Source organism: Streptomyces sp. NPDC111606, assembly GCF_055656945.1.
The window spans coordinates 1-49,599 of the sequence record NZ_JBVKBY010000019.1 but is presented as its reverse complement, the minus strand read 5'-3'; the positions used below and the strand labels follow the sequence as shown (position 1 = coordinate 49,599).

The following is a 49,599-nucleotide window of genomic DNA, read 5'->3' as shown; positions in this document are numbered from 1 at the left end:
GCGCCGCATGACCATCGACCACATGTGCTTCCTGCTCAGTCGGGACACCGGCAAGCCAGTCAGCGTCTCGCTGATGTACCAGATCCTCACGCTCCTCAAGGACCTTGACCTGATGGTGCCCCTCGACACCAAGCAGGACGCCGGCGCCGGCCAGATGAAGGGCAAGGAGAAGGCCGTCTGCGGGATCCTGCGGGGCTTCCTGGTCCGGGACCTTCCCCCGGTGCCGTACACGGGGTGGAGGAACGTGTGGGACAAGCTGAACCACTACCGGCCTGACTGGCGTGAGAACCCGCCGCTGCCGCCGATGCACGTGACCACCACGGTGGTCGACGACAACGGCCGGACCGTGGCGATGGTGTCTGTCGTGCCCCAGGATGTCGCGTTCCAGGATTCTGGAACAGACTCGCAAGGCGCTGACCAGGGCAGCGAGCAGGATGAAGATCCGTTCCAGGATTCTGGAACGGCATTCCAGGATTCTGGAACACCTTTCCAGGATGCTGGAACGGATTCGCCCACGACCAGCGCAGACGCCGCTCCCAAAGAAGGTTCACCAACAACTGTCCCCAAGAAGAGCGATGGCCCTGACGGGCGTAGCCCGGGTGGATGCCGTAGGCCATCTACCGGTAGTAGTGAGCGCGTGAGCGAGAGCGGCTCCGCCGCGTCCGGCAAAGACAGCTCCTCCCCCTCCTCTCAGAACGCCGACCGCGCCACCACGCCCAAGGGCTCGGTGAAGCTGAACGACCAGCAGCGGAAAGCCAGGGACGAGATCCTGCCCCTGCTGCCGGCCGATCTCCGCGAAGGTCTCGGCACTGTGATCCCGCAGAACATCTGCCAGGGCATGGTGGACGCTCTCGCCGCTGGGCTGCCTCGAGAGCGCACCCCTCAGCAGCTGGTGCAGCACCGGCTGCTGCCCCGCTGGAACGGCTACTGGGCGTCGCAGTTCTACGCCGGGGATCTGACGCCCGAGGTGAACGGGAAGAAGCGCAAGCCGTTTGGCCCGCTGGTGGAGATGCTCAAGGACACCGCCGAGTGCTCGAACCTGTGGTGCGAGGACCGGCACGACTTCGCCCTTGGTGCTGGCTGCCAGAACTGCGAGATGCGCAAGGAGGACAAGAAGGCCGACCGCGACCGGAAACGCCGCGAGGCGCAGGAAGACGCCGACCGGCAGGCCAGCCGCGGTGAGGCTAAGAAGGCAGCAGAAGGGGCAAGCACGCCTGCGGCTGGAGCTGGGAATGCCGCTGCGTCTCAGCTTCCCTCACAGCGCAGCATGGTGCTTCACACCCCGCGGGTTCGCCGCGAGTGCGCAGAAGACACCTGCGCACTGCGCCTTCCCGAAGACTGGGAGGACGAGCTCTGCCAGAAGTGCCGCAACCGGGCCGACCGCGCGGCACAGATCTACCGGGAGCAACAGGCGGCCGCTGCACACGAGGCACCGGAGGATGCATTTGCCTCCGCTGGCCCTCCCCCGTTCTGACAACCTGGTGCCCCGGCCCGATAGCCGGGGCACCCCCTGTCCCCGCACTATCGAGAGGAAAAGGAGCAGGCGTGCCTGTAAGCGAACGAGCGGGTCTTGAGGTGGACGGGCACCAACTGCCCGACGTCCACTGGACCTGGGGAATCGACTTCCCGCGGGAGCGGCGCTGGACGGACGGCTGGGGCAGCAGCATCGAGGTGCCTGCCGTAATCGAACTTCTGGACCTCATCGCCGCGGGAAAGGCAGATGCTGCGAGTGTCCGTGCGGCGATCGTTGAGTACGCAGAAGCGATGGACGCCGATCACGACCCGTACCACGGCGATCCGCAGGCCCAGACGTACGCCCGGTGTTTCGGAGACTGCGACACCTGTAAGGCGGCGGAGGACGCTTTCCGTAGAGCTGCCGCCGAAGCCCAGACGCGCATCGACAAGGCCCGAGACCCGGACAACTACCCGTACACCATCATGGGGCGCACGGCCCACCTCACAGGTTGCACCCACGCCTCTCCGTTGCGATGGGCCGGCCAGCCTGCCGATGAGGCGGAGTTGCGCAGGCGCCTGAAGGGGTTCGCCCATGAGGAAGGAACGAGCGAGTACCAGGGTGAGCCTGTGGACTGGGACGGTCTGTTGCGCTGGTCCGAGGCCAACATTGGTCCGCAGGGAGGCCGCTACTACCGCGCCTGCAAAGTCTGCAAGCCGCAACTGCCGTGACCGCTCGGCGCCCCTGGGTCACGCCCGGGGGCGCCTTCGCGGTCGCCAGCCTGTTTGATGCGCAGTTCAGGCGCCATTGTCAGACCCACCCCGTAGCGTTGTAAGTCCTACTCGTTGCGGCTGCTGGGGGTACCGGTGGACGACGACCTTGAGCCCGACAGCGACGAAGAACTCTTTCGTAATCCTGTCTACTACGAACACGCAGGTCAGAACCTCGACCTAAGCCGGTCAGACCTCGGCATCCCGCAAGGTGAGGGCCTCCTGGACGTGCTTCTCAACATGCGCGGCAAGGTCCCCGTCGAACGCCGCGGCCTGATCTGCCCCGACTGCCGAGACCTCCGCAACCGGCGCGTCCCCATGTACCTCCTCTACCGTGACAGCGAGCTGTTCGCCTCCCACTACCGGAAGCCGGGCGAGAAGCCCATCAGTCACGAGTCCGACGAGCACCTCGCCCGCAAGGAGCGCGTCGCGAAGGACTCCGAGGACCACGGGTTCCGGGCGGACATCGAGTCGCCGGCCGCGGACGGGCACGCCCGCCTCGACGTTCGCATCATGGGCGCCAACAGCATCGTCCTGGGTTACGAGCCTCAGCTCAGTGAGGTGACCGCTCGAGGAATGCGTTCACGGGAAGGGGCGCGGCGCCGCGGCGGGATTCGGTCCGTGTGGGATTTCGCTGATCCCAACCATCCGGGCGTCGGAACGGTTCCGTACGTGCGCACACCGAACCTGCCAGCCTCCGTCATACGCGTGCAAAGGAACCCGATCCCGGTCCGGGACGGCAACTTCGTCATCGAAGAGGGGCAGTGCTCTCCGCGCGGCGCGATCACGCGCTGCCCGTACAAGCCGTACGACCCGAACAACCCCACAGACAGCGGGTACTGCGGAGAGTGGCACCGCATCCTGGTCCCCATCCACCAGTCGAGGACGTTCGAGGGGACGGGCGAGCTGACCCTCACCCAGTTCATCGTGGAGGCGGCGGCCGGCGAGCGGATCCCGTTCCGGCACGACGATCAGCACGGCTGGCTCCCCGCGGACCACTGGCAGAAGTACCAGGAGGCTAACGGGCGTGCCGTAGACGACGAGGAGGCGCGCGGGCCGTCGATCCGGCAGGGCGAGCGGAAGGATCGGTGCGTCGAGGACCGCCCGGCCTCGGAGGTCCGATCCGAGCCGAGGGAGCGGCGCGGGGGCCGCACGATGGTCCTCGAGACCCGCACCGCCGAAGAGGCGGAGCCTGGCCAGGTTGCTGTCGACGCGTTGGGGCGGCCGATCCCGCTGTGCCGTTTCGGCTGTGGCGCGCCGGCCAGCATGACGGGGCCGGAAGGGTTTCCGGAGCACTACTCGTGCCGCCAGAAGAAAGAGGCTTCGGGAAGGGCGGCATGACGCCGTGCCGGGCCGTGTGATGACTGGCTAGGCCTCGGTCCAGGGTGGGGGCGGGCTGGTGCTTTCCCCCGAGCACCACCAGCACCAGAAGGTGTCCGGCGCGCGATACTTCTGGGTCCACCACGAAGCGACGGGCTCAAGCCAGACCACACACTCGGTGCCGCACCAGCCGCAGATGAACAGCGCGTCCACGCAATCCCCTTCCCCGTGCCCGGTCAGTCGAGGATGCCCGTTACGGGGGCGTTCCTGGAAGACTGGGCCGGGCCCCGACAAGCCCCTGGAGCCTGCATGAACTTGAAGCGGAAGCCGTCCGAGATCGCCTCCGCGTGCGCCGAAGAAGCCCGCGCCCTCAACCACCGCACCCTGGACACCAAAGCGTTCCCCTACCCAGGAGACGTGTCCGACACCGCGAATGCGATCACCACCCTCCTCGAGCGGCTCCCGCAAGCCTTGCAGCAGATGGAAGCCGGCCTGGTCGAGTTGCAGGACAACGACGCGATCCGCCTGGACGACCGGCCCCAGGCCGAGGTGTCCCGAAACGACATCACCGGCGAGGTGTTCACCGTCATCAACGCCCTGCAGGAGGCGCGGGGCCGGATCGGTGAGGCTCACGCGGCGATGCGCCGGGCGACGGGCCCGCTCTCCCACATGGGCGGCATGTGGGAAGACGACGAGGACGACGCCTTGTAGCCGGGGGAAGGGTCGCTTCGGTCGCTGGCAGACTGGGAGTGCCCCTTCGGGGGCCCATTGCAATAAGCGCCCCCTGGACCCAAGCCATTGGCGAGGGGAAGTGCTGGCTACGCCCCCGGATTCGCATCCGGGGGCGTCTTCGCGTGCGATGGCGGCCGGTAGGGGTGCGGGCCCGGCCGGGGTTGACCTCCGGCCGGCCGGGCCCGTGTGCACGGACGCGTAACCGTCAACGATGCGGGCCCGGTTGGGACACGGCGGGGTGCGGGACCCCCCTCACCTCACACCATTGCAATGCCATGGTGTTTGAGTTAGTCTGGGACCCTCCAACCGCCCCCGCCGCCAAGCCGGGGGAACGCCGCCCCGAAACGGGAGCAGGCTGAACACCCACGCCCCCTATCGCCCGGGAGACCGTGCCCATGAAGACGTCCGCTCAGGTCTTCTGGTTCATGACCATCCAGACACCCAACGCCTCGGGGTTCTTCTTCAACTCCTACCAAGGCCAGCTCACCCCTGTACCGGGCACCACGCGCCTCCAGCTCTTCAACGAGATCCGCGAAGAGATCAACTTCCAGGACCCGCGTGCCATCGGCGGCGTAGTCATCGCCTTCGACGTGCAGCCCAACGAGCTAGAGGAAGCAGCCGACACCGACACGCAGGACGTCATCGAGCCGTACTGCGACGGCTTCCCCGACACCTGCCCCAACCCGATCGCGGTGCCCCCAGCGCCACCGCACCACGGCGGTGGTACCCGATGCGGCTGCTTCGACGAGCAGGACGGGGCCACCTCGTGACCTGGCTCCTGTACGCCGCGCTCCTCGCCGTGGGGTACGCGCTCGGCCGGGCACGGCTTGGCCACCGCGTATCCGACTGGGCAGCATGGCAGTCCGTCAGCAAACGCCCCACCGGCTGGCGATACGCCGCCACATGGACCGTGTTGTCCGCCGAGAACATCGGCTGGCTCATCGCCCACCCCGTCAAGGGCTGGTACGCCTGGAAGCACCGCAACGACCCGCCACCGCCCCGAAGCCCAGCCGTGAAGATCGACCCTGACTGGTTGGCCAAGCGGCAGGCGGAAGACGCCTCGTGACGCCGGTCGACATACCCAACCCGTACGCCGGCCTCGCCCTCGCCGCCTTCATCACAGCCATCACCTACCTCATGACAGTCGACTGGATCCACCAAGACGCCCACAATCGGACGGAGAAGCGCAGATGACCGGCCCGGACGATCCGGCTTGGCGGTGGGAGTTCCGCTGCGAGGACTTCGTGTACGCCCGCCTCGCAGAAGCCCAGACCACCGCCGAGCAAATGCCCGCCAGCGAGGCCCGGGACGCGGAGCTGAACCGCGTCGACACCCTCTACCTCATCGCCGACCAGCACAACATCTGGATCGACGCCCGAGGCCGCTCCCACGCCGCCTGCGTCACCTGCACCGCAACCGCCGGCGTCCCCTGCACCACCATGTGCGGGCTCGCCCGCCTATGGCGCACCCACCCCGACTACCAGCCCGGCTGGAACCAGACGATCGACGACCCCCGCCACCAAGGGAACGTCTACACGGCTTACAAGCGGCGCACCACCATCTACCAGGAACGCAAAGCCGAGCTGGACGCCTTCTACGCCCGGTTCGACCTGGAGCAGGTCGACGGCGGCGAACGGTGGCGCTGCAAGGCGTGCCGCACCCACGGAGAGACGTGGAAGCCGGTACTGGGCGCCTACGACTACCCGCACGCCATCGGTACCGCTGCCCACCGGCACCCCACCTGCACACCCGCCGACCTCGAGGGAAAGGAGCCGGCCACATGACCGTCACACACCACCCCGAGCCCATCCTGGACCAGCACTGGGAAGGCTACGAACTCGCCGCCGACGACACCCACCGCTACCTGTGGCTGTGGCAGGGATTCAACATCCGCCTCATCGCCGTCCCCAAGAACGACCCCGACAGCCTCGGCTACGACCACGGCTGGTGCTACCCCCGCGACCCGTCCGCCGTCCAGGAAGCCGTCGCCGAATGGGACCCGGACATCGAGGACGAGCCGTCGGGCTGGCACAAACGCCCCACCGTCCCCGTGCGCCGTGCCCCACGCCGGAACGAGGCCCCGTCCTACAACCGGCCCCGGTGCGTGCATGGCTGCTACCTGCACGACGGCTGCCGCACCATCAACTGCCCCGACCAGGAGAGGGCCAACGCGTGACCGACAAGCCCCCGCTGCCCGCCCGAACCTTCGACCCGTGGCCCCGCATCGACGTCGACACCAGCGAAGGCAGCGACTTCCACCGCCTCAACCGCATCGCCGGAAACGCCGCCACCGGCTGGGCCCTCGGACCCGACGGCGCCTACGCCCAACAGCGCACCCTCGCCGACATCGTCGACAACTCCGTCCGCGAAGCCCTCCTCCACCTCCTCGAACTCGGCCTCATCGACATCGACGCCGCACGCATGCACTCCGCCCCCGGCTGGCCCACCCAACGCGAAAGGCAGGCGCCGTGACCGACCAGAAGCCAGCGGACCCGCAGCCTTGCCTTGGGTTCCCCGACGGATGCCGCAATCCGATCCCCGTCGAACCTGATCCGCCCAACCATGGCGGCGGCATCCGATGCGGCTGCGACGGCCGTGCCGACCTCGAGAGCATGGCCTTCAGCCTGGCCACTGGACTCGGCGGCATCGTCGAACCCTCCGCGTTCCAGGCTGCCCTGGACCGTCACGCCGCCCAGGTCCTCCGCGCCTTCGCGGCCTACGTCGACAGGCTTCCTCCCGGCGGCGAGGCCCTGAAGGGCGAGTACTGGTACCTGGAAGGACGCCGAGAGACCGCCGACATGGCTCGGGAGAAGGCCGAACAGTACGAGTACGAGGCCGAGCAGCGCCTCAAGGAGGAGGCCTGACGTGGGAGCAGCCCTGCACCTGGCGCACGTCCAGGCGGCGCCCGTACGGAAACGGAAGAGGAAGGGCGGCGGGAGCGGAGGCGACGGCTACGACGCCCTCGTGGCCCGGGTCTACCAGGACCAGCGCATGACACCCGAAGCCCGCGAACTGATCCTCCTTTTCGCCTGGCTCGCCGTACGTGACCCCGACCGGTTCGACGCAGACGGAAGCCTCATCAGCTGGAGGGAGCGCGCCTCAAAGATTCTCGGCGAGTACGGTCCCGGCCCCCGCAAGCAGTCCCGTCTCGCTGACCTGCTGTATGCGGACCGTCCCCGCTACGAGGATGAGCGCGACGGGTGGGAACAGCGGACGTGCGCCGCCCCCATGATCCGGCGGGCTGGCCTGTGCGGGCAGCATGCAGTCGGCCACGACTACACCGTCGACCAGGACACCGGGTGGCGGACCGCAGTCTGGTACTGCCGCCGTCACGAGTCCTGGGGTCGTGACCTCCGTACACAGCGTCTGGCTCACCCCGGGCCGGAGCCGATTCCGAACGCTGGCGGACTCGTCACCTCGTATCTTCTGTCGGACGGGCAGGAGCAGGCGTGGGCACGCTTGTACAAGGAGGCTGCCGTGTGGAAGCACGACCGCCGCTGGGAACCGCCAACGACGTACGGCGTCGTGGCCGACCACTGGCCCATACCAGGCCAGGATCCGGTACCGCAGCGTGCCCGGCTTCGACTCGTCATCGGCGGCGCGGACTTCCACGACGCGTGATGCCCCGTCAGTCGCCGTCCAGGCCAAGCTCGAGGTCGGGCCGGCAGAACTGGCAGGCGGGGAGTCCGGAGTCGGTGATGGCGAGTCTGGCTTCGACCGTGTTCACGGCGTGCGCGAGGTCTCCGGCCATGTGGCAGTCGGCGGTGTGCACGCCGGTGGGGACGGGTCCGTCGGCGGTGCGCATACGCTCGAGCCGGAACGGTTTCCCCGGACGGCGCGGGCTCGCCGCGGGCACCGGTACCGCGGGCTCTGACGGGCCGCTGGCAGCCTTCGCAGAGCCGACCTGAGGCAGGAGTGGTTCACCGTCCTCCACGTCCCCCAGCGCCCGCTGTACGGCCTCCCGTTGCACCCTCAGGTAAATGCCGATCGTGTCGGTTTCGGCGATCTGGTCCTCGAGCCACCGCAGGATCACGCGGAGACGCTCCGGATCCGGCGGAAGATCATTCATGGGTGCCAGTCAACCACCAGGAGAGAGCCTGATGCAGTCCGAGACCGCCCGCCTGGACGCTGTACGGGCCCGCTTAGACCAGCCCGCCCCGGCCCCGCTCGAGGGCCAGCAGACCATCGACCTCACGACCAGACTGGACGAAGCTGTGAGACAGCACCCGACCGAAACTCAGGAGGACCGATCATGAGCGAACCCACCGAAGACGACTACACCGCCCACGTCGACCGCATCGTCGACCAGGCACACAAGCTCGACGGCTTCAAGCAGCGCATCCTCGAGGAACTGCGCGCCCAAGGGGAGAACACCAACGACGTGCGCATCATCGTCGGCCAGCGCACCGACAACGGCGACTACACAGCCACCGAGGTGATGCGGCCCCAGTGGATGGACCGGCAAGACCAGCAGCCTGACGATCCGGGCCCCGAATGCTGAGGGGCGCTACGCCGCCGACTCCGTAGCCCCGGCCGTGTCCGCGTCGGGCACGCTGTCATCCACGAGCCGGTCCGGGGACCAAGCCCACTTGAACGCCAGCTGCTCCGGCGACACCGCATCGAACCGGGCCTTCAGCTCATTGATCTCGTTCGACACAGTCCGCACCGAAATCCCCAGCCGGGTCGCGGTCACCTTCTGCGGCCGCCCCTCAACGAGGTCCCGCATGATCTCCCGCTGGCGCTGCGTCGTCCGTACCCCGTCCGGCCCGGACACCGTGTCGACCGTCAGCCCGCGCCCGCGCAGTTCCCCGTGCCACGGGTTCGCGCGCAGCCACTTGTCGTCGTACTCGGCAACCATGTACGCGATGACCGCCTGGTCGGTGATCTGCCAGGCGGCGTGTTCGTGGCCGCCTTCGACGAGGTGGTTGGTGATGAACGCGGTCTCGCGGTCGACGATGATGACCCGCTCGAACGCGCCGACCAGCGTCCTGAACTCCGCGGCCCGGCCCTGCGGGCGCTGCGACATGGTCCGCGCGTACTCGGCCGTCACCGGATGCTCGCGCACGGTCGCCTGGTACAGGGTCTTCTTCACCACGCCACGCTGCAGGGCGGCCGTGTCCCGTTCCAACGACCGGGCCAGCTGCATGCGCGAGCGGGGCCCGGACGGCTGCGCGGCCAGGATCTCCCGCTCCGCGCCGCCCACGACATCGTCCAGACGGGCGTTCACGACCGCAGGGTCGGCGATGTACTCGGCGTTGCCGCCGGCCTTCAGCTGGGCGCGCTGGTACTGCCCGTACAACTGCACCGCAGCATCTGGCAGGGACCTCAGCTGCTCGAGGCCGGCGATGGCCTCGGACACGAGCTGTTCCTGACGCCTGCGCAGTGCGGTCTCGGGGTTCAGGGCGATCGGTCGGTTTCCGTCCTCCCCGCCCCACGTCACGCACCCGAGCGCCACGAGTGCGGCGACGGAATCCGCATCCTCTTCCGGGACGGGCTGGCCGGTCACGATCAGGCCAAACACGCGCGCGGTATTCGAACTAGGAAACTCTCTGTGATCAATACCTGAAGTCATGGCCAAAGCCCCCCGCGAAGTCCAAAACAGGGCGCCACCCTGCGCGTTGATGCAATGCGTAAATACGCATCCGACAACAGTTGAGAACGCAATCAGGCTACGGCAACGTAGCCGTGGGGCGTCCCCCGACGCCCGTAGAACCCTTCCTCCCCACACCCCCACGCGTCTAACTGCCAGGAACACGCCGACGGGGCAAGGGAATTCGCAGCGGAAGGGAACTCACGGGAACGGGTCAGACGCCCCGATACTTTTTTACGCCACCAGTTGTCACAACCGAAGAGGGGGACACCACCGTGAAAGACCGCCTGCTCCGCCTGACCGCCACACTCGCCCTGGCCCTCGCCGCCATCACCACCGCCGTAACCACCACCGACGACACGGCCGACAAGCCCGACGGCGACACCACCTGGGGCGCCCCCGCCCCCACCACGGTCCCCTTCAAGGACACCACTTGGGGCTGACCACCCCACCCCCCAATGCCGGCCCGGCAGGCGCGCCCCCAGCGCCCTGCCGGGCCTCCCTCATGTCCGGGGGGAACACCCGCCGCGAACCGCGGGACCGTGAACCCATGCCCCTGCATGACGTCATCCACCGCGCTGAACTGCCCATCGACGACCGGCCACACGGCATCGACCTCACCCGCGACATCCTCCACGCAGCCGTACGCCGGCCCGGACACGTCGACATCTGGTACTACGCCCGCCAGGACAACCAGAAGCACATGCGGCGCAGCTTCCAGGTTGTCGGCACCGGTCAGCCGATCCCGGCCCTCCTCGGACGACACCACGGCACCGCCATCACGGCCGACGACCGGTTCGTGTGGCACGTCCTCGAGAACCACTGCGAGCACCAGGACGTCATCGACGTTACCCAGTTCAGCCAACGACCTGGCACGGAGAGTCTGTGTGGTGACTGCAACGCCCACCTCGGCCGGTCACGGGAGGACCACCCCTGGACGCCACGCTGACCCGTTGTCAGTGCGGTCTGGCAGGCTCCTTGTAGCGAATCGGCCCGTCCCGGACGGTGGGGACGGGCCTCGCGCGTTCCCGGGGACCGATGTCAGCGCCCCGTGCCACACTGGTGCCTTCGCAGTGCCCCGACTGGTCTCCCCCGTCCAGCTCGGGGCACACGCGTGTCCGGGCCCGGAACGCAAAGAAGCGGCCTGCCAGTCCGAAGACCAGCAGGCCGCAAAGGTGCCCCCCAGGCGACGCACCCACGCTACGCCGCCCTCACCTCACCCGGGAAGGACCGCGTTCAACCGTCCCTCCAACCACGCCACACGCCCCGGATCCGGCACACCCTTCACGCTCGCCATCAGCGTCGGAACCAGCCAGTCCGGGCCCAGCACATGCACCACCCCGTCCCACGCTTCCGCGCGGGCCTCGAGCCGGCCCTGCGGGCCCGGCGGAAGCTGCACGATCCGGGACCCGTGGACGACGAGCAGCGGCCACACCCGAACCCCGGGCACGGCCAGCGCCCGCTGCAGGCGGGCCGCCGCCTTCGCTGTCTTCTCCACCTGCTCCTGACGGTCCTCCAGCCCGCAGAACACCCGCCCGGCGCGCAGCGTCGTCTCCCAGCCCTTGTGCCAGTTCTTCGTGTCCACGGCGAGCACCGCATCCCCGGTCGGCGGGATGGCCAGGGCGTCGTAGTCGTTCGGGTACGGCGGCAGCTTCCTGCCGTACGACACCCGCCAGCCGGCCGGTAATCGGTCCAGCAGCTCCGCGGTCATCTGCTCTCCCACAGCCCCGTGCGCTACACGGGCCGTCAGGGCGTCCGCACGGCGTGCTGCCGGGTTCAGCCCCGCCCAGGCCAGGACACGGCGCCGTACGCCCTTCCTGGCCGCCCTACCCTCCCGTGCCGTCCACTCCAGCGGAGACTGACCCGCGGTCACCGGTCAGCCCTCCACCAGCGCAGGTCCTCCGGCTCAGCCCAGTCCGGCTCCACATCCCAGGTAGCCAAATGCCGGGAGTAGGCAGCCACGCAGTCAGCGGCGTACTCCCGCTGCTCCATCGTCATCTTCGACGTCGTCCACCGCCACTTCCCGGACTCCAGCCACACCGTGTGCCAGGCCCCGTTCTCCACCGTGTCCCCGGCCTCCGCCTGCGCCTGGCGCTGCTCCAGCTGACGTCGGGCACGCTCGTCAGCGGCCTTGTGCTGGGCATCCAACGTCGCCTGGTACTTCGGCCTGTACCGCTCGCAGTCCAGGCACGTCACCACCGTCCCCGCCGGCAACGCCCCCTGCTCCGCGGAAGTACCGCACAGCGCCCAGCCGGTTGCCCACTCCTGGAACTTCGGCAGCCACTCGTACAGCGACAGGTGCACCAGGTCGGGTTCGTCAGGAAGTTGCAGGCGCGCCACGGGTACCAGGTAGCGGCGCGACGTATCCAACTCGGTCGCTTCGGTCGCTGGCTGATCGCTCATGCTGCTCCTTTGAGGGTGTCGGGGTTCCAGGTGTCGGGTCCGGGGATGGTGCGGACACGGCGGCCGTGGTGCCGGGTCGGCCATATACGGCCCACCGACCTACCCGACCGTTTGCAGGGCGGGCTTCCGTGGCGGGCTAGGAGTCCTCGAGGGCTCATCGCGACCTTCTGCTTGCAGTCCGGGCACGGAGTACGAATGGTCATCACGCCCCCTGTGGTGCGGTGCGGCGGACACCGCGGAAGCTACGTGCCCACGTCTTCAGCTGGCGCCGCGTCCCGTCGCCGCCACCGCTGTTCCACCACAGCCAGCCGAACAAGGCCGCCCCGCCAGCGGTCATGTAGAGCGTGCTGGTCCAGCCGTTCACAGCGGACAACAGTCCTGCCGAGACGTACGCGATGGTCATCCAGCCTGCGTACCTGCGCGCCGTGATGCGCCCGGACAGGAACAGCAGGCTGAACCCGACAACTACGCAGCCGAAAGCGGCGATCAGGGTGTTGGTGACCATCAGGCTTCCTTCCTGGCTTCGGTGGGTCGGGCGTGTGCGCGGCGGGGCCGGCCACGACGGAGCCGCTTGACCACAGCCTCCGCGGCGAACGTGAGCGAGAGGGAGATCAAGGCGCACAGGACGACAGCTCTCACGCTCAGGGTGCGGGTGTCGGCGAGGAGCATCCAGGTGGAGGCGGTGGCGAGGGCTATCGCGCCGACGAGGATGCATTCAGCGAGCAGGGGTGGGATGCGACGCATGGGCCCTCCGGGGCTTTGATCGGTCTTACCGGCCGGTGGCGATGTCTAAGATGTCCGATTCGGCGGGGGTATCAGGTCGTGCTCACGCGCCACACGGACAGCGGCCGCACGCCGCATCCCCCTCGGAACATGCGTCACATCAAGGCGCTGGTACGTCTCCGACAGACACTTCGCCACCACAAGCCGCGCGATCCCCAGAACATCGGCCGCTTCCGTCAGAGGCCGGCCATCCGCGACCGCCGCCAACACCCGGGCCTGCTTCGGCGACAACGTCGGACGCTTTACCGGTATCTGCCAGTCCGCAGACAGCAGATAGCCCATGTCCAGCCCCATCGCCTTGCACGCCAACGCGAACGTGATCAGCAGTGAAGACTCCCCGCGTTCCAGGCGGGCCACCGTGGACAGGACGACCTGGGAGCGCCGGGCGAGCTCGGTTTGGGTCCATCCGCGGGCCCGGCGTTCGGCGCGGATGCGGTCGCCGATGTCGGCGAGGACGTCGTCCCAGTCCGGCCAGGCCGCCAACGGCGCGGGCCCGCCCTGAGAGGACGGGCCCACCTGAACCGGCGCGGTCACTTGCGGCCCCTGATCGACTTGATGGCGCTGAATCGCCACTCCGTCTCGCGGCCCTTCACCATCAGCCGCAGCCCCTGGTACCCGACACCGGAGACGTAGCCCTTCACCGTCGTGCCGTCCACCAGCGTCATGGTGACGTGGTTGTTCTCGTGCGCCTTCGCGTCGGCTTCCTGGATGCTCATGCCTTCCGGTTCTCCTTCTCCCAGGCTTCGGTGTTCGTCTTCGACTCGCGGGCCAAGCGGCGGCCCGTCTCCACCCACTGCTCCAGCAGCTCCGGGCCCTGCGCCACGTGCCGCTCCAGCCAGTCGGTGTGCTCCTCCGGGTCCGGGCCTTCCTCGAACGGGCCCTGGAACCACACGGTGACCTCCGCGGCCTTCTCCGGGGCAACCTGGTTGAGGGCGTGCAGGGCTCGGGCGAAGCCAGCCGCCATCGAGCCGGCGACGGCCTGCCAGCCCATCGCCGCCGGATGCTGAGGGAGCGGGGACACGAGCGTGCGGGTGTGGAGCTCGCCCAGGTCATGCAGCAGTTGCTCCGGGGTCTCAGCGACCTGGATGTCGTCCTGGGTCTCGGGGGTTGCGGTCATCCGGTGGTACCTCCTCATCAGTCGTCGTCCTCGCAGTCGTCTTCTTCGGCCTCGGCGATCGCCTGGGCGCACTGGGATTCGTCGCCGTCCAGGAAGTCCAGGTCGCAGCCCTCACCGCAGTCCGGGCAGCCATAGCCGTTGCAGCCGGGCGCCTCACAGCCGGAGTCGTAGGCGTCCTGCCCGCAGTGCGGGCAGCCGCGCTCATCCGGTTCCGTGTGGGGCCGGTCGGGGTCGAGGATCTCGATGTGGGTGATGGTGCCGGCGGTGATCTGGATGGGGTCGATCGGGATGAGCGTCATGCTGCGGGGGTCTCCTTCGGAGTCTTGTTGCGGCGGGTGAAGCGAAGGCGTCCGCCAGGGCCTGCCAGGAGCGGGCGGCGGGCAGGCATAGACGCCGGCGTGGGGCTGGCCTGTGCCGCCGGAGACTGCTGTGGGGAGCGCTGCGGCGCCTCGGGCGTGCCGGTCTCCTCGGCGGGGTGCCACACCTCCACCCACACGTCCCCGGTACGCCACACCGCAGCCGTCCGCGCCGGATCCGACACGTCCATGGCGGGCAGCCGATCCGTGGACGACGGGTCCGCGTCCATCCGGTTCGCGAGGTACATGGCCTGCCGGTCCACGAACTGGGTGAACGCGGACGCCGGGTTTGGGCCGGACACGCGGGCGGACACCATCAGCGTGCCGTCCTCCAGGCGGGTCACCGACCACGCGCCGAGGGACTCCCGTCGTCCTGTCTCGGTGTCACGCCACCGCTTCAGCAGGTCGAACTTGGCTTTCACGGCGTCGGGGTGCAGGGCGGGTGTGGTCATGCGGGTGTCCTTGCGTTGAGGGCGGTGGTGAGGCGGGTCAGGGCGCGGCCGGTGAACTGCCACACAGCCAGCGGGTACAGCAGGAACGCGGCCATCACGACGCGGCCTCCCACAGCGTTCGGGGTATGTGATCCACACCGTGCGAGTCACGGGGTCGGCTCGGAACACTCCATCCCGGTCTGGCGGGACGTTGGGCGATGACTCGCCAGCCGGCCGCACGCAGGCTCGCGCCGTCTTCTCCGGCCTGCGTGTACGTGATGAGCCGGGTGTACCCGAGGGCGTACGCGGCGCGGCATGCGGCGCCGTACAGCATGGAGTTGGCGTTGGCCGTTCCGTCGGTGGCGGACCGGGTGACCTCGAGCGTGTGACCGTTGTCGAAGTGGCGGGCGACGGGGCGGCCGACGATGACCACCCCCCGTAGGACTCCGTCCTCGTCGGCAACACCAGAGCAGAACTTGCATCCCACGGGGGGCTGATGGTGCCGGTGCCACATGGCGACGAAGCGGCAGGCGTCTCGGAAGGTGACGGGGACCAGGTGCAGGTTGGCCATGTGGCCTCCTCTCGGCCGTGGGTGTGGGTGTGCAGCCGCCCCACCCCGCAAGGGGGGTGCGGGATGGGGCGGCGGGTGCCGCGCTCAGGGTGCGCGGCCGGAACGGTCCCCAAAGGGGGCGAGGGGACCGCGGGTCAGGCGACTGGGCAGTCATCCCGAGGGCAGGAGCAGCGCACCAACTCACCGGTGTCCATCCGCGAGACCGCCATGTACGGCTGCCCAAGGCGGGAAACCTTGACGTGAACGAAATGGAACTTGATCCCGTTGATCTCACGCGTCCAGAAGTGCTGGACGTGGCTCCGCATTTCGCCGGTACGTGGCCCGATCTTCATGGTGGTGTCCTTTGACGCGCACGCGCCGTCAGAGTCTGTCGTGGTCGGACAGTCGGTGACGACGCGGTAGAGGCGGGCGTCGTGCCCGAAGTCGGCCCACTGCGCCGCGTAGGCGGGGGCTACGTCGTTGAGGAGGTGGTCGCGGACCTTGGCCACGTTGCCGTCAGGGACGTTGGTCTGGACGCTGCCGGGGACGGTGTAACCATCGCTGTCGACGAGGCGCAGGGTCTGCATGGGTTCCCCCGGTGGGTGGTTGGTGCGATGGTTCCAGACTAACCCATTCGCCATTGCATTGCAATGGTCTGCACGGAGTCGGCACCCCAGACACGCCAAAGGGGCCCAACCCGAAAGCCAGACCCCTACGCCCAACACCCCCCGTCAGAACGGAGGCTCGGAATCCCACGCCCCTGCAGCCGCCGTCCCCGGCACATCCGACGCCCACGGATCCTCACGACCCTGCTGCGACGACGCCTGACGGGCAGCGCTGTACGCATCCTGCTTCCCCGTACCCGAACCCCCCTGCGCCTTCTGCACGCTGGCCGTGGCGTACCGAAGCGACGGGCCTATCGAGTCGATGAGCAGCGCCGGCCCGGACCGCTTCTCCCCGTCCCGCGTCTCCCACTTCTCGGTCTTCAGCCGCCCCGACACCACCACCTCCATCCCCTTGTCCAGGGAGTCGGCGAGGTTCTGGGCGTGCTGCCCGAACACCTTCCCGTCAATGAAGAAGGAGTCACCGTCGACCCAATTGCCCTGGTCGTCCTTCCGCCGGGCGTTGAACGCCAGGCGCACCTTGGCCACAGCCGTCCCCTGCGCCGAGAACCGAATCTCCGGCGCGTCGATCAACCGTGCGGTCCCGCTCAATGTCGGCAGGCTCATGCTGCTTCCTCCATCTCGTTCTGCTTCAGCTCTCGTTCACGCGGCACGTACACGCGCCGCCACGGCTCACGCCGGCCCTCCAGGCGGGCCTTCTTCTTGATGCGGGACCATGTCTGCCACACCGCGTCGACGCTCATCTCGAGGCGGGCGGCGATCTCTTCCGGACTGTCGTTGGTCCACTCGAACAGGTACTGGAGGACCTCGCGCCGGTCTTCAAGGCTGAGGACTACGGACTCACCCATGAGCCAGCGGTCCGCAACGTTCGCGCCCTCCGTCCCCGTCGGCTCAGTTGAGTCAGTCAGTGGGTGCGCCTGCGGGTCATCAATGGTGTCGTCGTCCCACGCCAGCGGACCCACCCAGAACTGGCTGCGGGCGTACTGCCGGGCAGCCTCGGCAGCGTCAGCGTCCACGCCCTCAGTCTCCGGCCGAACCGACCACAGGGCGTCGTACAGGCGCGTGACCTGATCGGCCAAAGCGAGCCTGACCCCGACCTGGTGGCGCAAGGTTCGATCAACCCACCAGGTAAAGACACCGAGACGGCTCTCGAGTTCACGCTGAGGCCATCCCAGCCAGATCAGAGCCTGGAGCCTGCGGTGCATGCCCGTCGCGTCCACCACACACGTCGTCCTGATGGTCCCGATGGCGGGCGGCACCGAAGCGGCCAGAATCTTTATCTCCGACCTGCGCGTGATCGGCTCATCGCGCATGACCCGGTAATAGGTCGTACGCCCAACACCAACCAAAGACATGATCTCCTTGTCCTGGTACCCGGCGGCCCGGAACTTCCGAAGGTGCGCGCCAGCTCGCCTGGACGGCACGTGTCCCGGGCGCCCCGTCTCCAGCAGGTACCTGTTCCGCTTCCGCTTGTCCGCGCGGGCCTTCAGGCACTCCTCACGCCTGCATCCGTAGTTCGCGCAGCCGGGGTCCCCGTGCTTGACCCGACTGTTAGCAGGACGCTGGGTCATGCCGCCGCCACCTCCTTCGCAGCCTGCTGCTCCAGCTTCCGCATCACGCTGTTCACCGTCTGCACGTTCGTCCTCAAAGCCCGCGCGATCTGAAGCGGCGGCAGCCCCTTCCTCTGCAGCGCCAGGAACTCCGTCAGTTGGTAGGTGAGAACGTGGTCGCTGGCCCGCATCTGGCCCGGCCGATACGTTCGCCGCCCCTTACGCCGATGCAGCAGGTCCCTATCGTGCTCGGACATGCCGCCCCACACACCGGTCTTCTGCCGGGTCTGCAGCGCCCACTGCCCGCACAGCTGCATAACCGGGCACCGCCAGCACACGCGCTTGGCTTCAGCCGTCTGGACCATGGCCGGGCCGGAGTTACCGATGGGGAAGAACAGCTCGGGGTCCTCGTCCCGGCAGGAGGCGAAGGACCGCCAGTTGGCCTGGTTGGGCGCGGCGGGCTTCGGAGGGCGGCGGGTGGTGGTGCTCGTGGTGCTCATCGGTTGGCTCCGGGAAGGGTGTAGAGGCGGATGATGGCGCCAGGCTGGGTGAGGGCTTCGGGGTGTTCTCCGGGGTAGACCTTGCGGATGGCGAGGTCGACGATCTGGGAGTCGTCTTTGATGACGCCGGACTCGGAGAGGGAGTCCAGGACGGCGCGGGCGTGGTGGTCGATGTCGGTGCTGTAGCGGGTGATGGGCCAGGTGCGGCGCCGTTTGGGGGCGGACGGCGGTTTGGGGACGGTGACGGTGATGTCTGCTCGGGTGGGGATGTTGGCGTAGAGGCCGTGTTCCTTCTTGGCTATCCGGCAGGTGAGGCAGATGCCGTTCCAGTCGGTGTATCCGTGGGCGCCGGTGGCGTCGCGGGCGGCGAGGATGATGGCTTTGCGCCAGGGCTTGAGTTGTTTGGCGTTGCTGTGGACGGCCCCGCGGCCTTTGCCCATGAAGGAGACGCGTCCTTGGCCGGCTGGGTCGCCGTGGACGACGATGGCGACGGCTTGTTCCCAGACGTCGGTGCTCGGGTCGGGGGCGGTCATGGTCACTCGGTGGGCTCCTGGTCGTCGTCGATGCGGGTCTGGGTGACGGAGATGGTGATGGGGACGGCTCCGTCGGCGTCGGCTGCGCAGAACACCCACTGGTGGATGGCGGGGTCGATGTGGACGTGTTCGTGGTGTGCGAGGTCGACGTATTTGCCGTTGGGGAGGAGGAGGTTGCATTCGACGGCGAAGGGGGTTTTGGGGAGGTGGCCGATGCGGAGGAGGTCGCCGTTCCAGGCGCGGAGGCCGGGGTGTTTGGTGATGGCGGCTCCGAGCTGGTTGTCGCCGTTCTCGGCGGCGACGAGGGCGTCGACGTTGGCCTGGTGGAGGGCGGCGGCGAGGGCGGCCACGTAGCCGGGCGCGTGCTCAGCCATCGCGTTCTGCCCTTCGCTGCTGCATGCGGATGGCGTCGGCAACGGTGTGTCCGTTGACGGTGACGAGCGGGGCCTGCTCCTTGGCGAGCGTCAGCGCGGTGTCGAGGTCGAAGCGGTGGGCGTTGAGCCAGTCGTCGCCGCGGTCGTACTCCTTGACTCCGTAGTCCCAGGTGCCGTCGGAGCCGAGGCACATGTCGCCGCCGCGGATGACGGCGTAGCGGTCGTTGCCGCGGTACTGGACGCGGATCTGGAAGCCGTGGGAGTTGATGTCGTCCTCGGGTACGCAGTTGACGGCGTACTCGGTGGCCCGGACGGTGGCTTCGGGTGCGTTGGGGGCTTCGTCCTGGGCGCGATTGGTGACCTTGAGGTACCAGGCGGGCGGTTGCTCGGTCACGACTGGGGGTGCTCCTTGGTCTGTTCGGTGTCGGCGGCGAGTTGTGCGGCGATGTGGGCGCCGATCTCGTCGCAGGAGAGGGGCTGGGTGTCGGTGACGCCGAGCTCGGAGGCGGTGAGTTGGTCGCCGAGGGCTCGGTCGCGTCGGTCGTTCAGGGGGATGGGGATGGTTTCGGTGATGGCGGGGTCGCCGGGGTGGGCCCAGGTGGGGGTCTTGCGGAGTTCGAGGCCGGTGAGTTCACGGCGGGTGAGGGGCTTGATCCTGGTCAGGTCGGCGTGGAGTTGTTCGCAGGTGGCGGCCTGTATGCGGGCGGCGGTTGCGGTGGCGGGGCTGTCCAGGACGTAGGAGTGGGTGGCGCCCATGCGGCAGGTGGCCTGCCAGGTCAGCGTGCGGGTGTGGTGGGTGTAGTGGAGGGTGCCGTCGTTGAGGGTGCGGGTGGCGGTGCCGTCGGCGTGGTCGGTCCAGTCGCGGATGCGGTGGATGGGCAGGCCGGCTTGGCGGGCGGCGTGGGTGGCGTAGATCTGCGGGTTGGTGACGAATTCCCGGTCGCGGGTGGGGAGCTGTTTGCGGGGCTTGACCAGGGACAGCTTCCGTACCTTGACGAGGGACAGCTTGGGCGCGTCGGGGTTGTCCTTGCGCTGGGTGCGCTTGCGGGCCGGCCGGGCGGGGGCGGCACCGGCGGTGCGCTTTGCGGTGGCTGTCTTGCGGGCGCGGGGTGCGGGTGTGGTGTCGGCTGTCTTCTTCGCGGTGCGTTGCCGTGTGGTCATGGCCGTTCTCCGTCCTGCGGATCGGTGTGCTGTTCGGTGGTGCTCCGGTGCTTGTGCTGGTGGTGGGTGATGAGGAGTGCGAAGCAGGTGAGGACGACGAGGGCGATGCCGTCCGGCCAGGTCACGGGAGGACGTTCGTGAGGGGGTAGTAGGCGCGGTTCTTGACCAGCTGCTTGAGGCCGGTGATGTCGGCGGATGCGTAGCGGCGGGTGCTGGTGGTTCGCCAGGTGTTGACGTCGCACATCAGGGGCTTGCGGCCGTACCGGTCTGTGGGGCAGGTGGCCGGGTGTGTGAGGCCGACGGCGTGCGCGCTCTCGTGCCAGATGGTGTTCTGGCGGACGGCTTCGTGGAAGTTGCGGCCGGCTGCCCAGTAGTCGCTGTTGATGAACACGGAGGCGCTGTAGGGCTTGCTGCCGACTGAGCAAGGGGTGGTGAAGGATGCGTTGGGCCGGTTCGGGTCGGGCTTGGACATCCACCGGTAGCTGATGGTGTGGCTGGGCAGGCACTTGCTGGTGGAGGCGGCCACGATCCGGGTGGTCACACTGATCTTGACGCCGAGGTGGGTGGTGAGTTCGGCGGCGTTGTTGCGCAGGTAGGTGGTGAGCTTGGTGCGGCTGGTCGTGTCGTGGAACGTGATCTGCCACGGGGCGGTGTCGATGTGGGTGACGGAGGACCGGAGCTTCCAGCCGTTGCCGGAGGTGACGGGCCCGGTGGCCCCATGCGCGTCGCTGACTGTGGTGACGAACACCCCGGTAGCGACGACGACGACGGTGGCGGAACCGAGCGCGAGGCCCTTGCGGTCGTTCATGAGCGGTGCCCCTTCCGGGCGTTGCGGTTGCGGGTGTGGAGCGAGCTGGTCTCACGGCCCTGCTTGCGGGCCAGCCAGGTCTGGGCGACCTCGGCTTCGGCGTTGGTCTGCGCGATGTGGCTGTTCATCAGGCCGATGACGGTGGTGGCGTAGCCGACGACGTACAGGTCGGCGGGCACGGAGTGGCCGGCGTCGGCGTCGAGCATTTCCTCGGAGCGCCGCTTGAGGTCGTGGACGTTCTCGCCGGCGCGGTGTTCGTCGTAGGCGTCGGCGACGCCCATGGCGTAGAAGGGGTCGCGGGCGAAGGGGCTGACGGCCGGGGTGATGGTCTGGATGGTCATGGCGTGGGGGCCCTTTCAGGCGGCGGGGGTCTGGGTGGTGGCGTGCTTGGCGGCGCGGAGGATGCAGCCGATGACCTCGGACGTGGAGGGCGGCTGCTGCTCGCCGATCGGCGTGGTGAACGTCCACTGCGACACGTGCTCGATCAGGTCGGGCTGTCCGGCGCTGTCGGGGACCTCGTAGTTGCCGATGGAGGCGGAGATGGCGCGGATGCAAGCCATGGCGGGCTCGCTGGCCTCGATGAGGTTGCGGGACGTGCCTTCGTCGTCGAAGAAGGCGTCGGGGAGGGTGGCGCCTTCGGAGATGAAGTAGGCGAGGGCGCAGATGTCGAGCTGCAGGACGCCGCCGTGCGGGTAGGTGGCGAACTGTTCGCCGGTGTGGAGTCCGTAGGCGGCGATGAAGCCGGCCATCTCTTCCAGGTGCTGGGCGGTGTCGTGCATCGGGTCTCCCCTGGGTTGAACTCCCGGGCCGCACAGAGGCGGTGTCGTGTACGGCCCGGGAGGGGTGTGGTGGGTCAGGCCGTCTCTTGGTGCCGGTCGGCGCAGGTGGGGCACTGGACGCGACCGAGGTTGAAGCCCTTGGACTCCTCGATGACGTGGGCGTCGGGGTCTTCGGCGTCGAAGATGCAGCCGCAGACGCAGGAGCAGGCGCAGCGCCGGATGTCTCCGCTGGCCGGGAGCGGCATGCGGATCAGGCGGGCGATGCGGGCCATGACGTCGAAGAAGTGGTGGCTGGTGCCGGCTTCGTCGGCTTCTTCCATGAGCTCGTCGAATGCGTCCTGGGTCGTGGCCAGGAGGCCGTTGTAGTCGGCTTCGAGGCGTGCGAAGGCATGCGTGATCACGGCCACGGGTGCTCCTGGGATGGCAGAACGGGGTCAACAGCCCTGGCTATAGGGCGTGTTGCCGTCTTGGTGTGTCCACAGTAACCCATGCCCCATTGCATTGCAATGGTGTGGTGTGGCGGGGATGAGAAGAGCCCCGAACCGTGATCCGGGTTCGGGGCTCAGCAGGGGTGGTCCGCCAGTGCGGTGCCGGTCACCGGCGGGGTGCCGGGTACCGGGTGGCGTGCGCGACGAGGAGGTCGCTGTAGGAGACGCGGTCCTTGCGGCCGAGGCGCTCCAGGCGCAGCCCGTCTTCTCTGGCCCACCGGTACAGCTTGTTCGTCAGGTTCTTCAGGCTGCACTGCGTGAACTCCGGCTTACCGGTCTGCCGGAAGATGAGTGCGGCTTCTTCGAACGTGACGGGGTCGGGGATCGGGGCCGGGGCGGGCTCGGGGCTGAGGGTGGCGATGGCCATGCGTGCTCCCATGACGGCGGCCATCGTTCGCAGCTCCGGCGGCCGATACGGGATGTGGAGGGTGCGTTCTCCACATGTGGTGAAAGTGTGTTCAGTTGTGGGTGCTGAAGAGTACGACTCGGGTACCCGGGCTCAGGTTGCACACTCCCGGAGAGTTTTTTCGAAGGCCACGTGTTCGTATGCGAGCTGGGCCAGCGTCCACCGGTGGCTGGTGCCGCCGTTGGCGTTGGCGCAGTGCCGGTTCACGCACAGCGCCTTCCCCTTGGGGTCGGTGACGCCTTGGGGCCACATCAGGCCGAGGGTGTGGCAGGCGGGGCAGCGGTGCGGGCGCACGACGGAGGTGTCGCCGGCGCGGATGGCGTGCTCGAGGCGGTGCCGGTACTCGATGGTTTCCAGCCGCTGCCGGTGCATCTCGGCGGCGCCCTCGGTGTTCTCCCATGCCCATCCGTACACGCCGGCGACGTGGCCCTGAAGCGGGGCTGCATCCGGGTTGACGGTGCGGGTGTGGTCGACGACCTCGGCGACCGCGGCGTCGATGTGGTCGACGACCGCGGCGTTGTAGGGCAGGGGGGAGGCGGCGACGGGGGTGCGGGCCTGGAACGCGGTGTAGGAGCGTCCTTCGGGCCCGGTCACGGGATGCTCGCGGAAGAAGGTGTCGAGCTGGCTGAGGCGGCTTGCCGCGGTGTCCGTGTCCGTGGAGTCGTCCCGCTGCTGCATGAGGCATCCCCGATCCCCTGGCGGCCGCCGGGGCGCGGGTCGTCCGTACGCAGGTGCGGGGCGCGCGCCGGGGCAACCGGATGTGTCATTCCGGGTGTTCCGGACGCCCAATGATGGCACGCGAGTGGCCGGTGTTGAACGGTTCGTGAGAAACGATCAACACTGTGTGTAGGTTCCGGTACGGGTTCACTCGAATGAGTGACAACATTCCCCGGCATATGCGGACAGGTGTAGTCCTGTGGTCAGCCGGCGATGATGCCCGGCGCGTCCCGGGCGGCCTCCAGGAGGTCCGTCAGCTGCACCCGCTGCTGCTCGGTGATGAGCTGCTGGGCGACCGCGCCGCGCAGGATGTGCTCGAAGAACTCCGCGGATCGCAGGAACACCGCGGCCGTTTCCTCGTTCGTGAGCGAGCGCTGCACCTGGTTGAACCAGGCCTCCACGAAATCGGCCACGCCTTCGCGGTCGGTTCGGTTCGGGTCTGACGGGGGCGGCGTGCTCATCGCAGTCCACCGTCCCCTCGCCTCGGCTGCCGCGCCCCCACGGCGGCGCTTGGTGATATCGATTACGGCCCCACACGCAACACTGTTCACATCATGGTGCTGGGGGATGGCCGGGTCTGTCGCGGACATGTGCATGTCTCCGCTCCGGCAGTTCGGGAAGGTCCTCGTGCAACCCGCCACGGTCGGCGTAGTGACGGGCCCCCTGGGCGCGGCTGCCAGTCCACGCCAAGGGTCCAACTGTGACAGCTAAAGGTGTGACTGGGTATCGACGGTGGGTGTTTTAACGCCCCCGTGACCGGAATGCCTACAGAGGTGGCGCATTCAGTTACCCCTGGTACTGGCGGTATGAGATTGCGCGTGAAATTGCACGACTTGGCGGGTGTGGACCAGTGCCGCCGACAGCAGACGGGCCGCTCGGGTGCGGTCCCTCCCAGCCCTCACAGGTCTTTCGGTGGGCAGTCCCGTCAGATGACGCGAGTCTACCCGCGCTTCTCTGTACGGGGTAGGAAGGATCCCAATCCGGCCCGTGGTCTTTCCGGGGGCGGGATGGTGTGGGGCCGGCCGCCTGGACCGGGGCCGGGCCTCTGGTGGGCTGCGCCGGGTTCACCACAAACCCGGAGCCACACAGGAGCCGGAGGCCTCGGTCTGGCGGCCGGCCACCCATCACGTGGGGGGCAGGCGGTTTCTATCTGATGCTGCATATGCGCTTGTGGCGAGGGGTTTCACAGCAGTCTCACACGATCAGGCGACGCCGAACCGGCACAACCCTGCGCGTATTAGACGTTTAGTCAACTCTTTCTGACCGGCCACGAACAATGGCCCCGCCCGGCGCCGGTGAAAGCGATCGGGCGGGGCCATTGTTCGTGGGCGTCACTGGTGGGCTGCATCGTCTGCATCGGAGGCCAGGTGCTCTCGCAGAATCCGGTGCAAGGATTCCGGGTCGTGCGCCTTGGCGGCCTCCAGCATTCGGGACAGGATCCCCAGCGATGCGTCCGTGCCCGCCTTGTCCCAGCACTTGGTGGCCATCAGCTGGGTCGTGTCCGCGAAGTGAGCGCCGGTCATCTTCGTCTCCAGGTGCATGGAGACGAAGCTGGGGTCGTCGTACTGCATGACGCGCGGCGCACCAGCCGGCTCCTTCTTCGCCACCTCGGCGGGCTGCTCGGGCGACGGGGTCCGTTCCGCCTGGGTGGTGCGTGGCTCGGGGATGCCTTCCCCGGCGGCGGTTTGGGCTCGCGGGGTGGCCGCCACGCCCCGGATCGGCTCGGGGGGCTGATCCGCCTCCTGCGCCTTCGGCTCCGCGATTATCACGCCGTGATAATTCGCCGGCCCTGATGACCGCTCTTCAACCGGCGGGTCAGGTTCGGGCTTGCGGCGTGCCACTTCGGCCCGCTCGTCGGCCTTGGCCAGCTGCTCGCCGGGGGACAGCTTGCCGAGGTTGCGGACGTGCTCCACCTTCCGTGCCCCGGTCGCCAGGTCCTTCTGCAGCTCCGGGGTGAGCTTCAGCAGGGACAGCTTGCTGGACAGGGTGCCCTGCGCGATCCCGAGCCTCTTGGACGCCTTCGTCTGGGAGCCGTAGTAGTCGACCAGCTGCTTGAGGGCGTGGGCTTCCTCGAGGTCGGTCATGTCGTCGCGGTGGTAGTTCGCGATGAACGCGGCCTCGAGGAGCGTCTCGTCGGTGGCCAGGCGGGCGTTGTCGACGCGGACGGGGATCATGGCGAGTCCGACGCGGCGGGATGCCTCGAGGCGGCGGTGGCCGTCGATGACGACGTACTGGGTGCCGTCGTCGAGGTCGCCGGCGCGGTCGGGCCGGCTGTGGAGGTAGGCGTCCACGGTGCCCACGACGATGGGCAGGATGACGCCGTGTTCGCGGACGGACTCCACGGTCTCGTCGAGGTTACGCAGGTGGTTGCGGGGGTTGTCGGGGTTCTCGCTGATCTGCGTGACCGGCAGTTCGGTGAGCGCCTCGGTGGAGTCCTGGCCCCCTATCTTGCTGATGGCGTTACGGCGGGCGCTGCGGACCGCGCTGAAGGAGGGGGCGGGGCCCAGGGTGTCGGCCTTGCTCACCTGCTTGCTCCCTTCGCGACCTGCCGCATGGCCTCCGCCTGGTCGCTGTGCGGGGCGTAGGACAGCAGCGGCATCTTCTTGCGTACCGCCTCGCGCTGCTCCTTCAGGTCGCCGATGACGGCCAGGACGCGGGGGTCGCCGACGGACTTCCAGCTGTCGAGGGTGGAGGTGGCGACGTATCCGCGGCGGGAGTCGTACTGGTTGACGACGAGCCCGAGGTGGTCGATGTCCAGGGACAGGTCGTCGCACAGGTCGGCGATCTGCTGATCCAGCATGCTGTACGCGGTCAGGGAGGAGTCCTCAGCGAGGACGGGGACGATGACGCCGGAGCGGCCCTTGGGTTCGTCACGGCGCCGGCGCCCGTAGTAGAGGGCGGCGTCCATGGCGATACCGAGGCTGGGCGGGCAGTCGATGATGATGACGTCGTAGTCGGCCTCCAGGGGGCGCAGCGCCATCTCGAGGGCCGCTTCCTTCTGGAAGCCGCGCTTCTGCGTCGCCACCACGGCGATCTTCGCGTCGAGGAGGAACCCGTCGAAGCAGGCGGGCAGGACGTGCAGGCGCTTCTCGAACCGCAGATCGTCTATCACCACGACCAGGTCGCGCAGGTCTCCCTGGCCGTCCCCGCACATGTGGGAGACCAGGCTGTCGTGGTCGGGTTCGATCTGGTCGACGCCGAGCTGCTCGCTGAGGTGGCCCTGCGGGTCGAAGTCGACGATGAGGACCCGCTTGCCCGCTTCGGCGTAGGCCTGGCCGATGCCGGCGGAGATGGCGGTCTTGCCGACGCCGCCCTTCTGGTTGCCGACGACCTTGCGTTCGGGGTCGGCGGTGCGGTCGGCGTGCTGGGGTGAGGGGTTGGTGTCGAGCCAGTCCTGTACGGATCGGGCGAGGCCTTGGGTGTAGGAGACTCCGCGTTCGGTGCAGGTGGTCTTGAAGTCTTCGTACAGGCCCGGGGGGAGCCAGGTGGAGAACGACTTGGCGCCGGCGGTGTCGACTTCGAAGCCGGGTCGTTCGCTGGTCCGCCAGGCGGTGATGGCCGCTTCGACGGCTTCCTGGATGTCCAGGGTGAGTTCGGCGGCGCGAACCTTGAGTTGCTGCTGGAGTCCCGAGGGCAGCTTGGACGCCACCTTTTCCCGGTCTCCGTCGGGATATGGAGAGGCCATGACGTCACCTTACTGACCTCTGTGGTGGGAGTGGCACCCGGTTCGCCGGTTCTGACACAGGTTCACCCTGTCGGTCGGGCCCCGATTATCACGCCGTGATAATTGTCGATCATGGTCCGGGGCAGCTCGTGATTATCACGGCGTGATAATTCAGTCCCCGTCGTCCTCGAGGTCGTCGTCCGCGTACGGCTGCCCGTCGGTGTAGACGGGCTCGCGGAACAGGTCGGCCGGGTCGTAGGCGACCTGCGGGAGCGGCCGGGACGGCGCGGGCATGGCGACGGTCACGGGCGGGCCTCCATCAGGTTGTCGAGCATCTGCCGTTCCACCGCGGTCAGGTAGGCGTCGCGGGCGTCCTGGCCCTCGAGGTGGGTGTGGGAGAACTGCCAGTCGACGGTGGTGGCCCAGCAGTCCTGGCCCATGACGTGGAAGTCGCCGTGGAGGAGGCACATGGTGGGCTGGGTGGCGGTGGCGGCTTGAGGCATGGACGCTCCGATCGTGCTGGGTGATCGCCTACACCATGCGGCAGTTCTGGCGCGGTGTTCCCCCGGCTCAGGCGCGCACCTCGTGCACGGGGATCCCTGCCTTGCGGGCGCGGCGAGCGCAGTCGGTCGCGCCGTGGGAGTCGTGCGGTGGCTTGCCCTCGCACTTCGGCGCCGTGCAGCGCATGGTGGCGGCCACGAACAGGACGGGCCGTTCGTCGACCATCTGCTGATTGCGGCGGTGGCCGGCCTGCGGGCAGTACTCCTGCCCGCCCCGCCTTTGGGGTCGGTGTCCGGGCCGGCATCCGGTGCCGCAGGGGGCTTCCCAGTCGGCGGCCCGCTCACGGACCAGGATCCCGTTGCGGTTGGCCCAGTCCCCGCCCATGGTGTCGGCGCCTTCTGCGCAGCCGTGCATTAGCTCGATGCCGTCGTAGCCGACCTGGAGGGCGTCGTGCCACACGTACAGCAGGGTGTCCTCGAGCAGTTGGACGTCGGCCCACCGGCGGGGTCCGGTGAGCCCGATGAGGGCGAGGCTGGGGCTGTTCATGCGGCCCCGGATATGCGGCGCTGTGCTCCCTGTGCCTGCTCGCGCCGCTTGAAGGCGAGTGCCGCACGCTCGGAGGCTTCCATGCTCCCTGGTGCGGGTTCGGCGGACGCCTCAGCTTCAGCCCGCATCGCTTCCCGGTCCTCGGAGTCGGGCAGGCGATTGGCGCGGAGTGCGGCGATCTGCCGTTGCCTGGCTTCCTCTTCGTAGGGGTTCGCGGAGTCGGGTCGAAGCTTGTGCTCGATAAGCAGGGTGCGGGCCTGCCGGTAGCCCTCTGGTGTGGGGGCGGGGGCGGCTGTTGGGTGGGGAGTGACGGCGGCTGGCTGTTCGGGTGCCTGCTGGACGGGCTCAGGGCGGCCGCCGACTGCGAGGATTTTCAGGGCGCGGACGGAGCTGCCGGAGGGGGACTGCTGAACCTTGGTCAGTACCTGGGCTTGGTACAGCCGCAGCTGGGTGGCGTACGCGGGTGAGGCGGGCCGCAGGTGCAGGATGCCGGTGTCGTGCTCGTATCGGACCGCTGCCACCTTGTCGGCGAGCTCGGGCGCGATGGTGGGCCACTGGTCGATGATGCTGCCGCCCTGCTCGGGTGGTTCCCAGCCGCGTTCGGTCATCATCTTGCCGATGGCGGTTCCGAGGCCCATGGGGTCGCCTGCCCGGCGGATCGAGGAGCTGGCGCTGCGGCGGGTCTTCCGCTTGGGTTCGGCGGGCCGGTTCTTGGCGGCGGCGCGGGCGGCTGCGAGGGCGGCGCGGGCCATGTCGATTCCGGCGGGCTGGGTGTCGGTCATGCGTCGACTCCGTCCGTGAAGTAGGGCTGACCGCTCTCCCACAGACCATCCGTGCGGACTCGGAGGCGCCCGAAGATCACGTCATGGGTGAGGATCTCGTAGAGCTCCCCAGGCTCCAGGGGCGGTTCGCCCTTCGAGGCGTAGTCGCCCTCGAGCCAGTCGGCGATGTACTGGAGGGGCACCTGCCGGGTCTGCCCGTCGGGGGCGGTCATGGGGAAGGCCTGAGCCGTAAATACCGATTCGAGGGCGGCCTGAGCCTGGGCCGGACTGGTGACAATGCGGGGCACCGGGGGCAGACTCCGGCTGTTGCGGGCCTTGTTCTGGCGGGCGATCTTTTGGCTGCGGGTGCTTCGGTTCTTCGGCATGCGGGCTCTCCTCAGAAGGCGGGGGCGTAGGTGTTGCGGCGGGCGTTGATGGCCTCGAGGGCGAGGGTCTGGTCGACGAGGCGGTTGGTGTAGAGGCGGCGGGTGTCGCGTTCGCCGAGCGTCTCCAGCGCGGACAGGATCACGTCGGGGTCCTGCATGGCGTCGACGCGGGCGGCGATGATCTCGTCGCGGGTCAGGTCCTCCAGCGCAAACGCTGCGGTGGCGACGGGGATGTCCACGGCGGTCATCTCGCCGGCGAGTCGGTCACGGATCGCGGCGAACGCCTGGTCCACAGCCCGGCGGGCGGCCGCGCTCTGCGGGCCCTGGAAGGTGTCGGGGTGGGTGTCGGTGTGGCGGTCCTGTTCGGCGCGGCAGGAGTCCTGCCAGTCCTCCACCAGCACCCGGCGGCGGGCCTTCGTGTCGTAGAGCAGGTGGCAGGAGGCGAGCCGGGAGGCCAGCAGCCCGGACGGGCGTACAGCACCGCGGGCGGGGACGGGGAGCCGTTCGGCGGCGGCCTGGACCTCGAGGGCCGTCCAGCCGGCGTCGGCTACGTGCCGGATGATCCAGGCGATGCGGGCCCGGTTGGCGTGGTGCATCCACGGCACTGAGGCGATCAACTGCGCAGCGAGCTGGTAGCGGCGGCCGACCTTGTTCAGCTTCCGCGGCCCGCGCTTCGATCCCTTCCCGGTGGTGGACTCCCCCTCCCCGCTTGCGAGCTTTGCCTCAGAGGGAAGGTGAGTGAGAGCGGTAGAAGGAGACGTTGAGGTACCACCCTGCATTGGGGTGCAAAGCCGTTCGGCCGAAGAAGACTTGCGGCGGGGCCGGCGGCGTGCCTTCCGGGCGGCCTTCTTCGCGAGCTTCCCCAGCAGGGTCCGGGACTCGGGGGCGGCGCCGACGGGGCGGCGCGTTGCACCCTCGCCGACCGTGCGGATCCCGAGGGCCTCGTCGAAGGCGATGGGGATGATGCGCTCGAAGACGGACGCCCGGCCGCCGACACCGGAGATGCGGGTGCCCTTGCTGCGGTACACGAGCAGGCCGGCCTCCCGGAGCATGCCGAGGTGGTACTGCACGGTGCGTTCGGCGACCTTCAACTTGCGGGCGAGGTAGTCGATGCCGGGCCTGCACTCCTTGAGTGCGGCGATCTCCTGCGCGATGGCGATGGTGGTGGGACCCCACTTGGGGCCGTGGGCGCGCAGCGGGGTGTAGAGGCCGGAGCCGGCGATCCAGTGGACTGCGGTCATCCAGGAGTGGGCGCAGGTGGCGATGCGGCCGGTCGTGGCGTGCAGCCATTGGCTAGCTGCGGTCACCAGGAGGCTGCCGCCACGACCGGCCTGGCCTGCACTGTAGTCGCACGGGTGTTCGGTTTCAGGGGTGGGGGTGTGCGTGTCGTGGTCGCCCGTGCGGGGGGAGATAAGCCGCGAATCGCTCGTACGGGGAGCGGGAAGCTGACAAGTTGGCGGTGCGTACTGCACTATGGATCCCGTCTTCTTGTGGAGGCACAAAGGGCCCCCGATTCGGGTGGTCTGGGTTCGTGAGGAACCTGAAGGTCGCTCCGGGAAACCGGAGCCTTAGCTCTGAGCGCCAACTCGGAGCCGTGGAAGTAGGCCGCGCACGGTGCGCCAACACCAGCGGCCAGGCGGTAGAGGAGAAGCCCCCGCCAAGGGGCCCAGGACCTCCCGCCGGAGAATCGCTAAGTCACCTGATCTCCCTCAATGGGTGGGGTCTGCCCTGCCGTCCAGCCGTAGCCTTCGGCAAGGTGTTCAACGACGGGGCACACCTCGTGGTTGTAGAACCGGGCGTGCTCGTCCAAGTCCCCGTCGTAGTCGTAAGCGGGGCACGTATGTCCCCGGCTGCCGTGCAGCTCCAGCAACTTCCGGTCACGGGCGCAGCGGCGCAGGACCGACTCGGGGTCGTGCAGCACGGTGAGCGCAGCGATCTCGTCGCTCAGGCACTGGTACGCCACGTACGGGTCGTCCTGAGACAGGTACACCATGTCGGCGTCCCAGCCGTAGTGCATCTCAGGGTCCTTGTGCTGCTCGGGAAGCCCCTGAACCCAGTTACCCCCGTACGGCACTGCGGCGGCCGTTGCAGCGGCCTCGCGCAGAGAGATGGCGTTCTCCGTCCAGGCGAGGACGTCCTCGCCTGCGGCGGTCATGCGACGGGGGGTGTAGTGGGGACAGTGGCCGAAACGCTCCACGCCGGTGTGATCTTCACGGCGGAGGTTCGGGTCCTACTGTCTGATCCGGGGAAGCCCCGGGTACTCTGAGCCATGTCGGCACCTTCATATCGTCGCAAGCGGTGTGGTGTCGGCCCGGCCCCGTACCGGTTGTTGACGCAACCGGAGAACTGCGGGGCCGTTCCTATTGTCTTGTGGCCATCGACTCCATCTGAGTAGTCGTCTGGCGCTGTGCTCAGCCTACCCGTTGACGCCGCCACTGTCCCAGGTCCTTCCCCTTGTGTCGTTTAGTACTACCGGTCACACGGGAGTTGGACGATCCCGCCCGGACCCACGCCCGCCAAACCCGGCAGGCGTTCATCGAACGCAGCGATCAAGCAGCCCTCCCCACCCACAAGAAAGCGCTCCATCCGATCGGCCATCCTCCGCCACACCTCCGCCTGGCTACGCAGGACATGCGGCGCCCGCTCGGAAGCATCCCGGCATCGATCAACCTCCTCCTGCACCTTCGCCCGCGCCCACGCGAGCGCCTCCGGGTCCCTGTCGAACCGACTGTGATCAGGCATGGTCATCCCTTCGAGGGAACCGAGCCACGGACTCGGCGTGGCGGTGGGAAAGCTGGTGGACGGTGGACGCGGCCAGGGATCCGGCACTGTGGAAGGTTTTCGGCCTGGCCCGGTCGCCGCTCCGAGGGCGCGTCCTCCGGGCGGCGACCATCACCGCGACCGGCCCACCTCACCGTCACCGGGATGCGTCAACTCCGGCGCCACCAACGCCCGCGACCGCGCCACCGCACGACCCATCGCCCGATACCCGGCCTCCACCAGAGCCGCCGACATCCGGTCCATCTCATCCCGGTACAAGGCAGGCGACGCCGACCTACGGCCCGCATGCAGCCCCACCGCCAACGCCCGGTTCCAGATCCGCTGCACCACCTCCGGATCCACATCGGGCTCCAGATCCTGCGGCAGCTTGTCCGGCGAACCCACCGTCGCCAACTGCCCGTTCGCGATCAGGCCCGCCAAGTGCATCCCCGCCGACGCCGCCCGGCCCGCCAGCACCGCGTCCGTACGCAGCACCTGGCCCCCGGCCTCCGTGGCCGCCTCCACCGCCTCCGCGCTCACGCCGCCGCCCCCAACACCCCGGCCGCCGGGCGCAGCGTGTGCACCGTCGCGTCCGAAACGTCATCGAACGACAACTGCACCGCAGGCTCCGGATCCGGCACCACCAGTGACGCCTCCAGCAAACCCGCCCGCACTGCCGCCGCCAGCAGCCCGCACCGCGACACCGACTTCTCCAGATTCAACTGCGTCACCAGCCGAGCCCTCTGCCAGTTCGCCGTCCGCACATCCACCCCCGCAGCCCGCGCAACCCGCTCCGGATCCGCGTGCGCCGCCATCGCCCGCAGCACTGCCAGCTTCTGCTCCGTCTGCATCTGGCTCACCGGCGCCGGCTGCACCACCTCGTGCCGCGTCGCGATGAACGCACGATGCCGCTCCAACGCCGTACGGCCCCCGCGAATCCCCATCGGCTCCGCCAGCTTCCCCTCCGCCGTCACCGTGTTCGCATGCGCGCAACACAACTCCAGCACCGGGCACCCGGCACACACCGCCTTCGCCGCCGCCTCCCTGGCACGACGCTCCTTCTGATCCTCCCCCCCATCCAGGTCCAGGCCGTCCCACGCATCCAACGTCAGCGACGGATCCCCGATCACAGTCATCGGCTCATCCGGGTCAGGCGCACAACCCCGGTACTTGTAGAACCGGTGCTCAGTCAGCTCACGGTGCGCAGCGCGCGGGTCGTTGATACCGGTCATGCTGCCGGACCCCCTTCCGGGTTGTGCGGGTTCATCGAGTAGGAGACGAGCGCTTCGTCCAGAGCCCGGTCGGCCTCTGCGACCACAGCCCGCTCAGCCATAGCGAGGTCCATCCGGGCCCGAAACGCCTCCAACTGGATACGCAGGGCCTCGTTGTCGCGGTGCTCACAGCCGGCCATCAGCCGCTGCGCAGTCACCTCCAGGCGCTGCCGCCGATCCCGGCGCAGCACCACCAAAACGGCAACCGCCGCGGTGGCAAACACCGCGGCGGCCGTGACGGTTCGAACCGCCATAGCGGCGATCACCTCCAACAGCAGGGGAAGGAAAGGGACAGATCAGGGGTGGTGCAGCACGTTGATCCGCGCCGCGTTCTCCACCGCCAGCAAGCCGGCAGCCTCCGAGGCCTCCGCCACCGTGTTCGGCTGCCAGGTCCTCCACTCGGCCTGCGTACGCAGCTGGCCCTGCTCTCGCCTCTCGGCCGCATCCAGCGCGAGCTCATCAGACGGGCGCTCCACCGCAGCCGGCCGCCGCGTGTACGACGTCGCGTACTTGCGCTCCCGGCGGATCAGCCACCACGTACCGGCAGCGACCACGACCAGCACGACGACGATCTCCAGCGCAGAAACCAGCGCCTCCGAACCAGCAGCAGACATGACGAACCTCGATTCGGCCCTCCGGCCGTAGTGGATGAAGTGATGCAACGCCCCAGGGAGGGGACTTGGCAGGCCCGCAGACAGCGGGCCCGATGGTTCAGGCGGCCCGGGTCAGGGCCTCTTGCAGAAACGGCACGCCGGTCGTGGCGGACACCACGTGCGCGGCCAACAGGCAAGGAACGGCGTTCCCCAGTTGCTCGAACCGCTTCGTCTTCGTCCCCTGCCACGGATAGTCCGCCGGGAACGACTGGAGGACCGAGCCCTCCCATTCCTCCAACGGACGCTTCTGCTCTCCGTCGGTCCAGTTCACAGCGTTCCCGCGATGCCCGAAGAACAACGTGCTGGACGGCTGATCCATCGTCCGCACCGCCGCGTTGGCCTGCGTGTTACTGATCAACGCCCACTGCCCACCGGACTTACTGGTCAGTGCGGGTGCGGGTGCGGAGTGCGGGTCGATCGTCTGCCTGCTTCCGTCGGGTTGCTGGTTCCGATTGGTGTGCAGCGTCCACGACCTGGCCTTGCCCGTCAGCGCGTTCGACGGGCCGTCCACCGAGAACTCATTTCCACCCGGCGACTTCCGCTCCCCACGAGTGTTCACGGTCTCCCGACCGTCCAGTCCCAAGGCGTCAGCCATGGACACCCACTCCTCGCCCCACAGCATCGCCCCACCCTTGGGGTCGTAGTGCGTGGCCTCCGGAGGCATCACCTTCCGCACCCGAGACGCCATCAGGATCGCCCGCCGGCGCGTCTGCGGAACACCGAAGTCGGCGGCGTTCAGCACCCCCGTCCACACCGACCAACCCAGCCCGCGAAGCTCGGACGCGTACACCTCCCACAACGGCAGCACACCCGGCACCTGCTCGAACGCCGCCCACTCGAACGGCACCTCCGGATCCACGGCGCCCATCAGCGCGTGCAGATAGCGGGCCGGCTCCAGCATCAGCACCGTGACGAACGCGTCATCACGCGCCGCCGCCTCCACCCGAGCCCGCGACCACCGCCGCTCCTCGGCCCGCTCCGCGTTGGCCCGCTCCTGCTCCGCCAACGCGACCGGATAGATCTCCTCCCGAAGCACCACGCGCCGGTCCTCGCCGCGCAGCATCGCCCGTATCCCGTCCGCCAGCAGGTCCATCACCAGATGACCGAAGCCCTTACCGGCGGCCGAGAACTTCGTGCACGGCGGCGAGAACAGCAGCCCCCACACCCGGCCCACCAGCGGACCCAGGACGAAGCAGGAGACATCCACCCGGACCGTGGCGTGCCCGGAAGCCGCACGCGTCTCACACGCGCTCTGGTCCCATTCCAAGCCGACGTCATGCAGACCGAGCCAGCGTCGGATCCCCTCCGACCATCCACCCGGTCCCGCACAGCCGTCCAGGACGATGCCCTTCTGCCGGGCGGACCACCCGGTGAACGCGGCCATCAGGCAGTACCCCCCTGCTTCTCCAGCCTCTGAGCGATACGCACGAGTTCCATCTCCAGTGCGTCCTGGTCCGCCTGGTCGGAGTAGTAGGTGTCCAGGTCCCACATGTTCAGGGCGTCCCGGACACCCGCGGCAGCCAGCCGGTGAGCATGGGCGCGGATCTCCTTTTCCCGCTCGGTCGCGGCCATCAGGCGGCGCTCCGCTCTCCGTCGCCCTGGGTGGCCTTCTCCTTCAACGCCTTCAGGCGGATCTCCAGGACTTCCTGTACCGGCAGCTGGCCACCGTCGAACGGGACCTCATCGTTGATGGCCTTCTGGCGGGCCTCTTCCAATGCCATCCGGGTGGCCGGGATGCTCTTCCACCCGTTGCGGACCCGGCGCATGAAGCCCTCGAACTCGGACTCGCCACCCGACGCCAACTCGGCTCCCCGGCGCTCCAGGTAGGCGCTCAGAACATCCGGCTGACCGGAGTCAGGCGCGAGCACACCCGCGTTCAGAAGGCCCTGGCCCTCAACCAACGATCCAACGTTCTGCACGGCTTCCCGGGACGTGGCCAAAGCCGCCTGATTCGCGAAGTCCTGCCCGTCCGGGTGCGGCTGGAACGACTCCGGGTCCACGGCAACCGAACCAGCCGGTTCCTCCGTCGAGCCCTGTTCCGGCTGCACCGGCGGGTCTTCCGGCTCCGGCAGCGGCTCGGCTACCTTCTCCCACTCCACAGGCGGGTGCGCAGCACTGAAGCCCACCACCGGCGCCGGGGACCCGTTGTTGTACAGCGACAGACCGAACTGGTCACCCAGATTCTTCGCGGCCCGCTTCAACGCCTGCGACGCCGCAGTCTTCATCGCCATGTCGTGGGCGTCACCGATCTTCGGCTGGTTGTACGAGTCGCCCACAGCCTCGCCGTCCCAGTGCCCGATCTCCCGGCCGGCCACATCCTTCACGATCAGACGAACCTGCGCCCGGTACACGACCGTCCACCGGGAACGGGCATTCTGGCCCTGCCCCGGGATCTCGATCTCGCGAACCATGGCCAGTTCACGGTTCTCCGTGTCGTACCCGCCGAACCCGAACACCCGCAGCAGATACCGCGTGATGTCCCAGGCCTCCATGTGGGCGTGGCCCTTGTCGTCCTTACCGACCCGCTTCGGGTCCACACCCCGGTGCAGCAGGCGAAGCTGCGGGGCGGTCAGTCGGCCGGCCTGATTTTGGGTGTGCGAGGTGGGGCCCTCCGCCATCGTTCCGGCGGGGGCCTCGGTGGCTTGCGCCATGAGGTCTCCTGTGAGGTTGTTCAGTGGTGATGAGGAGGCGAAACCGGCCCGGTCACGTCACAGGCCAGCCCGCTCCCCGAAAAGCCCTACGCCCGGCGGACCGGGTCCTTGAAGTTCTCCTCGAGCCGGTCCGTGAACCACGACGTGATCACATGCGAAGCCCGCGGCGCCCAGTCCAGCTCACCCTGCGACAGCAACTCCTTGCCGAGCTCATCGGCCTGAGTACGCAGCGACGCCTTCGGACGCACGTTCAGGTTGCGCTTCACCCCGGCCGTACCCCGCGCCGCCTTCACCGGCTGCGCCGGCGTGAACCGCCCGGCAATGAACTCCGTCAACGCGTGATCCGCCTCCGCCGACAGGTTCGCACCCGCCGCCGAAGCCGACGCCTTGATCGCATCCCGCAGACCCTCCGGCATCTCGATCGGCAGGTTCGGATTCGCATCCCCCTGCGCCTTCCAGCGCAACCGGTTCACGAACCTCGCACCCTCATCCGTCAGCACGAACTCCACCGCGCCGGCCAACTCCTCCGGCGCACCCGACTTCCGCAGATGCTGGGCAGCCTTCTCAAGGTGGGCAACACGGTCCTGGTCACTCGGCTGCAGCGGCACGAGGCGGGGTCCTCTCGGCGGGCGCCGCCCGTTCCGAGACCGGCCGGGCGGGCGCGTGGGGGCATGTCGCACGCCAGTGTCTCCTATCTGTCATTGCAACGCCATGGTGGTATGGCGGCCGGGGTGACTCCCCGACAACCACAACACTACCCCCGTTCCCATTGCATTGCAATGGTGCACCGTCTATGGTGGAACCACCGCACCACACGAGGGGGACACCACGATGAAGGCCAGCAGCCGCCAGGCCCGCCGCACCATCCGCACCCGGACCCGCAGCCAGCGCGCCACCCGCCACGCGGTGAAGGCCGTCGCCACCGGTGCACCCCAAACCGCACGCACCCACCTCGTATCCGCCGGCATCGACGACCAGACGGCCAAGCGCTACGCCGGAGCCTTCTCCCGGGGAACCACCCCCACCGCAACCGGTCACACTCAGATCAAACTGAAGGGCCGTACCCGGAAGGTGGTCACCACGAAGCTCTACGACCGCGCCGCGTTCGCCGCCCGCCTGTCGGTGTACCGACCGAAGGACCTGACCGCGGCCCGGCTGTTCGAGCAGGCCGCCCACTCTCTTGCCGCGTAGGAGGCCGCATGGACCGCATCTACACCAACCACCGCCACGGCGAGCGACGCATCCACATTGAGATCGACGAGAACGAGATCGCCGACCTCCTTGACGACTTCGACGCCTACCCGCCCGACGCCTTCGAAGCCACGAAACGGCTCATCGACATCCTCCGTGAATCCCACGACCGATTCGGCGGGGACCGTCAGCGCGACGCGCATGAAGCCGAGACCAGCCGAACATGACCACCACCTCCCTGCACCTGGTGCCCGTCCGGTTCCGCGACGCGTCCGCCTACGTGGCCATGTGGCACCGCCACCACCGGCCGCCTGTGGGCTGCAAGTTCTCCATAGGCGTAGCCGACGACGACGGTGTCCTACACGGCGTCGCTATCGTCGGCCGGCCCGTGGCCCGCATGTACGACGACGGACGCACCCTTGAGGTCACCCGCACCGCCACGGACGGCACCGCGAACGCCAACTCCATGCTCTACGCATCTGCATGGCGGGCGGCCAAGGCCCTCGGCTACACGCGACTCATCACGTACACGCAAACCGGAGAGAGCGGCGCCAGCCTCCGGGCATCCGGCTGGCGCGTCATCGCGGAGCGCCCCGCACGACCGGGCTGGGACGTACCGAGTCGGCCCCGCCAATCGCGCGGAGTGGACCACATCCCGCGGACCCTGTGGGAAGCGACAGCCTGAACGACGAAGGCCGCCCACCCACGAGGGTTGACGGCCTGAGACACCGATTGCGTACGGCGATTGTAGATCCGGTTCTCTGTACGCACCAGCCCTTCCACGGAACACACTGGACTCATGGCATCTGAGCAGCAGGAGACGTTGACCGGGCCCGTACCCGGCCAGCGCCGGCGGGTGTGGTGCCGCGGGATCGGCTGCGGGCGGGAACTGACGGACAAAATCTCGCGGCAGCGCCAACTCGGACCCGAATGCGATCCCGAGCCCCGGCACGCCAGCGCACGCTTCGACATCGACCAGGACCCGATACCGGGCCTGTGAACGGGGGACCATGAACGCCCGCACTACGGCCGTCATCACGGCGGCCCTTGCCCTCGCGGTGGCCGGCTGCTCCAGCGACCGCACGTACACGGTGGCCAACCGGTTCCAGGACAACGGCACGGGCAGCGCCGACCTGATCCTGCCGGACGCCACCCGGGATCAGGCCCGCACGGCGATCCGGGACTACGCCCGGGGCATCGACGGTCCGGGCCTGTACTACCTGAAGGTGCTGCGCGCCGAGGGCGCCCAGGCGTACGTGTGCCGGGCCCGCTGGTACCGGGATGCCGCCGCGTTCGCGGCCCACACCGTCGGCCAGGCCGCGCCGAGCCAGTGGCCGCACATCGCGATCGGCTGCCCCTGACGCGCCAGGGGGATGGCGGCTCAGACAAACCCCGGTTTCCGTCATAGCGTTCTCTCACGACCTCGAGAGGGGCCCGGAAGAGCCCGCCTTAGCACCCTCATCTGCACTTTTACCTACCCTCGGCCACGACCACCCAGCCGACCGTGTCGGTACAACGGGTGGTCCAGCGCAGGCCTCGCGCCCGCGACCTCCCCTAGTGGGGGTAGGGTCCGAGGGTAGGTAGAAACTTGATCTCTGGTGTGGGGCGGGCACAATGAGGGGTCATGGACCCCCGCGCCCTCCTCGAAGACTGGTTCGCCTCCGGGACCCTGCGCCCCTACACCATCCACGGCCGCTACCGGCCCGAGGTGACCTCCTGGCTGGACTGGTGCGAGAAGAACGGCGTGCACCCCTACCACGCCGACATCCGCCACGTCGCGAAGTGGTCCGAGGACGACTACCTCAAGCCGCACCTGGACGGCCGGCCCTTCGACGGCCCCGACGCCCTCGCCTACCTCGTGCAGACGGCCCCCGAGGTGTGCGGCTCCCACGACGGGCGCATCACCTCCGTCACCCAGTTCTACGTCGCCGCACACGCCCGCGGCCTGGTCAAGGGCGTGCCGAACCTGCTGGACCTGCGCTCCGGCGTGGACCGCGACCCGGGCGAGCCCCGCAAGCTGTCCCAAGAGGAGCGGGATGCGTTCCTGTCCGCGGTGGGCGGCTGGGGGCCCGAGCAGCGCCGCCACTACCTCCGTGACCGGCTCATCGCCTACCTGCTGCTGGAGGGCCTGCGCCCCGGCGAGGTCGTCCGCCTCGACATGCGGCACCTGTACGAGCAGCCCGACGGCACGTTCGACGTGCGCACCCCCGACGACCACGAGAACGTCGGCCCCAAGCACACCCTGGGCCTGCTCGCCTCCGAAGCCCTGCGCGAGTACCTGCCCGCCCGCATCACCCCCGCGGACGGCGTGCATGCGCTCATCATCGGCCAGGGCGGCAAGCCGATCGTCTCCCGCTACCCCAACATGCTCGTACAGGAGATCGCCGCCCTGCGCGCCGTTCTGGCGCAGCGCCGGCCGCCGGTCACCGCGGACGCGCTCGCCCACACCGGGAAGCGAGAGCGCCCGAAGGACGACTAACCGGCCAGGAAATCAGGACATCTTAGACACCGCCACCGGCGGGCGAGCCCCGTGCGGCTAGCTGAGGTCGTGCTGGCCGATGCTCTCGAGGTCGCAGGCCCAGAGGGCGCGCGCCGCTGCTTCCGCCTCGGCAGGTTCCGGCACGCCGGGGCCCGACACCAGGCCCGCCGCGTAGAGGGTCTCAACAACGGCCTGCGTGACGACCACACCTGGACCGGCCCAGGTGTCGTAGTTCGGGTATGGCTTGCTGGGTAGCTTGCCTGCCGCTCGGGCGAGGACGCGGTCCAGGACCCCGTAGTTTCCGTGCGAGGTCGCCAGGAGGTGACGGATGACGTCTGCGGCGGTCCCCGGTGGCAGGGAGAGTGAGGCGTCGGCCGAGGCGGCCAGGTCCTCGCCGAATACGTCGTCCAGTGCTGTCCGGTCCAGTTGGGCGAGCAGGTCGGCCATCTGCGGAGTGAGCATCTGGTTGCGGGCCATCTCCCGCAGGGCGCGGGTCACGGTGGCGGTCAGCTCGGGTGCCAGGTCGAACGGGGTGTGGGCTGCGGCTGCGGCCACGAGGTGGACCGAAGGGTTCAGCCGGTCGTTGTAGTGCTCCCCGTCGGCGAGCTGCTCCAGCAAGCCCGGGCGGTGCCGGTCGATGAAGCGCAATGCCTCCTCCACTTCGGGCCGGTCGGTGACCCACGCGGCGAAGTCGTCGATGAACAGAGGCAGTTCGGCGCGTTGGGCCAGGGCTGCCCATGGGGCAACCGCGATCAGGCACCACGGGCCCAACGTCACCAGTCGGGTCGCATCCTGAAGGGATGCGCACGAGATGCTGACCGTCCCACCGACTGCGGCCTCGAGGCGTTTGGCCAACCTGTCATCGCGGCCGCATACGGACGACCAGCCAGCCTGCATGCTGTCCCACAGCTTGGCTGACAGCCGCTTGTCGGAGTCCATGACCTTCTGCTTCAGCCGCCACAGGTCGTCATCGAAGGGCTTGGTGCTGCTGGCCTGCGCCTCCTCTACCGTGGCCTGCGCCTGCCAGAGGCCGGGCATGTACTGCCAGACGCTGTCGGGGAACGGAGCGGCCGGTATGTTCCCAGGCGGCAGCGGACCGCCCAGGCTATCCCTGGTCCGGTGGGCGGCGTCTTGCCAGGCGGCGCGGACGCGGGCTGCGGCCTTCTTCTGCTTGGCCTGCGCTAGGACCTTGCGGGCGTCGGCTGTCGCCGTGCCGTTGAGGAGGCGTTCCCCCTCGAGGAGTCGGCGGGTGATCTCCTCGCGCTCGAGACGCAGGAGGATGCTGACTGGGACGTCCCGGTGTACCGGTGCGATGTCGGGTTTCACGCCGGCGGCCCGCAACTCGGTGATCCACGCTGCGACGTTCGGAGCGGGGGAGGTGAGATGGCCCGCCAGGCGTACGGGCAGCGGGCGGGTGGTCTGCCCGATGTAGCGGGTGGAGCCGTCGCGCGGGTCGATCAGGGCGTAAACGGTTCCTGTCGCTGCGGTCGCGCTGGTGGTGGTCATGTGTTCCCCCGTCTCTTGCGTTCTGCCTCATTGATCTGGGCCAGTGGGTTTCTGCTGCTGAAGGCGTCGGCCTCTTCGATGTAGCCGAGCAGGGCCTTGGAGCCGTCGGCCCAGCCGCCGTGTCGGCCGATGTCGACGATGTCTGCGCCCGCCTCCCGGGCGGAGTTGACGAAGCCGCGGCGCAGGGAGTGCGAGCGCCACCGGCCGGGCTGGCCGGCCCGCTCCATGGCCCGCTGCACAATGTCCGAGGCGGCCTCCAGCGTCATGCGGCCGCTCGGGTCGCCGATTGGCTTGCCGTCCCGCTGCATCGGGGGCGCCAGATAGCCCCACCGATCCATCCGGAGGAACAGCGGTCCCTCGGTGTGGCCTTCGTCGGCGAGTGCGCGGATCAGGGCGTAGGTGGCGCGCACCGCACACAGGTGCTCGTCCTCGTCGTAGAACACGTCGACGTCCTGCCACTTCTTCAGCTTCCTCCGGTAGACGTTGACGAGGAAGCCGCGTCCTTGTGGGTCCGGGGTGACGCTCTCGATGTCGCACAGCACCAGTTCGCCGCCGCGGGTGGCGCAGGCGTGCCCGAGCAGCAGGAGCGCGGCATCCCGCTTCCCGGCCAGCGTGGTTCGGTCCAGTTCGCTGACGGCCCGACGCAGCAGTTCGCGCTTGGCCGGGGCAACCCGGTTCGGCCGGGCGGCCGGATCCTTCGCCTCGGACAGCCGCTTGCGGTAACCAGCTACGACCTGGCGGGCGCCCTTGGTCTCCGGCACGGGCTGCTTGCGGTCGCGGTGCACGGTTCGGATGGCGGCGATGATGCCGTCCAGAGTGTTGGGCCCGTACGGGCGGCCGGTCCTCTGTCGCGGGGTGCGGGTCAGGTGGGAGATGTAGGCGGAGACGCTGTCGCCCGCTGCCGGGAGGTACCTGCGGCCTTCTGTTGCACACCACTTCGCGAATTCCTTGAAGTGGCCTTCGTAGGCGGTGCGGGTGGCGTCGGCGATGCCGGCTTTGACGTCTTCCTGTGCTTCGGGAGGAAGCCAGGCGTCGGGGTCGTCGGCGGACCCGGGCACGAGACGTTCGGGTTGTCGGATGGCGGGGAGGTTGTCGTCGACGAGTTCGGCATCGACCACCTTGAGGTCGTGTTCGTCCATGGGTGTGGGTGCTCCCCTGCCTTGATCCGCGAACGCTCTAACGATGGAACATTATCCGGAGCCAGAGGCGTCGTTGCCCTGCTTACGTGCCGCCTCCGGCTCGTCGGGCAACAGTCCGGCTTCACGGAGCATGACGGCCTGATGCCCGGCGAAGGACTTGCCCAGCTCGGACCAGCCGCACAGGCAGGCCTCTATGGTGGCGCGCTGGTGGACAACGAGAACATACTCGGCAGCCTGCACCTTCGATGCGGCCTGGGGAAGAGAGTTCATACCGACAGTCTGGCGTCGCAGCCTGCGACCGTTCCCCGCTGCTGCATGGCATGTGAGCTTATCCCGCATCAGAACGCGGGCCACTCAGCGCGGTTCGGTCGGCGAACACCTTGCGATCATATCCTTACAGTCCTTAAGGTTGCTTCATGGAGAACGCCTACGGCATCGAGGCCGCCCGCGCCAAACTCGGCGAGATCGCCGACCACGTCCGCGACACCGGCCAGATCGTCCGACTGACACGGCACGGTCGCGCCGTGGCCGTCGTCGGGCCCGCCGACGCGGTGAAGCCCGGCGGCGGCGTGGAGGTCACCCTGTACTTCCCGCACACGGAACGACTCTGCGTGCTGCCCGCCCTGCCGCGAACCGGCGAGCAGTTGGTCTGGGTGCTGGACAACGACGACGCCGACGAAGGGACATGGGACGTCACGGAGGTCCAGTGGCACCTGTCCGAGGTAACTGGGGCCACGGTGGGCGTGTCGCTGGAGCCCGCCGACGACCACACCAAGCAGCTGATGGACCGCCAGGAGGCCGAGCGCATCGCGGCCACACGAGCCCGAGCTATCAAGAAGTAAGGACACCGATCATGCCCGCTCTGATGCCAACTCGCCCACAGGCCACCGTGCTACTACATCTACTCACCGGTGGCGCATACCGACTGGAACGAGGCTCCTGGGTGGTCGTCGCCTACGACGGGCAGACCCTCAACGCCAGTACGGTGGACCAGGTCGTCCACAATGGCTGGGCCGTGTATGACGACGATCTACTGCCCAGCATGCAGCGCCTGTTGTACCTGACGGATACAGGCCGAGATGCCTTGGCCGTCACGGTGTAGCAGTGCGGACGTGACGGTGCCCCGGCTGAGGTAAGCAGCCGGGGCACCGTCATGCACGCTACTTCATGCGGACCTGGACCCGGCCGCCCGCCTGGATCTGCTCAGCGAACTGGGTCAGCTCCGGGTCGGTGATGCTGCCACCGCCCGAGTGTTTGGCCCACACTCGCTGGATCTCCGGCTTGATCTCTTCCAGTGACCTGCCCTCGTAGTGGGCCGTGAGCCCGTTCAGGGCCCGGGTCAGGTCGTCCGCCATCTTCCCAACGCCCTGGCTGACTGCCTTCTTGATCGCCCGGTCGTTGAACTTGAACTTGGCCATAGGGCCTCCTCCCCGCAGGGACTACCTGGCGCGTGCGAGCCCCTGCGGCCCACGGCAGTCCGGAACTGCCCCAACGCTACGCCCGAGGGCTGACAACAGGGGGTCAGCGCTTCTGCTGAGCGGCTTCCACAGGGACCCGGCACACGGCGCAGAGGGGGCTGCCGCCGTTGCCGTACCGGTGGGTGGGTTCGTGGCAGCTGACGCACGGGCCCACCAGGGCGGGTGCGCAGGTCGGTGCGGGCGGCTTGGGTCTGTCCGTGGGAAGCATGCCGCCATCGTACGTACGAGCGGACGACACCGCCGGAGCGGGAACCGCCGGCGTCAGCTGGTGGCCGCCCACACGTTGTTTGCGTCGGGTGTGTACCCGGACAGGGTGATCGTCGATGGTAGCGACGTCTGCCCGGCCGCCGACCGGCAGAACCGGTACGCCCCGGCGGCCAGGTTGGCGTTGCCCGGGGTGAAGTTGGCGCCGAGCGTGCTCCCGCAGGCGAACGTCGCCGAGGTGGTCCCGTTGTGCAGGAACGCCGCGTACAGCTTTCCCGCCGGGGCGTCGTACGGGGCGGTCAGGGTCATCGCCTTGTTCCCGGCACTGTTCCACGTGGTCGACATGTCGGCGGTGATCCCGACCCGGTTCCCGGCCGTGTCGTACAGGCCCGCCAGGCACTGACCCGAAGTCAGCCCAGAGCCGGCCGTACCGATCACCGCGTTGACCTTCGTCAGGGTGGCGGGCGCCCGCAGGATGATCTGGACCAGGTAGATGAAGCCGGCCGCGAGGGTGGTGCCGGTGGTGGTGCAGGAGGCTGGGTCGAAGCTCCATCCGGCCAGGCCTTGGTCGGCGGGCGTCCACTCGTTGCCGGGCGCGGCCGGCGTTATCCACGTGCCGGGCGTTCCACTGGCGGTGCACAGCCACCAGGTGCCTGCCGAGTCCTGGACGGTGTCGCCGGTGTCCCAGGTGCCGGTGGTGGGCGGGCCTGCGGTGGCGCGGCGGCCGGTGAGACGGATGTTGGCGAGGCTGTTGCGGGCGCCGAGCGCGGCAACGCCGGTGGTGGGGTCGATAGTGTGGACAGCGCCCCCGTACAGGCCCGTCACGTACTCGCGGCGGCCGGCGTGCTGGGCAGCGTCCGCGTCGAAGGCATACCGGTCGAAGCTGTGCTGGGTCCCGTTGAAGCCTGTGCCCGACCACACGGAGAGGATCAGGTCTTTACCGGTGGCTTCGAGGTCCAGGCCGTCGCCGTCGACGCGGAAGCGGTAGCCCTTCACGAAGTCGGTGACGGTGAGGTTGCCGTTGGCGACCTGCGCGTTCCCGGCGACGTTGAGTGCGGCGAGGAACGCGGTGCCGTTCTCGATTGCGGAGACGCGGGTGAGGCAGTCCTGGACGAACCCGTCGAGGTCGGTGACCGCTTCGTTGGTGACGCCGAGGGCGGTGCTGGTGGCGAACTTGCTGTCGGCCCAGGACCGGTCGCCGTGCGGGTCAGCAGCACCAGTGTGCGCGGTCACCTTGCTGGTGGCGTCGGCGGCCGCGGTGGTGGTGGCTGCTGCTTCGGCGGCGTCGGCCTTGTCCTGCGCGCCGCTGGTCGTCTCGAGGACGGCCGTGTCCGCGATCCCGTGGACGCTGGTGGTGTCTCCGGCGTGCGTGGTGAGGGCGCTGGTGGCGGCGGCCCGGTCGCCGTGCGGGTCGACGGCCGCCGTGTGCCCGGCTATGAGCGTGGCGGCGGTGCCGGAGGGTTCGGCGCCGATCGCGGCGGGGGTGATCGGGTCGGAGCCGATGGAGGCGTGGGAGGCGGCGTGCGCGGTCGGGGTGCGCGCGTTGGTCGTGGAGGCGTCGGTGGAGCGCAGCGCAATGTCCGCTCCTGCCCCGGCGGCGCCGAGTTCGGGCTGCGGGCCTTCGGGGCCCTGCGGTCCGGTCTCCCCCTGCTCTCCCTGCACGCCGGCGGGGCCTTGGGGGCCGGTGTCTCCGGTGTCACCCTTGGGTCCTGCCGGTCCCGTTGCGCCAGCCGGTCCGGTGGGGCCGGTGTCGCCCTGCGGGCCGGGCAGGTAGACGACAGTGCCGCCGCCGGTGATCGTGTCGGACAGGTCGGCGCGGATCTCTCCTGCCCAGTACGGGCCGCCGGTTGCGGGGACGACGACGTAGGTGGTGTTCGGGGTGCCGTCCTTCGCCCGGCCTTCCTGGATCGCCCACAGGGTGTCCCCGGCATCCGACTCGATCAGCGAGTTCGCGGTCAGCGTGACCGTCCAGTCCCCGTCCGACTCGGCGGTGATGGGGACCGGGCGTACGAGTTCGCCGGGCACGCTGGCGACGTAGCCGACCGCGTCTTTGCCGGTGACGTCGACCAACGTGGCCTTCATCTCCACGCGCTGCGCATTGGCCGCGCCGATCAGCTTTCCGGTCACCGTGGTCATCGCTGCTGCTCTCTTCTCGCTACGACCCGGTTACGGGCTTTCGGACGGGGTGGGGGTGGGCACGTTGGCGCAGATCTTGTCCGCGGCGGTGCGGACGTCGGCGGGTACGTCGCGGGTGGAGTCATCCCGCAGAACGGCCCACAGGGCGCACGTGAGCTGCTGGGTGTCGGTGCGCTGCGCGGATCCGGTGGTCTGCCCGGAGCGCAGGGTGGTCAGCCGCTCCTGGGCTTGGAGGGACTGCCACACCAGGAGGCTGGCGAGGATCAGCACAAGGACCACCACGACGGCGATGACAGGGGTGCTGTCATGGCGGGAGCGTCTGAGTGATACGGGTGCGGCCACAGCGGTCTCCTTTCACAAAGCGGGGGTTCAGGTGCCGGGCAAGCGCAGCAGGCTGGCGAGGAGCCCGGTGTCCGATGGGGAGGGCGATGCGGATGCTGGAGGGCTGCCACTTGGGCTGGGGGTGGTGGTGGCGCCTTGGCGGCGGCATACGAGGTTGTCGCCGTCGTTCGGGTCGGGCTGGAGGGTGTAGCCGTCCGGGCAGGTCTGCCCGTCCTCGCCGTCCTGGCCGTCAGCGCCGTCCTGCCCGTCCTGGCCGTTGGTTCCGTTCTGGCCGGGAGCTCCGGGCTCACCAGGCTGGCCCGGTACACCAGCGGGGCCGGTCGGTCCCGGCGAACCAGGGACCCCCGGAACGCCTGCAGGGCCGGTGGGGCCAGGAGAACCGGCCGGCCCGGGAGAACCGGTACTGCCCGGCTTGCCCTGCTCCCCTGGCTGGCCTTGCTCGCCGGGGGATCCGGTGGCGTCCTGTCCGGGCTCGCCCCGCGGTCCGGTGACCGGTGTGCCACCGAGATCCCGCACCTGCTGCGCTAAGGCGTCCCGCGCCCGCTGTGCGTTGTGCAGAGATTCGGAAAGGTCCCGCATCGTCACGACGATCCAACCAAGTACCAGCAGAAGCAGCGTGGCCCCGCAGACCCAGACGGCATCGGATCGCCTTCTGCGTCTGCGGGATGCTGCCGGGCTTTCCCTCACGTCAGTTCGACCCCTTACTGGCCAGGTACACCTGCAGCAGCAGGAGCAATAGGGGGACTACGAGAGCGGTCAGGACGAGCCGTTTGTCGCCTGCCCGCCGCGTTTCCATTTCGCGCTGTTCCTGTTGACGCCGCTCTGCCTCGCGGGCTCGATCTCCCTCAATGGAGTTCACGCGAGTCTCAAGCGCTTGATGCCGGTCGTCTTGTGCCTGCTGCTGGAGTGCCAGCAGGCTTGCGTCGACCTTGGTGTCCAGGCGGGCCGTGATGGCGCGCATGTCCTCTTTCAGGTCGTCGAACCCGGCGTCGAGGCGACGAGCCAGCTCACCGTTGGTCGGCTCGTCGCTCATGGCGGCTCCTAAGTTCAGGACTCCGCAGCGGTCGCAGTCCGCTGCGCGGTGACGGAGGGTGTGATGCCGGCGTGCATCAGACCGCGGTCGGGGTCTTCTCGAGCGGGCTGGACTTCTCGATCCGCAGCGCCTGCACCGGGGCGGTGACCTCGCGGCGCAGGAACACGGCGACGGCACCTTCAACGACGAGCATCCACAGGGCCTGCTGCTCGGCGGTCATGTCCAGTCCGAAGCCCAGGAACAGCGCCAGGCAGGCCTGGGCCAGGTTGATGATGGCGGCCGCCGCGGCGCCAGTGCGCAACACGATCGCTTCGACCAGGGCGACGACGCCGGACAGGACGGCCATGATGACGGCCTGCTGCTCCGCCGACACGTCCAGGCCGTAGGCCGAGGCCAGCTTGAGGGCCACAGCGACGAAGCCCAGGATGTAGACGGGCTCTCGCCCGATTATTCGGAGCATGATCTATGCCTTTCTACGTACTCGATGGCCTTCTTGAGGACCTCGATGTTGTCGAAGCTGTGACCAAGTAGGGAATTGCAGTGCATGCACAGAAGTTCCCGCACCTGCCCTGTCGAGTGATCGTGGTCCACGTACAGAGACTCGTCCGGCTTGACACCGCATATGGCGCATAGGCCACGCTGCTGTGTCTTCATGTCTTCGACTTCGGACAGCTTGATTCCGTACAAGCGCTGGTATCGAAGGTCCTGATAGCGCGCGCGAATCTCAGGTTTGGCGTTCCTCTTCTTCGCATCTCCGGATCGGCAATCCTTGCACCGAGATTCATAGGAATGCTCCCGGTTGGGCCGTCTGTGAAAGGAAGAGAGGTCCTTGACCTCCTGACACAACTTGCACCGCTTGCGGTTGGCGTCGTGGAGCGTCTCGCACTCCGTGCAGGAACGATGCGCGGGAAGGTAGTTCCCGATTGGCAGGTTCCGGCGACAGGTCCGACACATCTTGACCCCGGAATTGTCGCGCTTCCTAGCATTGCTGACGATGGAGTTGCACTTCTTCGAACAACGCTTCTGCCAAGCAGTGTTGGGGGCGAAAGGAGAGCCGCATACGTCACACGTTTTCATGTCGGCAATTCTACCGACGATTTCCATGGCATTCTGCCGAATATGCCCATCCGGCAGGCGCCCTGAGTAAGCCTCAGGGCGCCCTCTCCGGATTTGCGTGTCCACGGATATCTCCTTAATGAATGGGTGGTGAGGGGTGGTCAGGCGACGACGTCGAAGCCGTACTTGTCGCCGAGTCGTTCGAGGGAAGCGCGGCCGGGGATGCCGTCGGCGGCCTTGCCTCGGTAGTTGCCGCCGGCCTTGGAGCGCTGCCAGGCGGCGTACGCGTTGACGGTGGCGGAGCCGAAGTGGCCGTCCAGGAGCGGCTTCTTGAGCAGTCCGGCATCCACCAATGCGGCCTCAACAGGCTTTACGCCGGTGTAGGTGCAGGGGGTGCC

The 49,599-nt window shown here is 68.5% G+C and carries 77 protein-coding genes and 2 pseudogenes (1 of these 79 only partly in view); 23 read left to right on the top strand and 56 right to left on the bottom strand.

Annotated features, from left to right (window positions below; all coding sequences use genetic code 11):
* From ACZ7M7_RS42105 to ACZ7M7_RS42050, 12 genes are all read left to right on the top strand, one after another.
* Positions 1-1,474, top strand: the 3' portion of a protein-coding gene (locus tag ACZ7M7_RS42105) for a hypothetical protein (RefSeq protein ID WP_472126713.1). The gene continues 185 nt to the left of window position 1, outside the view; the window shows 1,474 of its 1,659 coding nt (coding positions 186-1,659); its start codon lies off the left edge, out of view; its stop codon occupies positions 1,472-1,474.
* A 101-nt stretch (positions 1,475-1,575) separates the two neighbouring features.
* On the top strand, positions 1,576-2,184 hold the full coding sequence (locus ACZ7M7_RS42100; protein WP_472126710.1) for a hypothetical protein: 609 nt from the start codon (positions 1,576-1,578) through the stop codon (positions 2,182-2,184).
* Between the two features lie 135 nt (positions 2,185-2,319).
* Positions 2,320-3,564 carry a hypothetical protein gene (locus ACZ7M7_RS42095; protein ID WP_472126707.1) on the top strand — a complete coding sequence of 415 codons (1,245 nt, stop codon included), beginning with the start codon at positions 2,320-2,322 and terminating at the stop codon, positions 3,562-3,564.
* Positions 3,565-3,852: 288 nt separating this feature from the next.
* Positions 3,853-4,254, top strand: coding sequence for a hypothetical protein (locus ACZ7M7_RS42090; protein WP_472126704.1), 402 nt, complete (start codon positions 3,853-3,855; stop codon positions 4,252-4,254).
* Positions 4,255-4,670: 416 nt separating this feature from the next.
* Entirely contained in the window at positions 4,671-5,045 is a 375-nt protein-coding gene (locus ACZ7M7_RS42085) for a hypothetical protein (protein ID WP_472126701.1), read from the top strand.
* Positions 5,042-5,341, top strand: a complete 300-nt coding sequence (locus ACZ7M7_RS42080) for a hypothetical protein (RefSeq protein WP_472126698.1) — start codon at positions 5,042-5,044, stop codon at positions 5,339-5,341. The genes ACZ7M7_RS42085 and ACZ7M7_RS42080 overlap by 4 nt, the downstream gene beginning before the upstream one ends.
* A complete protein-coding gene (locus ACZ7M7_RS42075; protein ID WP_472126695.1) occupies positions 5,338-5,469 on the top strand; it encodes a hypothetical protein in 132 nt (43 codons plus the stop codon). Before ACZ7M7_RS42080 ends, ACZ7M7_RS42075 begins: the two co-directional genes overlap by 4 nt.
* Positions 5,466-6,059: a hypothetical protein gene (locus tag ACZ7M7_RS42070; protein WP_472126692.1), complete on the top strand. Its 594-nt coding sequence runs from the start codon at positions 5,466-5,468 to the stop codon at positions 6,057-6,059. Before ACZ7M7_RS42075 ends, ACZ7M7_RS42070 begins: the two co-directional genes overlap by 4 nt.
* Positions 6,056-6,451, top strand: a complete 396-nt coding sequence (locus ACZ7M7_RS42065; protein ID WP_472126689.1) for a hypothetical protein — start codon at positions 6,056-6,058, stop codon at positions 6,449-6,451. Before ACZ7M7_RS42070 ends, ACZ7M7_RS42065 begins: the two co-directional genes overlap by 4 nt.
* Complete coding sequence (locus ACZ7M7_RS42060; RefSeq protein WP_472126686.1) at positions 6,448-6,747, top strand: hypothetical protein; 300 nt, start codon at positions 6,448-6,450, stop codon at positions 6,745-6,747. Before ACZ7M7_RS42065 ends, ACZ7M7_RS42060 begins: the two co-directional genes overlap by 4 nt.
* A gap of 140 nt (positions 6,748-6,887) precedes the next feature.
* Complete coding sequence (locus ACZ7M7_RS42055; protein ID WP_472126684.1) at positions 6,888-7,139, top strand: hypothetical protein; 252 nt, start codon at positions 6,888-6,890, stop codon at positions 7,137-7,139.
* Between the two features lies 1 nt (position 7,140).
* A complete protein-coding gene (locus tag ACZ7M7_RS42050) occupies positions 7,141-7,896 on the top strand; it encodes a hypothetical protein (RefSeq protein WP_472126681.1) in 756 nt (251 codons plus the stop codon).
* Positions 7,897-7,903: 7 nt separating this feature from the next.
* Here ACZ7M7_RS42050 and ACZ7M7_RS42045 read toward each other — a convergent pair whose 3' ends face one another.
* Positions 7,904-8,344: a DUF6233 domain-containing protein gene (locus ACZ7M7_RS42045; protein WP_472126679.1), complete on the bottom strand. Its 441-nt coding sequence runs from the start codon at positions 8,342-8,344 to the stop codon at positions 7,904-7,906.
* A 183-nt stretch (positions 8,345-8,527) separates the two neighbouring features.
* On the opposite strand from ACZ7M7_RS42045, the gene ACZ7M7_RS42040 reads away from it, so the two are divergent.
* Positions 8,528-8,776 carry a hypothetical protein gene (locus ACZ7M7_RS42040; protein WP_472126676.1) on the top strand — a complete coding sequence of 83 codons (249 nt, stop codon included), beginning with the start codon at positions 8,528-8,530 and terminating at the stop codon, positions 8,774-8,776.
* Between the two features lie 6 nt (positions 8,777-8,782).
* On the opposite strand, the gene ACZ7M7_RS42035 is transcribed toward ACZ7M7_RS42040, so the two are convergent.
* Positions 8,783-9,796: a LuxR C-terminal-related transcriptional regulator gene (locus ACZ7M7_RS42035; protein ID WP_472126673.1), complete on the bottom strand. Its 1,014-nt coding sequence runs from the start codon at positions 9,794-9,796 to the stop codon at positions 8,783-8,785.
* 344 nt (positions 9,797-10,140) lie between these two features.
* Here ACZ7M7_RS42035 and ACZ7M7_RS42030 point away from each other — a divergent pair, with 344 nt between their 5' ends.
* A complete protein-coding gene (locus ACZ7M7_RS42030) occupies positions 10,141-10,308 on the top strand; it encodes a hypothetical protein (RefSeq protein WP_472126670.1) in 168 nt (55 codons plus the stop codon).
* Positions 10,309-10,415: 107 nt separating this feature from the next.
* Positions 10,416-10,814, top strand: coding sequence for a DUF7352 domain-containing protein (locus tag ACZ7M7_RS42025; RefSeq protein ID WP_472126666.1), 399 nt, complete (start codon positions 10,416-10,418; stop codon positions 10,812-10,814).
* A gap of 267 nt (positions 10,815-11,081) precedes the next feature.
* On the opposite strand, the gene ACZ7M7_RS42020 is transcribed toward ACZ7M7_RS42025, so the two are convergent.
* The 43 genes and pseudogenes from ACZ7M7_RS42020 to ACZ7M7_RS41810 all read right to left on the bottom strand — a co-directional run bounded on the left by ACZ7M7_RS42020 (position 11,082) and on the right by ACZ7M7_RS41810 (position 37,245).
* Positions 11,082-11,588 (bottom strand): nuclease-related domain-containing protein, encoded by a 507-nt coding sequence (locus tag ACZ7M7_RS42020; RefSeq protein WP_472126842.1) that lies wholly within the window; start codon positions 11,586-11,588, stop codon positions 11,082-11,084.
* Between the two features lie 146 nt (positions 11,589-11,734).
* Positions 11,735-12,268 carry a hypothetical protein gene (locus tag ACZ7M7_RS42015; protein ID WP_472126663.1) on the bottom strand — a complete coding sequence of 178 codons (534 nt, stop codon included), beginning with the start codon at positions 12,266-12,268 and terminating at the stop codon, positions 11,735-11,737.
* A gap of 202 nt (positions 12,269-12,470) precedes the next feature.
* Positions 12,471-12,773: a hypothetical protein gene (locus ACZ7M7_RS42010; protein WP_472126659.1), complete on the bottom strand. Its 303-nt coding sequence runs from the start codon at positions 12,771-12,773 to the stop codon at positions 12,471-12,473.
* The gene (locus ACZ7M7_RS42005; RefSeq protein ID WP_472126657.1) at positions 12,773-13,012 is read right to left on the bottom strand and encodes a hypothetical protein; all 240 of its coding nucleotides are present in this window, start codon (positions 13,010-13,012) and stop codon (positions 12,773-12,775) included. The genes ACZ7M7_RS42010 and ACZ7M7_RS42005 overlap by 1 nt, the downstream gene beginning before the upstream one ends.
* Positions 13,013-13,057: 45 nt before the next feature.
* A complete protein-coding gene (locus ACZ7M7_RS42000; RefSeq protein WP_472126654.1) occupies positions 13,058-13,624 on the bottom strand; it encodes a helix-turn-helix domain-containing protein in 567 nt (188 codons plus the stop codon).
* On the bottom strand, positions 13,582-13,767 hold the full coding sequence (locus tag ACZ7M7_RS41995) for a hypothetical protein (RefSeq protein WP_472126651.1): 186 nt from the start codon (positions 13,765-13,767) through the stop codon (positions 13,582-13,584). The genes ACZ7M7_RS42000 and ACZ7M7_RS41995 overlap by 43 nt, the downstream gene beginning before the upstream one ends.
* Positions 13,764-14,168 carry a hypothetical protein gene (locus tag ACZ7M7_RS41990; protein WP_472126648.1) on the bottom strand — a complete coding sequence of 135 codons (405 nt, stop codon included), beginning with the start codon at positions 14,166-14,168 and terminating at the stop codon, positions 13,764-13,766. Before ACZ7M7_RS41990 ends, ACZ7M7_RS41995 begins: the two co-directional genes overlap by 4 nt.
* Before the next feature lie 17 nt (positions 14,169-14,185).
* The gene (locus ACZ7M7_RS41985; RefSeq protein WP_472126645.1) at positions 14,186-14,467 is read right to left on the bottom strand and encodes a hypothetical protein; all 282 of its coding nucleotides are present in this window, start codon (positions 14,465-14,467) and stop codon (positions 14,186-14,188) included.
* Positions 14,464-14,976 (bottom strand): hypothetical protein, encoded by a 513-nt coding sequence (locus ACZ7M7_RS41980; RefSeq protein ID WP_472126642.1) that lies wholly within the window; start codon positions 14,974-14,976, stop codon positions 14,464-14,466. Before ACZ7M7_RS41980 ends, ACZ7M7_RS41985 begins: the two co-directional genes overlap by 4 nt.
* Before the next feature lie 94 nt (positions 14,977-15,070).
* Entirely contained in the window at positions 15,071-15,526 is a 456-nt protein-coding gene (locus ACZ7M7_RS41975) for an XF1762 family protein (RefSeq protein WP_472126639.1), read from the bottom strand.
* A gap of 134 nt (positions 15,527-15,660) precedes the next feature.
* Positions 15,661-16,092 carry a hypothetical protein gene (locus tag ACZ7M7_RS41970; RefSeq protein WP_472126636.1) on the bottom strand — a complete coding sequence of 144 codons (432 nt, stop codon included), beginning with the start codon at positions 16,090-16,092 and terminating at the stop codon, positions 15,661-15,663.
* Positions 16,093-16,236: 144 nt separating this feature from the next.
* Entirely contained in the window at positions 16,237-16,734 is a 498-nt protein-coding gene (gene ssb / locus ACZ7M7_RS41965; protein WP_472126633.1) for a single-stranded DNA-binding protein, read from the bottom strand.
* Positions 16,731-17,483: a hypothetical protein gene (locus ACZ7M7_RS41960; protein WP_472126630.1), complete on the bottom strand. Its 753-nt coding sequence runs from the start codon at positions 17,481-17,483 to the stop codon at positions 16,731-16,733. The genes ssb and ACZ7M7_RS41960 overlap by 4 nt, the downstream gene beginning before the upstream one ends.
* Before the next feature lie 395 nt (positions 17,484-17,878).
* Positions 17,879-18,178 (bottom strand): annotated as a pseudogene (locus tag ACZ7M7_RS41955) (WhiB family transcriptional regulator); the annotation flags it as partial.
* Entirely contained in the window at positions 18,175-18,711 is a 537-nt protein-coding gene (locus tag ACZ7M7_RS41950) for a RusA family crossover junction endodeoxyribonuclease (protein ID WP_472126838.1), read from the bottom strand. The pseudogene ACZ7M7_RS41955 and the gene ACZ7M7_RS41950, both read right to left, overlap by 4 nt.
* 2 nt (positions 18,712-18,713) lie before the next feature.
* Positions 18,714-19,085 (bottom strand): hypothetical protein, encoded by a 372-nt coding sequence (locus tag ACZ7M7_RS41945; RefSeq protein ID WP_472126628.1) that lies wholly within the window; start codon positions 19,083-19,085, stop codon positions 18,714-18,716.
* Positions 19,078-19,479, bottom strand: coding sequence for a hypothetical protein (locus tag ACZ7M7_RS41940; protein ID WP_472126625.1), 402 nt, complete (start codon positions 19,477-19,479; stop codon positions 19,078-19,080). The genes ACZ7M7_RS41945 and ACZ7M7_RS41940 overlap by 8 nt, the downstream gene beginning before the upstream one ends.
* A complete protein-coding gene (locus ACZ7M7_RS41935) occupies positions 19,476-20,246 on the bottom strand; it encodes a hypothetical protein (RefSeq protein WP_472126622.1) in 771 nt (256 codons plus the stop codon). The genes ACZ7M7_RS41940 and ACZ7M7_RS41935 overlap by 4 nt, the downstream gene beginning before the upstream one ends.
* On the bottom strand, positions 20,243-20,371 hold the full coding sequence (locus ACZ7M7_RS41930) for a hypothetical protein (RefSeq protein WP_472126619.1): 129 nt from the start codon (positions 20,369-20,371) through the stop codon (positions 20,243-20,245). The genes ACZ7M7_RS41935 and ACZ7M7_RS41930 overlap by 4 nt, the downstream gene beginning before the upstream one ends.
* Positions 20,368-21,054, bottom strand: a complete 687-nt coding sequence (locus ACZ7M7_RS41925) for a hypothetical protein (protein WP_472126616.1) — start codon at positions 21,052-21,054, stop codon at positions 20,368-20,370. The genes ACZ7M7_RS41930 and ACZ7M7_RS41925 overlap by 4 nt, the downstream gene beginning before the upstream one ends.
* Entirely contained in the window at positions 21,051-21,395 is a 345-nt protein-coding gene (locus tag ACZ7M7_RS41920; protein WP_472126614.1) for a hypothetical protein, read from the bottom strand. The genes ACZ7M7_RS41925 and ACZ7M7_RS41920 overlap by 4 nt, the downstream gene beginning before the upstream one ends.
* A 15-nt stretch (positions 21,396-21,410) precedes the next feature.
* The gene (locus tag ACZ7M7_RS41915) at positions 21,411-21,833 is read right to left on the bottom strand and encodes a hypothetical protein (RefSeq protein WP_472126612.1); all 423 of its coding nucleotides are present in this window, start codon (positions 21,831-21,833) and stop codon (positions 21,411-21,413) included.
* A gap of 74 nt (positions 21,834-21,907) precedes the next feature.
* Positions 21,908-22,240 (bottom strand): hypothetical protein, encoded by a 333-nt coding sequence (locus tag ACZ7M7_RS41910; protein ID WP_472126609.1) that lies wholly within the window; start codon positions 22,238-22,240, stop codon positions 21,908-21,910.
* 187 nt (positions 22,241-22,427) lie between these two features.
* Positions 22,428-22,688, bottom strand: coding sequence for a hypothetical protein (locus ACZ7M7_RS41905; RefSeq protein ID WP_472126606.1), 261 nt, complete (start codon positions 22,686-22,688; stop codon positions 22,428-22,430).
* Between the two features lie 132 nt (positions 22,689-22,820).
* Positions 22,821-23,405 carry a hypothetical protein gene (locus tag ACZ7M7_RS41900; RefSeq protein WP_472126603.1) on the bottom strand — a complete coding sequence of 195 codons (585 nt, stop codon included), beginning with the start codon at positions 23,403-23,405 and terminating at the stop codon, positions 22,821-22,823.
* Between the two features lie 242 nt (positions 23,406-23,647).
* Entirely contained in the window at positions 23,648-23,905 is a 258-nt protein-coding gene (locus ACZ7M7_RS41895) for a hypothetical protein (RefSeq protein WP_472126600.1), read from the bottom strand.
* 870 nt (positions 23,906-24,775) lie between these two features.
* A complete protein-coding gene (locus ACZ7M7_RS41890; RefSeq protein ID WP_472126597.1) occupies positions 24,776-25,969 on the bottom strand; it encodes a ParB/RepB/Spo0J family partition protein in 1,194 nt (397 codons plus the stop codon).
* Entirely contained in the window at positions 25,966-27,129 is a 1,164-nt protein-coding gene (locus tag ACZ7M7_RS41885) for a ParA family protein (protein ID WP_472126594.1), read from the bottom strand. Before ACZ7M7_RS41885 ends, ACZ7M7_RS41890 begins: the two co-directional genes overlap by 4 nt.
* A 150-nt stretch (positions 27,130-27,279) precedes the next feature.
* Positions 27,280-27,414, bottom strand: a complete 135-nt coding sequence (locus ACZ7M7_RS41880; RefSeq protein WP_472126591.1) for a hypothetical protein — start codon at positions 27,412-27,414, stop codon at positions 27,280-27,282.
* Positions 27,411-27,611: a hypothetical protein gene (locus tag ACZ7M7_RS41875; protein ID WP_472126589.1), complete on the bottom strand. Its 201-nt coding sequence runs from the start codon at positions 27,609-27,611 to the stop codon at positions 27,411-27,413. Before ACZ7M7_RS41875 ends, ACZ7M7_RS41880 begins: the two co-directional genes overlap by 4 nt.
* Positions 27,612-27,678: 67 nt before the next feature.
* On the bottom strand, positions 27,679-28,155 hold the full coding sequence (locus ACZ7M7_RS41870; protein WP_472126586.1) for an SLOG family protein: 477 nt from the start codon (positions 28,153-28,155) through the stop codon (positions 27,679-27,681).
* Complete coding sequence (locus ACZ7M7_RS41865) at positions 28,152-28,937, bottom strand: DciA family protein (RefSeq protein WP_472126583.1); 786 nt, start codon at positions 28,935-28,937, stop codon at positions 28,152-28,154. Before ACZ7M7_RS41865 ends, ACZ7M7_RS41870 begins: the two co-directional genes overlap by 4 nt.
* Positions 28,934-29,302 (bottom strand): hypothetical protein, encoded by a 369-nt coding sequence (locus ACZ7M7_RS41860; RefSeq protein ID WP_472126580.1) that lies wholly within the window; start codon positions 29,300-29,302, stop codon positions 28,934-28,936. Before ACZ7M7_RS41860 ends, ACZ7M7_RS41865 begins: the two co-directional genes overlap by 4 nt.
* An 11-nt stretch (positions 29,303-29,313) precedes the next feature.
* The gene (locus ACZ7M7_RS41855; protein ID WP_472126578.1) at positions 29,314-30,609 is read right to left on the bottom strand and encodes a helix-turn-helix domain-containing protein; all 1,296 of its coding nucleotides are present in this window, start codon (positions 30,607-30,609) and stop codon (positions 29,314-29,316) included.
* A gap of 383 nt (positions 30,610-30,992) precedes the next feature.
* Positions 30,993-31,457, bottom strand: a complete 465-nt coding sequence (locus ACZ7M7_RS41850) for a DUF6221 family protein (protein WP_472126575.1) — start codon at positions 31,455-31,457, stop codon at positions 30,993-30,995.
* Positions 31,458-32,194: 737 nt separating this feature from the next.
* Positions 32,195-32,602, bottom strand: a complete 408-nt coding sequence (locus ACZ7M7_RS41845) for a hypothetical protein (protein WP_472126573.1) — start codon at positions 32,600-32,602, stop codon at positions 32,195-32,197.
* Positions 32,599-33,294 carry a WhiB family transcriptional regulator gene (locus tag ACZ7M7_RS41840; RefSeq protein ID WP_472126570.1) on the bottom strand — a complete coding sequence of 232 codons (696 nt, stop codon included), beginning with the start codon at positions 33,292-33,294 and terminating at the stop codon, positions 32,599-32,601. The genes ACZ7M7_RS41845 and ACZ7M7_RS41840 overlap by 4 nt, the downstream gene beginning before the upstream one ends.
* Entirely contained in the window at positions 33,291-33,587 is a 297-nt protein-coding gene (locus ACZ7M7_RS41835; RefSeq protein WP_472126568.1) for a hypothetical protein, read from the bottom strand. The genes ACZ7M7_RS41840 and ACZ7M7_RS41835 overlap by 4 nt, the downstream gene beginning before the upstream one ends.
* A gap of 42 nt (positions 33,588-33,629) precedes the next feature.
* A complete protein-coding gene (locus ACZ7M7_RS41830; protein ID WP_472126566.1) occupies positions 33,630-33,947 on the bottom strand; it encodes a hypothetical protein in 318 nt (105 codons plus the stop codon).
* Positions 33,948-34,044: 97 nt separating this feature from the next.
* Positions 34,045-35,370: a DNA cytosine methyltransferase gene (locus ACZ7M7_RS41825; protein ID WP_472126563.1), complete on the bottom strand. Its 1,326-nt coding sequence runs from the start codon at positions 35,368-35,370 to the stop codon at positions 34,045-34,047.
* The gene (locus ACZ7M7_RS41820) at positions 35,370-35,558 is read right to left on the bottom strand and encodes a hypothetical protein (RefSeq protein ID WP_472126560.1); all 189 of its coding nucleotides are present in this window, start codon (positions 35,556-35,558) and stop codon (positions 35,370-35,372) included. The genes ACZ7M7_RS41825 and ACZ7M7_RS41820 overlap by 1 nt, the downstream gene beginning before the upstream one ends.
* Positions 35,558-36,604 (bottom strand): Rad52/Rad22 family DNA repair protein, encoded by a 1,047-nt coding sequence (locus ACZ7M7_RS41815; protein ID WP_472126835.1) that lies wholly within the window; start codon positions 36,602-36,604, stop codon positions 35,558-35,560. Before ACZ7M7_RS41815 ends, ACZ7M7_RS41820 begins: the two co-directional genes overlap by 1 nt.
* 119 nt (positions 36,605-36,723) lie before the next feature.
* Positions 36,724-37,245 (bottom strand): hypothetical protein, encoded by a 522-nt coding sequence (locus ACZ7M7_RS41810; protein ID WP_472126557.1) that lies wholly within the window; start codon positions 37,243-37,245, stop codon positions 36,724-36,726.
* Between the two features lie 223 nt (positions 37,246-37,468).
* Here ACZ7M7_RS41810 and ACZ7M7_RS41805 point away from each other — a divergent pair, with 223 nt between their 5' ends.
* The 6 genes from ACZ7M7_RS41805 (at position 37,469) to ACZ7M7_RS41780 (ending at position 40,307) form a co-directional block, all read left to right on the top strand.
* Positions 37,469-37,828 (top strand): hypothetical protein, encoded by a 360-nt coding sequence (locus ACZ7M7_RS41805; protein WP_472126554.1) that lies wholly within the window; start codon positions 37,469-37,471, stop codon positions 37,826-37,828.
* A gap of 8 nt (positions 37,829-37,836) precedes the next feature.
* Positions 37,837-38,055: a hypothetical protein gene (locus tag ACZ7M7_RS41800; RefSeq protein WP_472126551.1), complete on the top strand. Its 219-nt coding sequence runs from the start codon at positions 37,837-37,839 to the stop codon at positions 38,053-38,055.
* Positions 38,052-38,513, top strand: coding sequence for an XF1762 family protein (locus ACZ7M7_RS41795; RefSeq protein WP_472126548.1), 462 nt, complete (start codon positions 38,052-38,054; stop codon positions 38,511-38,513). Before ACZ7M7_RS41800 ends, ACZ7M7_RS41795 begins: the two co-directional genes overlap by 4 nt.
* 114 nt (positions 38,514-38,627) lie before the next feature.
* Positions 38,628-38,828, top strand: coding sequence for a DUF6011 domain-containing protein (locus ACZ7M7_RS41790; RefSeq protein ID WP_472126545.1), 201 nt, complete (start codon positions 38,628-38,630; stop codon positions 38,826-38,828).
* 10 nt (positions 38,829-38,838) lie between these two features.
* Positions 38,839-39,189 carry a hypothetical protein gene (locus ACZ7M7_RS41785; RefSeq protein ID WP_472126542.1) on the top strand — a complete coding sequence of 117 codons (351 nt, stop codon included), beginning with the start codon at positions 38,839-38,841 and terminating at the stop codon, positions 39,187-39,189.
* 263 nt (positions 39,190-39,452) lie between these two features.
* Positions 39,453-40,307 (top strand): hypothetical protein, encoded by an 855-nt coding sequence (locus tag ACZ7M7_RS41780; protein WP_472126539.1) that lies wholly within the window; start codon positions 39,453-39,455, stop codon positions 40,305-40,307.
* 57 nt (positions 40,308-40,364) lie between these two features.
* Here ACZ7M7_RS41780 and ACZ7M7_RS41775 read toward each other — a convergent pair whose 3' ends face one another.
* Genes ACZ7M7_RS41775 through ACZ7M7_RS41765 form a run of 3 tightly spaced genes read right to left on the bottom strand, consistent with a single transcriptional unit; the run spans position 40,365 to position 43,222 of the window.
* The gene (locus ACZ7M7_RS41775) at positions 40,365-41,813 is read right to left on the bottom strand and encodes a GIY-YIG nuclease family protein (protein ID WP_472126537.1); all 1,449 of its coding nucleotides are present in this window, start codon (positions 41,811-41,813) and stop codon (positions 40,365-40,367) included.
* Complete coding sequence (locus ACZ7M7_RS41770) at positions 41,810-42,952, bottom strand: site-specific integrase (RefSeq protein WP_472126534.1); 1,143 nt, start codon at positions 42,950-42,952, stop codon at positions 41,810-41,812. Before ACZ7M7_RS41770 ends, ACZ7M7_RS41775 begins: the two co-directional genes overlap by 4 nt.
* 51 nt (positions 42,953-43,003) lie before the next feature.
* Positions 43,004-43,222 (bottom strand): hypothetical protein, encoded by a 219-nt coding sequence (locus tag ACZ7M7_RS41765; RefSeq protein ID WP_472126531.1) that lies wholly within the window; start codon positions 43,220-43,222, stop codon positions 43,004-43,006.
* Positions 43,223-43,368: 146 nt separating this feature from the next.
* On the opposite strand from ACZ7M7_RS41765, the gene ACZ7M7_RS41760 reads away from it, so the two are divergent.
* Both ACZ7M7_RS41760 and ACZ7M7_RS41755 read left to right on the top strand, forming a co-directional pair.
* Positions 43,369-43,794, top strand: a complete 426-nt coding sequence (locus ACZ7M7_RS41760) for a type II toxin-antitoxin system Phd/YefM family antitoxin (RefSeq protein WP_472126528.1) — start codon at positions 43,369-43,371, stop codon at positions 43,792-43,794.
* Between the two features lie 11 nt (positions 43,795-43,805).
* On the top strand, positions 43,806-44,054 hold the full coding sequence (locus ACZ7M7_RS41755; RefSeq protein WP_472126526.1) for a hypothetical protein: 249 nt from the start codon (positions 43,806-43,808) through the stop codon (positions 44,052-44,054).
* A gap of 58 nt (positions 44,055-44,112) precedes the next feature.
* Here the strand turns inward: ACZ7M7_RS41755 and ACZ7M7_RS41750 are convergent, their stop codons facing one another.
* The 8 genes and pseudogenes from ACZ7M7_RS41750 to ACZ7M7_RS41715 all read right to left on the bottom strand — a co-directional run.
* The gene (locus tag ACZ7M7_RS41750; RefSeq protein WP_472126524.1) at positions 44,113-44,370 is read right to left on the bottom strand and encodes a hypothetical protein; all 258 of its coding nucleotides are present in this window, start codon (positions 44,368-44,370) and stop codon (positions 44,113-44,115) included.
* Positions 44,371-44,473: 103 nt separating this feature from the next.
* Entirely contained in the window at positions 44,474-44,638 is a 165-nt protein-coding gene (locus tag ACZ7M7_RS41745; protein ID WP_472126522.1) for a hypothetical protein, read from the bottom strand.
* 53 nt (positions 44,639-44,691) lie between these two features.
* Positions 44,692-46,770, bottom strand: a complete 2,079-nt coding sequence (locus ACZ7M7_RS41740) for a hypothetical protein (protein WP_472126519.1) — start codon at positions 46,768-46,770, stop codon at positions 44,692-44,694.
* Between the two features lie 30 nt (positions 46,771-46,800).
* On the bottom strand, positions 46,801-47,112 hold the full coding sequence (locus ACZ7M7_RS41735) for a hypothetical protein (protein WP_472126517.1): 312 nt from the start codon (positions 47,110-47,112) through the stop codon (positions 46,801-46,803).
* Between the two features lie 688 nt (positions 47,113-47,800).
* Positions 47,801-48,145 (bottom strand): hypothetical protein, encoded by a 345-nt coding sequence (locus tag ACZ7M7_RS41730; RefSeq protein WP_472126514.1) that lies wholly within the window; start codon positions 48,143-48,145, stop codon positions 47,801-47,803.
* A 76-nt stretch (positions 48,146-48,221) separates the two neighbouring features.
* On the bottom strand, positions 48,222-48,605 hold the full coding sequence (locus ACZ7M7_RS41725; protein WP_472126511.1) for a hypothetical protein: 384 nt from the start codon (positions 48,603-48,605) through the stop codon (positions 48,222-48,224).
* Positions 48,593-49,099, bottom strand: a complete 507-nt coding sequence (locus ACZ7M7_RS41720; protein WP_472126833.1) for an endonuclease VII domain-containing protein — start codon at positions 49,097-49,099, stop codon at positions 48,593-48,595. Before ACZ7M7_RS41720 ends, ACZ7M7_RS41725 begins: the two co-directional genes overlap by 13 nt.
* Before the next feature lie 263 nt (positions 49,100-49,362).
* Positions 49,363-49,599: pseudogene (locus ACZ7M7_RS41715) on the bottom strand (N-acetylmuramoyl-L-alanine amidase); the annotation flags it as partial.

Excerpts from the sequence above, each read along its gene's own strand:
- ACZ7M7_RS41935 (WP_472126622.1), bottom strand. The coding sequence starts at position 20,246 with ATGACCACACGGCAACGCACCGCGAAGAAGACAGCCGACACCACACCC.
- ACZ7M7_RS41895 (WP_472126600.1), bottom strand. The coding sequence starts at position 23,905 with ATGAGCACGCCGCCCCCGTCAGACCCGAACCGAACCGACCGCGAAGGC.
- ACZ7M7_RS41825 (WP_472126563.1), bottom strand. The coding sequence starts at position 35,370 with ATGGCCGCGTTCACCGGGTGGTCCGCCCGGCAGAAGGGCATCGTCCTG.
- ACZ7M7_RS41805 (WP_472126554.1), top strand. The coding sequence starts at position 37,469 with ATGAAGGCCAGCAGCCGCCAGGCCCGCCGCACCATCCGCACCCGGACC.
- ACZ7M7_RS41765 (WP_472126531.1), bottom strand. The coding sequence starts at position 43,222 with ATGAACTCTCTTCCCCAGGCCGCATCGAAGGTGCAGGCTGCCGAGTAT.
- ACZ7M7_RS41860 (WP_472126580.1), bottom strand. The coding sequence starts at position 29,302 with ATGCCGAAGAACCGAAGCACCCGCAGCCAAAAGATCGCCCGCCAGAAC.
- ACZ7M7_RS41960 (WP_472126630.1), bottom strand. The coding sequence starts at position 17,483 with ATGTCTTTGGTTGGTGTTGGGCGTACGACCTATTACCGGGTCATGCGC.
- ACZ7M7_RS41980 (WP_472126642.1), bottom strand. The coding sequence starts at position 14,976 with ATGACCACACCCGCCCTGCACCCCGACGCCGTGAAAGCCAAGTTCGAC.
- ACZ7M7_RS41790 (WP_472126545.1), top strand. The coding sequence starts at position 38,628 with ATGGCATCTGAGCAGCAGGAGACGTTGACCGGGCCCGTACCCGGCCAG.
- ACZ7M7_RS42040 (WP_472126676.1), top strand. The coding sequence starts at position 8,528 with ATGAGCGAACCCACCGAAGACGACTACACCGCCCACGTCGACCGCATC.
- ACZ7M7_RS41730 (WP_472126514.1), bottom strand. The coding sequence starts at position 48,145 with ATGAGCGACGAGCCGACCAACGGTGAGCTGGCTCGTCGCCTCGACGCC.
- ACZ7M7_RS41840 (WP_472126570.1), bottom strand. The coding sequence starts at position 33,294 with ATGACCGGTATCAACGACCCGCGCGCTGCGCACCGTGAGCTGACTGAG.
- ACZ7M7_RS41750 (WP_472126524.1), bottom strand. The coding sequence starts at position 44,370 with ATGGCCAAGTTCAAGTTCAACGACCGGGCGATCAAGAAGGCAGTCAGC.
- ACZ7M7_RS41970 (WP_472126636.1), bottom strand. The coding sequence starts at position 16,092 with ATGCAGACCCTGCGCCTCGTCGACAGCGATGGTTACACCGTCCCCGGC.
- ACZ7M7_RS41780 (WP_472126539.1), top strand. The coding sequence starts at position 39,453 with ATGGACCCCCGCGCCCTCCTCGAAGACTGGTTCGCCTCCGGGACCCTG.
- ACZ7M7_RS41785 (WP_472126542.1), top strand. The coding sequence starts at position 38,839 with ATGAACGCCCGCACTACGGCCGTCATCACGGCGGCCCTTGCCCTCGCG.
- ACZ7M7_RS41725 (WP_472126511.1), bottom strand. The coding sequence starts at position 48,605 with ATGCTCCGAATAATCGGGCGAGAGCCCGTCTACATCCTGGGCTTCGTC.
- ACZ7M7_RS42070 (WP_472126692.1), top strand. The coding sequence starts at position 5,466 with ATGACCGGCCCGGACGATCCGGCTTGGCGGTGGGAGTTCCGCTGCGAG.
- ACZ7M7_RS41870 (WP_472126586.1), bottom strand. The coding sequence starts at position 28,155 with ATGAACAGCCCCAGCCTCGCCCTCATCGGGCTCACCGGACCCCGCCGG.
- ACZ7M7_RS42085 (WP_472126701.1), top strand. The coding sequence starts at position 4,671 with ATGAAGACGTCCGCTCAGGTCTTCTGGTTCATGACCATCCAGACACCC.
- ACZ7M7_RS42015 (WP_472126663.1), bottom strand. The coding sequence starts at position 12,268 with ATGAGCGATCAGCCAGCGACCGAAGCGACCGAGTTGGATACGTCGCGC.
- ACZ7M7_RS42045 (WP_472126679.1), bottom strand. The coding sequence starts at position 8,344 with ATGAATGATCTTCCGCCGGATCCGGAGCGTCTCCGCGTGATCCTGCGG.
- ACZ7M7_RS41740 (WP_472126519.1), bottom strand. The coding sequence starts at position 46,770 with ATGACCACGGTGACCGGAAAGCTGATCGGCGCGGCCAATGCGCAGCGC.
- ACZ7M7_RS41770 (WP_472126534.1), bottom strand. The coding sequence starts at position 42,952 with ATGGACGAACACGACCTCAAGGTGGTCGATGCCGAACTCGTCGACGAC.
- ACZ7M7_RS42090 (WP_472126704.1), top strand. The coding sequence starts at position 3,853 with ATGAACTTGAAGCGGAAGCCGTCCGAGATCGCCTCCGCGTGCGCCGAA.
- ACZ7M7_RS41835 (WP_472126568.1), bottom strand. The coding sequence starts at position 33,587 with ATGGCGGTTCGAACCGTCACGGCCGCCGCGGTGTTTGCCACCGCGGCG.
- ACZ7M7_RS41985 (WP_472126645.1), bottom strand. The coding sequence starts at position 14,467 with ATGACGCTCATCCCGATCGACCCCATCCAGATCACCGCCGGCACCATC.
- ACZ7M7_RS41800 (WP_472126551.1), top strand. The coding sequence starts at position 37,837 with ATGGACCGCATCTACACCAACCACCGCCACGGCGAGCGACGCATCCAC.
- ACZ7M7_RS41815 (WP_472126835.1), bottom strand. The coding sequence starts at position 36,604 with ATGGCGGAGGGCCCCACCTCGCACACCCAAAATCAGGCCGGCCGACTG.
- ACZ7M7_RS41875 (WP_472126589.1), bottom strand. The coding sequence starts at position 27,611 with ATGCCTCAAGCCGCCACCGCCACCCAGCCCACCATGTGCCTCCTCCAC.
- ACZ7M7_RS42055 (WP_472126684.1), top strand. The coding sequence starts at position 6,888 with ATGGCCTTCAGCCTGGCCACTGGACTCGGCGGCATCGTCGAACCCTCC.
- ACZ7M7_RS41925 (WP_472126616.1), bottom strand. The coding sequence starts at position 21,054 with ATGAACGACCGCAAGGGCCTCGCGCTCGGTTCCGCCACCGTCGTCGTC.
- ACZ7M7_RS42025 (WP_472126666.1), top strand. The coding sequence starts at position 10,416 with ATGCCCCTGCATGACGTCATCCACCGCGCTGAACTGCCCATCGACGAC.
- ACZ7M7_RS41850 (WP_472126575.1), bottom strand. The coding sequence starts at position 31,457 with ATGACCGCCGCAGGCGAGGACGTCCTCGCCTGGACGGAGAACGCCATC.
- ACZ7M7_RS41745 (WP_472126522.1), bottom strand. The coding sequence starts at position 44,638 with ATGCTTCCCACGGACAGACCCAAGCCGCCCGCACCGACCTGCGCACCC.
- ACZ7M7_RS41995 (WP_472126651.1), bottom strand. The coding sequence starts at position 13,767 with ATGAGCATCCAGGAAGCCGACGCGAAGGCGCACGAGAACAACCACGTC.
- ACZ7M7_RS41950 (WP_472126838.1), bottom strand. The coding sequence starts at position 18,711 with ATGACCGCCCCCGACCCGAGCACCGACGTCTGGGAACAAGCCGTCGCC.
- ACZ7M7_RS41775 (WP_472126537.1), bottom strand. The coding sequence starts at position 41,813 with ATGACCACCACCAGCGCGACCGCAGCGACAGGAACCGTTTACGCCCTG.
- ACZ7M7_RS41760 (WP_472126528.1), top strand. The coding sequence starts at position 43,369 with ATGGAGAACGCCTACGGCATCGAGGCCGCCCGCGCCAAACTCGGCGAG.
- ACZ7M7_RS41975 (WP_472126639.1), bottom strand. The coding sequence starts at position 15,526 with ATGGCCAACCTGCACCTGGTCCCCGTCACCTTCCGAGACGCCTGCCGC.
- ACZ7M7_RS41900 (WP_472126603.1), bottom strand. The coding sequence starts at position 23,405 with ATGCAGCAGCGGGACGACTCCACGGACACGGACACCGCGGCAAGCCGC.
- ACZ7M7_RS41990 (WP_472126648.1), bottom strand. The coding sequence starts at position 14,168 with ATGACCGCAACCCCCGAGACCCAGGACGACATCCAGGTCGCTGAGACC.
- ACZ7M7_RS41915 (WP_472126612.1), bottom strand. The coding sequence starts at position 21,833 with ATGCACGACACCGCCCAGCACCTGGAAGAGATGGCCGGCTTCATCGCC.
- ACZ7M7_RS42005 (WP_472126657.1), bottom strand. The coding sequence starts at position 13,012 with ATGCGTCGCATCCCACCCCTGCTCGCTGAATGCATCCTCGTCGGCGCG.
- ACZ7M7_RS42065 (WP_472126689.1), top strand. The coding sequence starts at position 6,056 with ATGACCGTCACACACCACCCCGAGCCCATCCTGGACCAGCACTGGGAA.
- ACZ7M7_RS41920 (WP_472126614.1), bottom strand. The coding sequence starts at position 21,395 with ATGACCATCCAGACCATCACCCCGGCCGTCAGCCCCTTCGCCCGCGAC.
- ACZ7M7_RS41720 (WP_472126833.1), bottom strand. The coding sequence starts at position 49,099 with ATGTGTCGGACCTGTCGCCGGAACCTGCCAATCGGGAACTACCTTCCC.
- ACZ7M7_RS41830 (WP_472126566.1), bottom strand. The coding sequence starts at position 33,947 with ATGTCTGCTGCTGGTTCGGAGGCGCTGGTTTCTGCGCTGGAGATCGTC.
- ACZ7M7_RS41795 (WP_472126548.1), top strand. The coding sequence starts at position 38,052 with ATGACCACCACCTCCCTGCACCTGGTGCCCGTCCGGTTCCGCGACGCG.
- ACZ7M7_RS41945 (WP_472126628.1), bottom strand. The coding sequence starts at position 19,085 with ATGGCTGAGCACGCGCCCGGCTACGTGGCCGCCCTCGCCGCCGCCCTC.
- ssb (WP_472126633.1), bottom strand. The coding sequence starts at position 16,734 with ATGAGCCTGCCGACATTGAGCGGGACCGCACGGTTGATCGACGCGCCG.
- ACZ7M7_RS41865 (WP_472126583.1), bottom strand. The coding sequence starts at position 28,937 with ATGACCGACACCCAGCCCGCCGGAATCGACATGGCCCGCGCCGCCCTC.
- ACZ7M7_RS41755 (WP_472126526.1), top strand. The coding sequence starts at position 43,806 with ATGCCCGCTCTGATGCCAACTCGCCCACAGGCCACCGTGCTACTACAT.
- ACZ7M7_RS41905 (WP_472126606.1), bottom strand. The coding sequence starts at position 22,688 with ATGGCCATCGCCACCCTCAGCCCCGAGCCCGCCCCGGCCCCGATCCCC.
- ACZ7M7_RS42010 (WP_472126659.1), bottom strand. The coding sequence starts at position 12,773 with ATGGTCACCAACACCCTGATCGCCGCTTTCGGCTGCGTAGTTGTCGGG.
- ACZ7M7_RS41885 (WP_472126594.1), bottom strand. The coding sequence starts at position 27,129 with ATGGCCTCTCCATATCCCGACGGAGACCGGGAAAAGGTGGCGTCCAAG.
- ACZ7M7_RS41820 (WP_472126560.1), bottom strand. The coding sequence starts at position 35,558 with ATGGCCGCGACCGAGCGGGAAAAGGAGATCCGCGCCCATGCTCACCGG.